The sequence below is a fragment of the Ruegeria sp. BG11 genome, from assembly GCF_056538565.1.
Map to the genome: position 1 here is coordinate 1 of NZ_JBQFTH010000013.1, position 54191 is coordinate 54191.

Here is a 54191-nt window from a genome sequence, read left to right on the forward strand (position 1 = left end):
CTGCGGTCAGCGTCGTCTTACCATGGTCAACGTGCCCAATCGTGCCGATGTTGACGTGCGGTTTTGTACGCTCAAACTTTTCCTTTGCCATTCCTCAGGCGCCCTTTTGCGATTTGGGGGACCCTTGGTCCCGTGGTTACATCTGCGCGCGCGAGATATTTGGTTCAAAGGGGAAAATCAAGCACATCCTGAGGGAAATGCGCCGATCACGCCGGATTTTGCGTGAGCTCGCTCGTTTTCAGCGGCTGGATCAGGTCCGGACGCCGATCAAACCAACCATTGTCCTTGTGTTCTTCGGCCAGCCACTCTTCGACTCGGTCGGCAACTTTCAGGGCAAGGCCGCTCATCTGCTCTTCTTTTGTGCGGGTATTGCCCGATCCTGTCAGAGCGCTCTCTCCGGTCGTGTCTTCCAGAACTTGGAATTGCTTACCCTTGGCGAGGAATTCTTTCTTCTTCACATCGTAGACATTGACCAGAACAATCGCCGTGCTTTTGGGATTGTAGATGACGGGAATGCCCGGAGGCGCCAGCATATAGCCTTCGAGACTGATACCGATGTCATATTCCTGTGCGCCTTCATAACGGCCGAGACGGATATCAACCGCGTTCTGAATGGCGTTTTCCCATTCTTTTGGAGTCGCATCGCGCGAGACCGGTCCTTGGCGGGCTTTCTCAGCGAAAGCGTAGTTTACGCGCAGCTTGAACTCCCCCAACGACTCGGGTTCTTCATACACTTGCGTCTGCGTGCAGGCGCCCATGAGGGCCAGTCCAGTAATCAGGGTCAAAATGCGCAGCATGATCTCGTCTCGATAGGCCTGTTTTTCTTTGATCTAGCGCACCGATACGGCATGTGCCAAGCCGTATCGGCGGATTTCGCCCGAAACCCTCGACAGATCACGAGAATTTATAGTCACGCGGGAAACCATAAGGGGGTTTTTTCCCGACGCTGGCGCGTTTGGCCAGCCATTGGGACATATCCGCCTCGTGTCGGGTTTTGTCGCCGCCCATGGACCACTTGAGCCCTTCTTCCCAGTTAAAGGTGGTGATGTCGGACAGGCCGCCATCCAGCTCCAACGTGCCCTGCCGGCCGCGCGCCATATTGTATTTCTGCAAACGCACGCCTTTGCCTCGGGTCATCTCGGGCAGCTCTTCGGTCGGGAAAACCAGGAACTTGCCATTCTGCGAGACTACTGCGACGTGATCGCCTGCGACGGGTTTACAGATCATCGCCGTCTCGTCGCCCTTGACGTTGAGTACCTGTTTCCCGTTGCGGGTCTGCGCCAGCACGTCATCCTCGGGCACCATGAAACCGTTGCCAGCGTCCGAGGCCACCAGCAGCTTGCGCCCCGGTTTGTGGATCAGGATGTCGATGATCTGCGCCTCGTTCGGAAGATCGACCATCAGGCGGAGCGGCTCACCCATGCCCCGCCCGCCGGGCAGGTTGGCGGCACTGACGGTGTAGAAGCGTCCGTTCGAGGCAAAGACCAGCAACCGATCCGTGGTTTCGGCATGGAAGATGAAGCGCGGGCCGTCGCCATCCTTGAACTTCAGTTCGCGCTTGAGGTCGATATGACCGGTCATGGCGCGGATCCAGCCCATCTGGGAACAGACCACCGTGATCGGTTCGCGGTCGATCATCGCTTCAAGCGGCACTTCTTCGACCTGCCCCGCTTCGGCGAACCGCGTCCGGCGCGCGCCGCCTTCGTAGTCTTTGCCGAAGGTCTTCTTGGTCTCTTTGAGTTGTTCAGCGATCTTAGCCCATTGCAGGGCGGGATCGGCCAGCAGGTCTTCGAGGTTGGCGCGTTCCAGCATCAGCTCGTCGCGCTCTCGGACCAGTTCCATCTCTTCGAGACGACGCAGGCTGCGTAGGCGCATATTGAGGATGGCGTCAACCTGAACTTCGGAAAGCTCGCCCTCGCCCGGTTTGGGCGAGATGTAATCGGACTCATCTGTAGCACGAACGTGGTCGATGCCCCAATCCTCGCGCATCAGCGCTGCTTTGGGGTCGTCGTCGTAGCGAATGATGTCGATCACACGGTCGAGATTGAGGAAGGCGACGATAAAGCCCTCCAATACCTCCAGCCGATGGTCGATCTTCGCCATGCGGTGACGCGAGCGACGGATCAGGACCTCTTGCCGGTGATCGAGGAAGGCGCGCAGCACTTCTTTCATCGAGCAGACTTTAGGCGTCACACCGTCGATCAGCACGTTCATGTTCAGGCTGAACCGCACCTCAAGGTCCGAGTTGCGATAAAGCATGCCCATCAGCACCTCGGGATCCACGTTCTTGGAACGCGGCTCAAGGATCAGACGGATGTCATCGGCGGATTCGTCCCGTACATCGGCGAGGATCGGGATTTTCTTGGTCTGGATCAGTTCGGCGATTTTTTCGATCAGCTTGGACTTCTGAACCTGATAAGGAATCTCGGTAACGACGATCTGCCACTGGCCGCGACCCAGATCTTCGACTTCGAACTTACAGCGCAGCCGGAAGGACCCGCGCCCGGTGCGATAGGCCTGAGCGATATTCTCGGGCGGCTCGACGATCACGCCGCCGGTCGGGAAATCCGGGCCGGGCACGTAGTTTAGCAGAGTGTCGTCGCGCGCATCCGGCGTTTTGATCAGATGCAGACAAGCGTCGCAGAGTTCCGAGATATTATGCGGCGGGATATTCGTCGCCATGCCCACAGCAATACCGCTGGCACCATTCGCCAACAGGTTCGGAAACTGAGCGGGCAGTACGACCGGTTCAGTCAGCGTCCCATCATAATTGTCGCGGAAATCAACGGCGTCTTCGTTCAGACCTTCCAGCAGCGCCTCGGCCACGATGGTCATCCGCGCTTCGGTGTAACGCGAGGCCGCCGGGTTATCGCCGTCGATATTGCCGAAATTCCCCTGCCCGTCGACCAGCGGGTAGCGCACGTTGAAATCCTGCGCCAGACGCGCCATCGCGTCGTAGATCGCGGCGTCACCATGCGGGTGATAGTTACCCATCACATCGCCCGAGATCTTCGCGGACTTCCGGAAACCTCCGGTTGCACTGAGTCGCAGTTCCCTCATCGCATAGAGGATTCGCCTGTGAACCGGTTTCAAACCATCACGCGCATCTGGCAGTGCCCGGTGCATGATGGTGGACAGCGCATAGGTCAGATAGCGCTCACCAATTGCGCGGCGTAGCGGTTCGGCTACCTCGCCCCCATTGTCAGGGGCCTCCATGTTGGGGTCGTCGATCGTATCGTTCATATATGATGTGATACGACGCAAGCGCGGCTTGGTAAAGCAACCAAGACTTATTTTACTGGGGACAAGTCGCGCTTTTTGCAACAGGGGGAGGCAACCCACGGATTTCCCCCATTTTTCGACTCCCGCCTCGAAATATGCTATGCTCTCATGAATTAAACTGCTGCCAATTCTTGTATTTACGATTTCTTCGGGGGGAAGCGTCATGACGCGCCTGATACTTGTTACTTTCGCCGCCCTGGGATGGGCCTTCTACGTCATGAGCGGTGGCCCCGACTTTGAGCCGCGCGGCCTGCGCAGTGACAATCCGCAGCGCATGGCTGCCACGTTCGAACCTGCACCGAAGGCGACGCCTCTGGCAGCCGCTCCGGTTGCGGAATTGGTGACCCGCGCCGCAGTTCAACCCATCCCCGTTATTGAGTTTATTGCAGAACCCGAACCTGTTCTGGGCGAGGAAGAAACCAAGGCGCTTCTGTCTCAGGTTGCAGCCGGACTGCAGGCGAATCCGTCTCTGTTCGAAGATCAGGATGTCACGCTTACGCTGGCCTCACTGGAAGGCGGCGTGACGGCGATGCAGCAAGTCACAACCGACGCGGAACCCGCCGTGACCCCTGTCCCGGAACCCGAAAAGGACATCCGCGAAATCTCTGGCACCCGCGTGAACATGCGTGACGGTCCGGGCACGATCTATCCCATCATCGGCAAGGCCACGATCGGGCAACGGGTCGAGGTCCTGAGCGATTCCGGCACGGGTTGGTTGCGCACACGCGTGTTTCCCGGGCAACAGGTCGGATGGATTTCGGCATCACTGCTCCGCAAAACCACAAACTGACGTCCGGGCGTCATTGCCCTGTTTCCTCTCGCAGCCTAGGTGTTGGGGACGTTGAGGTTCGGGGCCATCATGCAGAAATCAATTCTTATTACCGGCTGCTCGTCCGGCATCGGCCTGGATGCAGCACACGGTATGCGTGCACGCGGTTGGCGCGTCTTTGCCTCGTGCCGCCAGCAGCGTGATTGCGACAGGCTACGCGCGCAGGGATTTGAAAGCCCGCGAATCGACTATCAGGACACGGACAGCATCACAGCCGGACTGGCCGAGGTTCTTGAGGCCACCGGAGGCACTTTGGACGCCCTGTTCAACAACGGGGCGCACGGACTGCCCGGCGCGGTCGAAGATGTGCCGACCGACGGTTTGCGGTTCATCTTCGAGTCGAATGTCTTCGGCTGGCACGAGCTGACGCGGCAGGTCATTCCCGTCATGCGCGAACAGGGTCATGGGCGCATTGTCCAGAACTCCTCAGTTCTGGGGCTGGTCGCATTCCCCTGGCGCGGCGCCTATGTCGCCACCAAATATGCGATCGAAGGTCTGACCGACACGATGCGCCTGGAACTGCGCGGCAGTGGCGTCAAGGTCATCCTGATTGAACCCGGTCCGATCACGTCGAAAATCCGCGAAAAGGCGATTCCGGTGTTCGAGCGCTTCGTGGATTGGGAGAACTCGGTCTTGCGTGACAGGTATGAGGCATCTTTGCTGAAACGGCTCTACGAAGGCTCGGGGCCTGACTCGTTCGAACTGCCCGCCTCGGCCGTGACCAGCAAGCTGGCCCATGCGGTCGAAGCGAAACGGCCCAAGGCGCGCTATTACGTGACGACTCCGACCTATATTGCGGGCTATTTGCGGCGAATTCTGCCAACAAAAGCCATCGACCGCATCCTGTCAGACATCTGAGGCAAAATTTCCCGTTCGCTTTTGGCCCAGTAGGAGCTAGATCAGGCGCACCCAAAGAAAAAGCGGACGGTGACTGACGATGGACCCTTTGATGGTCGTTTTGCTCTTGGCGATGGCGGCGGTTGTCGTCGTGCTGACCCTTGGAATCGCAAATTTCGGTAAAAGCGGCATGGATGCCGCCAAGAAAAGCAACAAGATGATGCGCCTGCGCATCCTCTTTCAATTCATTGCCGTATTGCTGATTGTGCTTTACGTCTTCCTGCGCGGACAAGGAGTTTGAAGATGGTCGTTCTGAACAAAATCTACACGCGTACAGGCGATGACGGAAAAACCGCTTTGGGCAATGGCGAACGGGTTGCGAAATACTCGGGCCGCGTGGCCGCATACGGCACGGTTGATGAGCTGAACGCCTTTGTCGGTGTTGCCCGGACCGAAGCCGAGGGCGAAACTGACGCCGCGCTGGCCCGCATTCAAAACGACCTGTTCGATCTGGGGGCTGATTTTTGCCGCCCCGACATGGAAAAAGACGCCGAGGCCGACTACCCGCCGTTGCGCATCGCGCCTGCCCAGATCGACCGGCTAGAGGCTGAAATCGACGCTATGAATGCTGATCTAGAACCGCTGCGCAGCTTCATCCTGCCCGGTGGCTCGGCTTTGGCGGCGCATCTGCATGTCTGCCGCACCGTCTCGCGCCGAGCCGAGCGTCTAGCGGTTGAGCTGACCAATATGGAGCCTGTAAACGAGGTTGCCGTGAAGTACCTGAACCGTCTGAGTGATTGGTTCTTCGTCGCCGCCCGCTGCGCCAACAACAGCGGCAAGGATGATGTCTTGTGGGTTCCGGGAGCGAACCGCTGAAAGCGGCGGGACGTCCAGTGGACGTCCCGGCGACCGGAAGGGCGGAGCCCCGGCCCAAAGAACGGGTGCTAAGTGTCATTTACTCGGTGTCCCGCTGACCAGAACAATCAACCTACTGGTTTCAGCTGGACAGGTTGGCCACCGGCAACCAAATCCCAGCATCGACAGCTAACCATCAAAAAAACTCTGCTCCCTATTCGTCAAAAAACACAAAACGCGACGTCTCAAGCCCATGACGTGACGATTTTGCTCTGTTGTCGATGAGATTGAGGCGCTATCTAGTCCCGCGAGAGCATTGGTGGAGTCGCGACGCGGCTTGCCGTTTTTGTAAGGAGCGAACGCAAAAATGAAGGTACTTGTGCCTGTCAAGCGCGTGATTGACTACAACGTTAAAGTCCGTGTTAAGGCGGATGGTAGCGGTGTTGATCTCGCCAATGTAAAAATGTCGATGAACCCGTTCGACGAGATTGCAGTTGAAGAGGCGATCCGCCTGAAAGAAGCGAGCAAGGCTGACGAAGTCGTTGCTGTTTCGATCGGTGTGAAGCAGGCGCAGGAAACACTGCGGACTGCTCTGGCCATGGGTGCCGACCGCGCGATCCTGGTTGTGGCAGCAGATGACGTCCACACGGATATCGAACCTCTGGCCGTTGCGAAAATCCTGGCCAAAGTGGTCGAGGAAGAGCAGCCGGGCATCGTTCTGGCGGGCAAGCAGGCGATCGACAACGACATGAACGCCACCGGCCAGATGCTGTCGGCCCTGCTGGGCTGGAGCCAAGGCACCTTCGCCTCTGAGCTGGACATCGAGGGCGACACCGCCAAGATCACCCGTGAGGTTGACGGCGGTCTGCAGACCATCAACGTCAAGATGCCGACCATCGTGACCGTTGACCTGCGCCTGAACGAGCCGCGTTATGCCTCGCTGCCGAACATCATGAAGGCGAAGAAAAAGCCGCTGGATGAGAAAACTGCCGCCGATTACGGCGTCGATGTCACTCCGCGTTTGGAAATCGTCAAAACCGATGAGCCGCCGGCACGTGCCGCTGGTATCGTCGTCGGCTCGGTTGATGAGCTGGTCTCGAAACTCAAAGAAGCGGGGGCTGTGTAATGGCTGTACTTCTGCTTGCCGAAGTCAACAATGGCGAACTGTCGCTGGACGCCACTGCCAAGGCCGTGTCCGCTGCGAAATCGCTGGGTGATGTGACCGTTCTGGCCGCGGGTGGTTCTGCCGCTGCTGCCGGTGAGGCTGCTGCCAAGATCGACGGCGTGTCCAAGGTGCTGGTTGCTGAAGACGAGTCGCTGGGCCACCGCCTTGCGGAATCGACCGCAGCACTGATCGTAGGTCTCGCCGATGGCTATGAGCACATCGTTGCCCCTGCCACCACCGACGCCAAGAACGTCATGCCGCGCGTTGCTGCGCTGCTGGACGTAATGGTGATCTCGGATGCGTCCGGCGTGGTTGACGGCTCGACCTTCGAGCGTCCGATCTATGCAGGCAACGCGATCCAGACCGTCAAATCGAACGACGCCAAGAAAGTCGTCACCTTCCGCACCGCGTCCTTTGATGCGGCAGGTGAAGGCGGTTCGGCTGCGGTTGAGACCATCTCGGTTGGCGAAAACCCCGGCCTGTCGTCCTGGGTTGAGGACAAGGTTGCCGAGAGCGACCGTCCCGAGTTGACCTCGGCTGGTGTTGTTGTTTCGGGCGGCCGTGGTGTCGGCTCGGAAGAAGACTTCAAATTGATCGAGACTCTGGCTGACAAGCTCGGCGCCGCTGTTGGCGCGTCGCGTGCCGCCGTGGACTCGGGCTATGCCCCGAACGATTGGCAGGTGGGTCAGACCGGTAAGGTTGTTGCACCGGACCTGTATGTCGCTGTCGGCATCTCGGGCGCGATCCAGCACTTGGCTGGCATGAAGGACTCGAAGGTCATCGTTGCGATCAACAAAGACGAAGAAGCGCCGATCTTCCAGGTTGCTGACTTCGGTCTGGTTGCTGACCTGTTCCAGGCCGTGCCCGAACTGACCGAGAAACTCGGCTGATCGAGCCAAGCGTTTTCTTGGAAAACTATTGTAAGGCCCGCCCTAAGGCGGGCCTTTTTCACTGTAAATCACGGATCGATCGAAAAAGAGTTTCTGCGATCCGACGATGGGTCGCCGGGCCGATCATATGTTCGGCCATAGGCTGCTGAAGGGTCCCGAACAGCATATCCTCCAACTCATCCGATTCGCCGGAGATTCGGACTGACATAGAGACGACATCTGCACTGTACGGCCGCAGTGCTTCAATCATCTGGGTATCAATAAAGACCGGCTCACAGCCCAGCCGCCCTGCAACCTCATGGGCGATTTCGCCATCGACCTGCAGGTTCAGCAAAACGACCGGAGGCCGGATCTCCTGTAGAAAAGCGCCAAGCGTCTCGACCCACTTTTTGCGCAACTCGTGGGCAACGATTTCGAACCGCGCATCCGAATAGGAATGCAACAGTCCCAGCAAGTGACGCACGAAATGGACGTCCGTAAAATCCACCTCTGGGTAAAGCATCAGCAAGTCCGGTGTCGGAGACAGAAACCGGTCATTGCGGCGCGGATGCACCCGGTAAAAGCGATTCGATTGCCCCAGCGCCCCCGGCAATTGCAGCACGCAAAGATCGGAATCATTCGCCAGCTCAACCAAGCTGGAATCGCCGCACAGCGCCTCAACCCCACAAAGAAGACTGCCAAAGTTGACGCATTTGCGGTCCAGCAAACCTTCGAGAATCGCGGCATAGGGGTGCTCAATGAACGTCCCAAAGGTCTCATCCCCTCCGATACATGCCAGATAGGAGCCGTCCAATGCGCGCGACGGCCCCCGGAACCGTAGTTTTGACTCCCCATACTGACGGATGCTGTCTTCGGGCACTGCTGCGCCCGTTTGATGATAGCTCATATCACTCACCCAATTTTTCACCCGGTTGCCATCTTGCCGTCGCAAATCTTGCGAAATTGCTAATGCGCGGATTTGAGGCAAATTTGACCGGTCTGCAGACCTCGGATGCCTCTTGCCGCCCGCCCCAAACTGCCGGTAATGTCGCGGCGAGCTGAGAGCAGAGGCACCAGAGCATGGAAATCAAATCGGTCGGAGTGATTGGCGCAGGCCAGATGGGCAACGGGATCGCGCATGTTCTGGCCTTGGCCGGCTATGACGTGTTGGTCAATGACGTCAACAAGGACGCGCTGGACAATGCCGTTAAGACGATCGAGGGCAATCTGGCGCGTCAGGCATCCCGCGGGAAGATCTCGGATGAGGCTGTGCAGGCCGCTTTGGGGCGGATCACAACGACACTGGAGCTGCCGCGTCTGGGCCAAACCGATCTAGTGATCGAGGCCGCGACCGAGCGTGAGACGATCAAACAGGCGATCTTTGAGGATCTGCAACCGCATTTGCTGCCGCATACAATCCTGACCTCGAATACATCCTCGATTTCGATCACGCGTCTGGCCAGCCGGACCGACCGGCCAGAGCGGTTCATGGGGTTCCACTTCATGAACCCGGTGCCTGTCATGCAGCTTGTCGAGTTGATCCGGGGAATTGCGACCGACGAAGAGACCTATAACGCCTGTAAGGCCGTGGTCGACAAACTGGGCAAAACCGCCGCCAGCGCCGAGGATTTCCCGGCTTTTATCGTGAACCGTATCCTGATGCCGATGATCAACGAGGCGGTCTATACGCTCTATGAAGGTGTGGGGAGTGTTCAATCCATCGACCAGTCGATGAAGCTGGGCGCCAATCATCCTATGGGGCCACTGGAACTGGCCGATTTCATCGGGCTCGACACCTGTCTGGCGATCATGAACGTGTTGCATGATGGGCTGGCGGATACCAAGTATCGCCCCTGCCCGCTGCTGACGAAATATGTCGAGGCCGGTTGGCTGGGGCGTAAGACCCAGCGTGGATTCTACGACTATCGCGGCGACGTGCCGGTTCCGACGCGCTAAAAGGGGGCCAGCCCCCTCGCCCGGATTTCATCCGGTCTCACCCCCGGGATATTTTAGACAGATAAAGGAGCGGATCAGCGCTTTGCTATGCCGCCCAAAGACATCGTGTGGTTTCGCAGCCACGCCATGAAACCGCGCGGGTCGCGTTCGAGCAGCTGCATGTCTTCGCCCGAGATCGGCTCTCCGATCACCGGGGATTGGGGCTTGTTGCAAGAGCGGACGATCTCATGCAGCAACAGGCCCTGCCGCAGGATCGGCGACAGTTTGTTGGCGATCTGATAGGCGCGCGAGTTGCGGCCGGGGAAGTAGATCGGCACCACGGTCGCGCCTGAACGGCGGATCATCTTGGCGGTGAAGACGTTCCATTCGCGTTCAATCGCCGGCCCGAACCAATCATCCGAGGACATAACCACACCCGATGGGAACAGGGCGACCACGCCACCCTCTTTCAGGTGGTCCATCGCCTTGGTCCGCATTTCCAGCATTTTCGTTTGCGCTTCAGGATCATGCGGGAAGGGAACGGGGATCATAAACGAGGTCGCGGCCTCATCCAGGCCAGTCAGAACCGAGCGGGTCAGGATACGGTAGTCGCTACGGACCCGTCCAATCAGCTCGGCGAAAATCATGCCGTCCACCATGCCATGAGGATGGTTGGCAACAACGACAACGGGGCCGGTTTTGGGAATACGCGCAATCTGTTCTTCGGGCGTGGTGAGGGTGATCCCCATCGTCTTGAGCGCCCCACCCCAGAACCGCTGGCCACGATACTGCTCGTTTTTCTTTTCGAATTTATTGACCATCCGAAGAATGGTCAGCTTGCCAGTACACCATTCGATGGCGCGGATTGCCGTCGCGGTCCAGGCATCGTCGAACGAATTGGCATAGGTCAGCGTTCTACGGTCGTAGACCTCGCCCTGATCTTCGGTCCCGTTGACAACGGGGCCTGTCTTGGTGTCGTGCGTTGTTTCCGCCAATTCTTGGTCTTCCCGTTCTTCCTGTCCCGGCGGGGTGGCTTTAGAACCCCTCGCCGAACTTGTCGTTCACAAGCGTTTCCAAGGCTTCTGCCAATGCCTCAGCATCCGGCCCGGAGGTCTCGACGTCAATAGTGGTTCCGCGCGAGGCTGCCAACATCAAAAGGCCCATGATACTGTCGCCTGATGCAGAAAGTCCGTCCTTGGAGACTTCGGCACTGGCATCGAAACCTTCTACCACCTCAACCAGCTTGGCCGAGGCGCGGGCGTGCAGGCCCTTTTCATTGATGATTTTCAAGCTTCGGTTGGTCATTTCAATACGTCCGGTCCTAGTCCAATGTCACATTTTGCGCATTGATGTACTTGCGTCCAGCCTCCATCGCGTGACGCACGGCGTCGGCCACGGGCAAGTGGCGACTTTTGGCCAGTTTGATCAGCATGGGAAGGTTCGCGCCATACAAAATGCGCCGATCCTGCGGCGCACAGGCCCGGAGGCTGAGGTTCGAAGGACTGCCGCCGAACAGGTCCGTGACGATCACCACACCGCCCCCCATATCAACGTCGTTTGCGGCGCGGCAGATTTCGGCCTGCTTTTCATCACGGTCATGATCGGCTTCGATCGCAATCGCGACGAGGCCGGGCTGAGGCCCGACAACATGCTGCATGGCGGCCAGATACTCTTTGGCCAACCCTCCATGCGCTACGATCACTATCCCGATCAATCCGGCCTCACATTCAATGCGCGTCGCTCCATCTCGCGGTGCCTAATTGCCACCTGCTGCCCCCTGTCTGCAAGGGCTTTCGCAATCGCCTCGGCCAAAGCGACAGATCTGTGCTGGCCACCGGTACACCCGAAAGCAACCGACAGGTGCGCTTTGCCCTCGGCGCGAAAGGCAGGCAGCAAAAGGTCCAGCATTCCGACCACCTGGTCAAAGAACGGAGCGTAGTTCTTATCGGACTGGACATAGCGCGCCACGTCAGCGTTTCGACCGTCGGCGGCACGCAATTCGGGCCGCCAGTAAGGATTGGCCAGAAAACGGCAATCAAACACCATATCGAGGCCGCGCGGCAGGCCGCGTTTGTAGGAAAAAGACTCGATCGAGACCGCAAGATGGCGGCCACCTTGTGGGGCGAACCAATGTTCGACCTCTTCACGCAGTTGGTGAACATTCAGGGCGCTGGTGTCGATCAGGGTATCGGCGATTTCGCGGATCGGGGCCAGCAGTTCTTTTTCCTGGCGCACCCCGGCTTCAGGGCCCGCATCCTTCGCGACAGGGTGACGCCTGCGGGTTTCCGAGAAGCGGCGCAGAAGAACCTCATCACTGCAATCCAGATAGAGAACGGTCAGGTCAACCTGTTCCATACGGCCCAGCTTGGCGGCCAGTTCGATGAACCCGATGGTCGAGAAATCCCGGTTGCGCGCATCAATCCCCAAAGCCATGGGCCGATCATCCCCAGCCCCTTCCAGCAGGCGCGTCAGCAGGCCCATGGGCAGATTGTCTATTGCCTCAAACCCCAGATCCTCAAGCACGTGAATGGCTGTCGAACGCCCTGCCCCGGACGGCCCGGTCACCAGGACGATCCGCCGTTGCGCTGTCATGTGCTGGTCCATTCCAGGTCTACACGCCCCATTTTAAGCAGTTGCATCAGTGCTTCGGCCAAATTGGGCACGCCGGCGCCAAACAACAAGGGTACATAGTGCCCCAGCAACTGCAAAGTAACGGGCTCCGGCAGGCGGGCGGGCTGCGTCTGGTCCATATCGAGCACATAATCCAAAGCCACCGGGCCGCAAGGGGCGGCGCGCAACAGTCCGATGCCACGCGCCTCGATCAAGCCCGCAATCCGCTGTGGTGCGTCGGCAATCACCGCACCCTCATCCCGGCGCAGCTCGACCCGGTCGTCGGCAACCAGATCAGCCCCAAGGGCCATCATGCGAAGGGCGATTGAGGATTTACCCGACCCCGAGGCTCCAATGATCAGCAGCCCCCGCCCCTGAACGGCGACACAGGTCGCGTGAATACAGGCCCTGTCTTTATCCGCGATGTCTGAAAGCGTATGACTGCTCATACCCTAGACAGGAAGCCCCACGACGAAACGCGCGCCCAGCGGTTCCGAGGTGACATCGGCTTCGGTCGGTCGGATATTCTCGGCCCAGATCACGCCGCCATGCGCCTCGACAATCTGTTTCGAGATCGCCAACCCGAGGCCCGAGTTATTGCCAAAATGCTCCTCGGGGCGCTCAGAGTAGAAGCGTTTGAAGACCTTGGTCAGGGCCTGTTCCGGTATGCCGGGGCCTGTGTCCTCGACGACGACCAGCACACGCTGGTCGCGTTGACGTACCCAGACGCGGATCGCATCGCCCTCCTCGCAGAAGGAGATCGCATTGGTGATCAGGTTGACGAAAACCTGTGCCAAGCGCGCCTCAAGCCCATTGATCACGATCGGGTCGGCGGGCAGATCGGTGGCGTATTCAATGCCCTTGGACTTGGCATCTTCGCCCAAAAACTGGCCCAGATTGTCCAGCAGTTTCAGCAGGTCAAAGGGCTGCTCAGCCTCTTTCACAAGCTCCGCATCCAGCCGCGAGGCGTTGGAGATATCGCTGACAAGGCGGTCCAGACGCCGCACGTCATGTTCGATGACGCCCATAAGCTTTTCGCGCTGATCGTCGCGCTTGACCATCCGTAGCGTTCCCACGGCGGATTGAAGACTGGCCAGCGGGTTCTTGATCTCATGTGCCACGTCGGCCGCGAATTGTTCATTTGCGTCAATCCGGTTGTAGAGCGCCGTGACCATGCCCCGCAGCGCCAAGCTGAGGCGACCAATCTCATCAGGACGGGCGCTCAGATCCGGGATACGAATGCGGCCCGGATTAACGCCTGTGCCACGGTCTTTGCCCATCTCGGCCGCGGCGGCCAGATCGGCCAACGGATTGGCAATGGTCGACGCCAGAACAAGGCTAAGACCGACCGAAACCAGCAGAGCGACAACAAACATTTGCAGAATCCGCTCCTGCTCGCGTCGGGCCAGCGCGTCGATTTCACCTGCCGGGCCGGTTATGGCGACGGCTCCGACCGTCGCGTCGTTGAACACAATGGGAGAGGCGGCAACGATCACCGTCTCGTCCATCTCGTCCTGAACGGCCTGCACCTGCGTTCTGCCGCCAAGCGTATCGGGGATGATGGCTTGCACTCGTTGGGCCAGCGTAGGGGCCTCGTCAGTCGTTGACCAGTTGAACACCCGGGACACCCCGGTCCAGACCGCATTCAAAGCGTCACTGATAACGGTGCTTCCGGTTTGGATGTCCGCCTCCGATTGCAGGATGGTCGACAGATCCACGGCAACTGAGGCACCACGCGTCCAGCCGATCAACGTGCCGCTTGCATCGTAGACGAAAACTTCGCCACCTTCTGGTAGGCTTAACCCTGCCAGAGTGTCACCCACATCCAGCACCCGCGGATTCTGAGCGCCCGCGGCTGCGTTCTGACGAATCTGAGCTTCGAACACGTTGCTAACCAGCTGCGCATCGCCCATGAGATTGCGCGCGGTTTGCTGCACCTGTTCCTTACGGGAATCGTCCAGATACAAAAGCCCGGTCACCAGAATGACCAAGGCGATTAGGTTGAAGGTGACGATCTTGCGTGCCAAAGGCGAGCCGCGCAGAGAAAACAGGTTCCTCCGCGACCGCTTTTCTCGCAGCTCGGCAGACTCGGGGTCTTGCGGGATAACCCAGTCATCCCCGATGACGACATCACCGTCGTGCAGCTCGTCAGATTGGTCAGTGTCACGCACGGGACCACAATACCTTCAAACGGGGCGCGTGCCTATTCTTCGTTGTAGCGGTAGCCGATACCATAGAGCGTCTCGATGGCCGAGAACTCAGGATCAGCGGCGCGCATCTTCTTGCGAAGACGTTTGATGTGGCTGTCGATGGTGCGGTCGTCGACATAGACCTGATCGTCATAGGCCACATCCATCAGCTGGTCGCGGCTTTTGACGAAGCCCGGGCGTTGTGCCAGGGCCTGCAGAAGCAGAAACTCGGTCACGGTCAATGAAACATCATTGCCCTTCCAGGTCACCGCGTGACGCAGCGGGTCCATCCGCAGCTCACCACGTTCCATGACTTTCGCATCACCCGTACTAACCGCAGCGCTATCGCCCTCGGTGGCTTCCTGACGACGCAGCAAGGCGCGAATACGTTCGACCAGAAGGCGCTGCGAAAACGGCTTCTTCACATAGTCGTCCGCGCCCATGCGCAGACCCAGAACTTCGTCGATCTCGTCATCCTTGGATGTTAGAAAGATAACCGGCATCTGGGTTTTCTGGCGCAGCCGCTGCAACAGATCCATCCCGTCCATCCGCGGCATCTTGATATCCAAAACAGCCATATCAGGCAGCTTTTTATTGAAAGCATCCAGCGCAGCCTGACCGTCATTATACGTTTCAACCTCGAAACCCTCGGCTTCGAGCGTCATGGATACCGACGTCAAGATGTTTCTATCGTCATCCACAAGTGCAATCTTTGACATTGGGGTCACCCCTATTCCTGCTCATATACGCAATAATACGTTTTTTTGTAGGATATTGTTGGCGGTTTTAAGGCGCCGAATCAATCCGTAACCACGAATCAAGCCATTCTTGCGGCAGTTCTGCGGCAAAAATGCCTTGCTGACCGCAAAATGCTGCCCGGTTTTCCGACAGGAAATTTGTGATGGCGCTAAACCTAGACTTGGTTGCGCTAACTGCGTCAAAGCCTCCTGTTCATGCCCCAAACGACCATGATAAGAGGACGCCTGTCCGCCGGAGTCGTCCGGCATGATTGCCCCAAGAGCGCACCCGGCAGAACTGCCTCTGCGCCGCCACAGGAGAAGACACACATGACATCTGGACGGGTTAACCCGCAATTCCGCCTCGAAGATCAGGGCATCGAGGGTCTGGGCAATGTCTATTACAACTTCATTGAACCAGCGCTGATCGAAGAAGCGCTGAAGCGCGGCGAAGGCACTCTTGGCAATGGCGGGGCCTTTCTGGTCACCACCGGCAAGTTCACTGGCCGTTCGCCAAAAGACAAGCATGTTGTCAAAACCGACAGCGTCGCCGACAGCATCTGGTGGGAAAACAACGCCGCCATGAGCCCCGAAGGCTTTGACGCACTGTACGAAGACATGCTGGCCCATATGAAAGGCCGCGACTATTTCGTGCAGGACCTCGTTGGCGGGGCCGATCCGACTTATTCGATCAATGTGCGTATGGTCACCGAGCTGGCGTGGCACAACCTGTTCATCCGCCATCTGCTGCGCCGCCCGGATCGCGAAGATCTGGATGATTTCACGGCTGACTTCACCATCATCAACTGCCCCAGCTTCAAGGCGGATCCCGCGAAGCACAATTGCCGTAGCGAGACTGTGATTGCACTGAACTTCGACCGCAAGCTGATCCTGATCGGCGGCACCGAATACGCGGGTGAGAACAAGAAATCCGTCTTCACCCTTCTGAACTACATGCTGCCGGAAAAAGGCGTGATGCCAATGCACTGCTCGGCCAACCACGCCGTTGGCAACCCGGTCGACACTGCCGTCTTCTTCGGCCTGTCCGGCACCGGCAAGACCACCTTGTCCGCCGATCCAGCACGCATTCTGATTGGTGACGACGAACATGGCTGGTCGGATCGTGGCACCTTCAACTTTGAAGGCGGCTGCTATGCCAAGACCATCAACCTGAACGCCGAGGCTGAGCCCGAGATCTACGCGACGACGTCGAAATTCGGAACCGTGATCGAGAACATGGTCTTCGATCCCGAAACCAAGGAACTTGATTTCGACGATGACTCGCTGACAGCGAACATGCGCTGTGCCTACCCGCTGGAGTATATCTCGAACGCATCCAGCAGCGCTCTGGGTGGTCACCCGAAGAACATCATCATGCTGACCTGTGACGCATTTGGCGTTCTGCCTCCGATCGCACGGCTGACACCGGCGCAGGCGATGTATCACTTCCTGTCGGGCTTCACCTCTAAGGTGGCAGGTACCGAACGTGGCGTGACCGAGCCGCAACCGACCTTCTCGACCTGCTTTGGCGCGCCGTTCATGCCGCGCCGCCCTGAGGCCTATGGCAACTTGCTGCGTGACAAGATTGCCCAGCATGGCGCGACCTGCTGGCTGGTCAACACAGGCTGGACCGGTGGCGCCTACGGGATCGGCAGCAGGATGCCGATCAAGGCAACCCGTGCCCTGCTTACCGCTGCGCTGGACGGTTCGCTGGCCGATGCCGAGTACCGCAAGGACGCCAACTTTGGTTTTGACGTGCCTGTCTCGGTCCCCGGAGTGCCGGAGGTTCTGCTGGATCCGCGCCGCACTTGGGATGATCAGGTTGCGTTCGACAAGCAGGCGGAGAAGCTGGTGCAGATGTTTGCGGAAAACTTTGAACAGTACATTCCGTTCATCGACGAAGACATCAAGGCTGTTGCCATCGGCTGACCTGAATCAAGGGCGCTTCGGCGCCCTTTTCTTTGCCTGTACGTTCACCTTCCGGTTACCGCGCGGAAACAGCATATACAAATGCGTTGTTCCGAAGTTTCCGATACGCTACAGTCGCTACATTAAATTGGCCCGGAGCTTTTGCACCGGGCCGAATCTTAAAATAACCTTTGGGCAGCTCATGCGCGGACACTCACACCAGCGAATTGGGCAACCTAATCACAACGCTAGTCTAAGTAGATGGGGTAAAGTGTCAATATGAAACCAGCCAGACACCACGGTGTTTGGACATATTTCCAGGTTTCGGCTTTGGCCGCGTTGGCACGAAAAAGACAGGTAAGATATGACCGAAATCTCGAAACTCACCGAACTTCGCAAGCTCATGCAAAGCATGGAGCGCACACTGGGCCTTGAACAGCTTTCTCCGGTCGAGCGCGACATTTATTACGCAGCCGAAGAGCTATCGAAAGCCGACCAAGAAGTCCGGACATTCGGCTTGATCGAACACACTCTGGTCCAGAGCGTTTCGCGGCCCACCTTTTTCCGCGCGCTGAAGTCGCTGGTCGAAAAGGGTTATCTGTCGCAAAGCGGCACAGCCAATCGCGGACGGTATATCGTACATGCACCACGGTGACGCCGCGCCCCGGCAGAGCAACGGCTGATCGACGTGCGCAAGTGGGCCTCGGAAACATTTTTTGCCTCTTTGGCCTATGTAATCGCATCCTTCCTCACTTTTGAGGTCCTGATGCCTTTGCAGAACTTGTTCTTTCCCGAATATCCAAGCCGGGCAAGTTTGCTGTTTCTGCCACATGGCGTGCGCGTTTTATCCGCGTGGCTCTTGGGCTGGAGGGCGATCTTTGCCCTTCTTCCCGGTGTTTTCATCGTTTTCGCAGCTCTCGGCGGCAGCGATGTTTTCTTACCCAGTCGTCTTATGGCGATGGCAATCGCCGTAACGACGGTTCCCGCGGTCTTCTATCTCTGCAAGTGGCTCGGATGGGATTTGTTCCCGCGCGCTGACCGCAAACCCTGCTGGATTTGCATCATGGGCGTCGGCGTCGTGACCTCGTTCCTGGTCTCAGGTCTGACGAATTTGGCCTTCGGCAGTGCGACCGCTGAGTACATAGCCTTTCTGATCGGAGACGTCTCGGGCCTCTTCTTCCTGATGCTCGGCCTCTATTTCGCGTTTCGCTTTGCGGACAAGCGGGCTTGATCCGCTAACCGAAGAGACCACGGCGGACAAGGTTCAGCCCGGCAATCAGCAGCACCAACAGGGTGATTTTCCGAAACCGGGCCTGATCAATTCGGTCCTGCAACCGCATCCCCAGCCACAAACCCGCAAGGGCTGGCACGACCAAAACGGCTGAGAACGGCGCTGTCTCTCGGTTCAGTATCCCTGATCCGATATGTGCCACTGTCAACGCAATAGCACCCAAACCATAGATCACGCCCTGCACTCTCAACTGCTCTTGCTTTGGGGTGTTCAGGGCCGTCAGATACGCCACGGTCGGAGGCCCCCATACGCCCGAAATCCCACCGACAAAACCCGCAATTACGCCGAAGATCGCTTCGATACGCGCTGATGCTTCCTTGAGGGAAAAGGTGACCCCGAGGATCTGCAGCAATGCAAAGGCTGTCACCGGAATGCCGATCAACATCAGGAAGGTCGAGGCCGGAACCAGCGTCACCAACTGCGCTCCGATCAGCAGAAAGATCAAACCAACGCTCAGAAAGACCCGGAACCGCCGGATCGAGGCAATAGCCGCCCGCTCCCCTTCCTGCAGCGCCTGAACGCCGTTGGTCACAACGGTCGAGAAGATCAGACCGGCAACAGCAAGCTCGGGCGGCAGAAACATACTCAACCCCGAAACCAGAACCATCGGCATCGCGAAACCGACCATGCCTTTGACCCATCCGGCAAGACAGGCAATCGCGGCGGCAAGGGCAAGATCCGTCGGAGAGAGTGTGGAAAACAATGTCATGCCGTCTAGATATCACCCTGTGCGCTCTCTGCACTGCAAAAATACCAAGGTAATATTTGAACTTTTTTGCAGCGTAATAAGTATTTTTGTTGCGCTGCACGTGCAGCATGATATGACCAGACGATGCAAAAGAGGACGTGATTCATGGCCCACGACGGACAGGATATGACCCAGATGACGACAGCTGCGATTTTGCCGGACCTTCTGGCCCTGACAAAGGCCGCCGTACCAGCGGTCGAAGCTGTATTTGAGCGCGCGCGCGATTCGGTGCGGTCTATGGTCGAGGCGGACGGTCGCATCTCGGGCGCGTTGATCGAGGCGAACCAGACAGCCGCTCACGGGCTGGCATGGCTGGCGACCTATCATCAGTCCCTCGCGCAGATGCAACGCTGGGCCGAAGCGCTTGAGGCGGACGGCAAGTTTGGCGAGATTGAGCAACTGCTGCACCAGATCGCCTTTGGCGAGTATCTGCATCAGGTCACCGGTGGTATCCCCATGAACCAGGGCGAGGTTGTCCGCCTGCAGGATCTGGGGCTGGGCTGGGATGCTCTGTCCGGGTTCCAGACTTCTGAGATCCAGACGCTGATGGCACAGGCCAATACGCAAGCCGCGCGGTCGCGCCTTGTCGCTCTCATGGAAGATCAGGCCGGAGCCACCATGTTCGGCGCGTCGGGTCTGGACGAAGAACTTGAGATGATCCGCGACCAGTTCCGCCGTTATGCCGTCGAAAAGGTCGAACCGCACGCCCATGATTGGCACCTGAAGGACGAGTTGATCCCGATCGAGGTCATCGAAGAGCTGGCCGAGATGGGCGTTTTCGGCCTGACCATCCCCGAAGAGTTCGGCGGGTTCGGCCTGTCCAAAGCATCCATGTGCGTGGTGTCCGAGGAACTTTCGCGGGGCTATATCGGCGTCGGCTCACTAGGTACGCGCTCCGAGATTGCGGCAGAGTTGATCATCGCAGGCGGCACGGATGAGCAAAAAGCGAACTGGCTGCCGAAACTGGCCAGCGCCGAGATCCTGCCGACGGCCGTGTTCACCGAACCCAACACCGGCTCGGATCTGGGCAGCCTGCGCACCCGCGCGGTCAAGACCGCCGATGGCGACTATGAGATCACCGGCAACAAAACGTGGATCACCCACGCGGCCCGGACCCATGTGATGACCCTGCTGGCCCGCACCAACCCCGACACCACCGACCACCGGGGCCTGTCGATGTTCCTGGCCGAGAAAACCCCCGGCACGGACGAAGCCCCCTTCCCCACCCCCGGCATGACCGGCGGTGAGATCGAGGTGCTGGGCTATCGCGGCATGAAGGAATACGAGCTGGGCTTTGACGGCTTCCACGTGAAGGGTGAAAACCTTCTGGGCGGCGAAGAAGGCAAAGGCTTCAAGCAGTTGATGGAGACCTTCGAGTCCGCCCGCATCCAGACCGCCGCCCGCGCCATCGGCGTGGCGCAAAGCGCGCTGGATATCGCGATGCAATATGCGCAGGACCGCAAGCAGTTCGGCAAATCGCTGATCAACTTCCCGCGCGTGTCCGGCAAGCTGGCGATGATGGCGGTTGAGATCATGATCGCGCGGCAGCTGACCTATTTCTCGGCCTGGGAAAAAGACCACGGCCAACGCTGCGATCTAGAGGCCGGTATGGCCAAGCTGCTGGGCGCGCGTGTGGCCTGGGCCGCGGCCGATAACGGGCTGCAGATTCACGGCGGCAACGGCTTCGCGCTGGAATACAAAATCAGCCGCGTCCTGTGCGACGCGCGTATCCTGAACATTTTCGAAGGGGCTGCCGAAATTCAGGCACAGGTCATCGCACGGCGTCTGCTGGGCTGACCGAAATTCGGCAACTTCATTTCCCCAACTGAACCCGGCGCCCGCGCCGGGTTTTTTTCTTGAACTGCACATTTTGTCCGTGGCGCTAACCACGCGTACATAACCAATTCTGAACACTCCTCACTGCAACTTCCCCCTTCCCGATTCTGCGCAGATCACTTACACGACCTTTCGAAACCCGGACGGAGAGACAAACGTGATACGCCTGACCGCGCTGCTGGCTGCCTTGGTGATGCTGACCCTTGGGGCCTGCGCTCCGTCTTCGACCGTTACACGGGCGGATGTCGATGGGCTGGCGCTTGAGATCCGCAGCCTTGGCCCCGATGTCGATCCGGCCGAGGCCCGCCGCGCCGCGGAAATCTCGTACAGCTATTCGCAGCAGTTGAAGCGGGACTGGAACGTGACGGATTCGCCGATCGTTCACAACGCCAAGGTCATCAACGGCTTTCGCGACTACGGCCTATGCAATGACTGGGCGCAGGCCATGACCCGGCGCTTGCAGCAAGAGAACTTTCAAACGCTGGATGTACATTGGGCCACCTCTCCTCCGACCACGTTCCGCATCATCCACCATTCGGCAGCGATCAGCGCGCGGGGAGACAGCCTGAAGGACGGCGTGATCCTTGATCCCTGGCGGCAGAGCGGCGACCTGTTCTGGGGCGAGATCTCGGAAGACGACCGTTACAACTGGCGGCCCCGGCTGGAGGTGCGGGAAGAGCTGATCTCTGGTAGCGCGGGCAGCTGAGATTCTGGTTCAGCACAAACCGAAGTCGCGCTAGATTGTGCCCATGCTACGCCTGACCCTCGTTCTGCCCTTGATGGCGCTGTTTCAATGCGACCGCGACGAAACCGTGGCGGCCTATGGCGCGTCTGACCGGTCCTGGGTGCTGCAAGAGATTGACGGGCAGCCATTTGAGGCCAGCGCCCTGCTGCAATTCCCCAAAGAGGGCAAGATCGCGGGCAGTGCCCCTTGCAATAGCTACAATGGTACGCTGAACGCGCCCTATCCATGGTTCGAGATCAAGGACCTTGCCGCCACCCGCGCCGCCTGTGCCGCGCTTGAGGCCGAGGGCATGTATTTCGCCGCCCTGTTGGCGATGACCCAATCCGAGGTTTCGGGCGATGTTCTTATTCTGCGCAATGAGGACGGGCACGAGATGGTGTTCAAAGCCGCCGAGTAAGCCTCTCGACGAACCGCGCCCGCGCCTCGGGCAGTGGATGATGGCCCAGCGCGGGCGCAACGCGGTGTTCCATGAAATACCCCGTCGTGTTCAGCCCCTGCACGATCTCGGCATCCGGGGCCGTCCCTTCGCCCCGCAGACAGGGTGGCAGGGGCAACAGGCGGTCGGCCCACTCCCCTGCGCCTTCAACGCTGACGGCCCGACCCGTTTTGGGCGAGACATAGACCAACCCCTCGGTCGCGCCTGTCACAGCGCAGGAGGACAGGTCGAGGCCAAAGCCCAGCTCCTCAAGCAGCGCAAGTTCCCACCGCAGATAGGCCAGCGACCATATCTCATCCTGCCCGAGCAGATCCATCAACTGTTCGGTCTGGCTGTAGATTGCGGGATGCGGCTCACGTTCGGGCAGGCAAAAGGACAACAGCGACACCACGGCGTTCAGCCCTGCCAACGCCAGCCGACCAGAAAATGCCGCTGCTGCACGCGAGCGCAGGGGTTCGACCTGGAAGGTGCCAATATGTTCCTCAAGTCGCGCCCGCCACAGCACGTCCAGCTGCGCGCCGGGCTGCAAGATCGGCGCAATCTTTCGGCTGGTTCCGCCGCGCACCACGCCCGCGTGACGGCCATGTGCCTCGGTGAAGACCTCGATGATCGCAGCCGTTTCACCGTGGCGGCGCGTGGTCAGTAAGATGCCGTGATCGCGCCAGTCCAAGGCAAGCTCCGGTCGGGGTTGGAAATCGGTCGCCTCACAAGAGCGCAACTGCGCGGCGGGCGCAAGCGGGATGGGGACTCGACAAACCGGGCGCTTGGTCCAAGATTATCATTGGGCGCGCGTTGGGCGGGAGGACAAAGATGCCAGGTAGAGTTTGGGTTTCGCTATTTGCAAGCTTTATCGGCTTTAGCCCTCTTTCCGCATTCGCCCAGGCAGACTGGTCGCAGGTCAAGCCGGTTCTCGACAAGCGATGCGTGGTTTGCCACGGCTGCTACGACGCGCCCTGTCAGGTCAAGCTGACCTCGCCCGAGGGGCTGCTGCGCGGCGGCAGTAAGCTGGCGGTTTACCATTCGCAGCGTCTGGAAGATGCCCAACCCACCCGTTTGGGGCAGGATGCTACAACGGTCGAGGGGTGGCGGGATTTGGGGTTCCATCCGGTTCTTCCACAGGCACAAGGCGAGACCAGCCTGCTGGAGCGCTATCTGGCTTTGGGGGCCGAGAACCCTCTGCCTCCCAACGCGCCCCTGCCGGACTCGTTGGAGCTAGCGCTTGACCGCCCCTTGGTCTGTCCAACCGATCAGGAGTTCGACGCCTTCCGCGAAAGCCATCCAATGGCCGGAATGCCCTATGGGACCGCGCCACTATCAGCCTCAGAGCATGCGCTGTTGATGGACTGGGTGCAGAACGGATCGGCCTTGCCTGACGCGGCTACGCCATTGCCGGACGATATCCAAGAGCAGGTTACTGCTTGGGAAGCGTTTTTGAACGCCCCCGACCCGCGCGCGCAATTGATGAGCCGGTATCTGTTCGAACATCTGTTTCTGGCTCGCCTGCATTTCGAAGGCGATGACCCACGGCGGTTCTTTCAAATCGTCCGGTCCAGAACGCCCAATGGAGAAGAGATCGACATCATCGCCACCCGCCGCCCGTTTGATGATCCCGGCGCTGACCCTTTCTTCTACCGTTTGCAACAGATCGATGAGACCATCGTCCACAAGGAACATCTGGTCTACACGCTAAGCCCTGATCGCATGGCGCGGTTTCAGGCGCTTTTCCTACAGCCCAACTGGTCGCTGACCGACCTGCCCTCCTATGGCGATGCCGAAGGCGGAGACCCGTTCTCGACCTTCGCGGCGATCCCCGCGCGCAGCCGCTATCAATTCCTGTTGGACGACGCGCTGTTCTTCGTACGCAGTTTCATCCGCGGCCCCGTCTGTCACGGAGAGACTGCCGTTGACGTCATCGAGGACCGGTTCTGGGTCAGTTTCCTTGACCCCGACGCCGACCTCTCGATCACCGACCCAAGTTTTCTGGCCGAGGGCGCTGCGCTTCTTGAACTGCCCGTCGCGCAGGTGGATCAAAGCCTTGGTGACTTGCACATCTTCTCGCATCAGAACCAGGCCCAGTACCTTGAGTTCCGCGATACCCGCTATGGCAACAGCCCCGCGCATCAGACCGGTTGGGGCTATGACGCGATCTGGGATGGCGAGGGCACCAACCCGAACGCCTTGATCACCGTGTTTCGGCACTTCGACAACGCCTCGGCCCTGACCGGGTTTCATGGTGATATTCCAGAAACTGCCTGGGTCATCGACTATCCGGTGTTTGAACGGATCTACTATAATCTGGTCGCTGGATATGACGTGTTTGGACGTGTCGAGCATCAACTGGCGACCCGCATTTACATGGACGAATTGCGCATGGAGAGTGAGGATAACTTCCTGACCTTCATGCCGCGCAATCTGCGGCCGGGGATGCACGAAAACTGGTACCGAGGCGTTCTGGCCAGATTGCACACTTTTTGGCACACCCGTCGCATCGACGACACGATGCCCACCAGGATCACGTTTGAAACGGACGCCCCCAAGCAGGAGTTTTTTCTGCAGCTTTTGGCCCGCGGCAACGGGCTATGGTCGCGCTCAGACCCGATCAACCGGTGCGATGGCGCGCATTGCGCGCAGAATGCCCTGACTTCCCTCACTAGCCAGACCGGGCCTTGGGTCAAGTTCCTGCCCGACCTTTCCTTGCTGGTGGTCGAGACAAGCGACGAGAAAGCCGAGGTTTTCACCCTGATCCACGACAAGGCCCATACCAACATAGCCTTCCTGTTTGACGAATCCGCCCGGCGAGAGCCCGAAAAAGACGTTCTGACCATTCTGCCTGAGATGATCGGAAGCTACCCAAACTTCTTCTTCAAACTGCCTGAAGCGCAATTGCCCGACTTTGTTCAGGCTGTGAAAGCGGTCGCCACGCAAGAAGACTGGATGCAGCTGGTTGCCGATTTCGGCGTGCGTCGGACCAGCGAAGATTTCTGGGCCATCAGCGATCAGATCCACACCCGTTTTTTGAAGGATAACCCAATCCAGTCGGGCATTCTGGACCTCAACCGGTACAAAGACCCAAAGCCCGGCGAAGATCCGACCTGAGCATTGCGGTTTGATGAAGAGGGGATGAAAAACACCCGCCAGCGCCGCCAGCTGTGACACCCACACGATAAGTTCAGCCCGGCAGACTTGCCCAAAGGCGACAGCGGCCCTACCCTTTTACCATGCCATCTTTTGCACATATCCGGCCAGCCTACAGCCGGGCCGAGCGCATCAGTGACGGAGTTGTACATGTTCTGGGCCTGTTTCTAGCCCTCATCGCGGTTCCCATTCTGATTGTCATGACCATGCACTATCGCGCCGACCCGGACGCGGTCATGGGCGCGTCGATCTACGGAATGACGCTGATCCTGATGCTCAGCTTTTCTGCGCTCTACAATATGGTCGTCAGCGACCGATGGTCAGAAGTTCTGCGCAGGCTGGATCACTCGGGCATCTATGTGAAGATCGCAGGAACCTACACGCCTTTCCTGCTGCTGTCCGGAGCGCAAGCCCCGGGGCTGATGATCGGCCTTTGGTCCTCGGCGACGCTGGGGTCGGTGCTGAAAATGGTGGACCCGCACCGCTTTCGCTGGATCGGGCTGGTCTTGTATCTGGGCATGGGCTGGGCCGCCGTGTGGAGCGGGCATGCCTTGCTGGACGAGCTGCCGCCCTCGGTATTCGCCCTGATGATTGCCGGAGGGGTAGTCTACACCGCAGGCGTCATCTTCTACCTGTCCGACTGGATGCCCTATCACAATACGATTTGGCATGTTTTCGTTCTAGCAGGCAGTGTTCTGTTCTTCGCCGCCGTATCGCTGCGAGTGTCGCTGGAGCCGCTGGTGCTAGGCTAGAGCCCGCTCAGAACGTCAGGCCCGCGTGCATCAGGATACCAACCACCATCAACAGGTTGAGGATCATCGAAATCCCATTGCCCACGTAAATCGGCAGCTTCCCGACCACCAACCCATAAGCAAACCACAGGAAAGATAGCGCAGCGTAGAGGGACCAGGACAAAAGCGACTGGCCGGTGGCGTGTTGTGAATGGGTGAAAAACAGCTTGATCAGCTGCGGCAGCGTGGCAAAGGGGCCGACGACACCAATGAAGACCATGAAGCCTTCGAATCGCTGCATCCAATGACCCAGGTTCGATTTTTCAAGTTTCTCAGCGAGTGTTTCAGCCACGCCAACACCTGACCTTTTTGCGGTTTTCTCAACGATCAGCCTTTGCCGACCTGCCCTTAAAACTAGACGGTTTGGGCCGCCTGTCCAAGTCCCTGTGAGTGGAGCTATTCCAGCCCCTCTTCATCTAGTAAATGCCGCCCCTGCCGGTCTTCGACCTCAATCACCCAGAGATCAGGGTCAAAGCTGCGCTGGCGCTGGATGGCCTCGTCCACATCGCGTTCGGCGCCGCTGGAGAGTTCTACCCATTTGCGCGCGCCACTGATCAGGTCAAAGCTGCGTTGGAAGGCCACCGCGTGCCCATCAAGCGTGTTGAGCTTGACCAGAACCGCACCCGCCGTGTCATCGCCATGCGCCACCACGAAGGCCGGGATCTCCTGAAACCGCAGCCGCGCCAGATAGGCATGAACCCAGAAGTCTGCGGTCAGACGGGTCATGCGTTGCCGTCTTTGAAATCCAGACCCATTTCCGAGTAACGCTCGGATTCCTCCAACCAGTTGGGCCGGACTTTGACCTGCAGGAACAGGTGAATCTTGCGGTCGAGGAACTCTTCCAATTCCGCCCGCGCGGCCTGGCTGACCGCCTTGATCGTCTCGCCCTTTTTGCCCAGCACGATGCCTTTGTGGCCGTCGCGCATGACATAGATGATCTGATCAATCCGGGCCGAGCCGTCTTTGCGCTCTTCCCAGCTCTCGGTTTCGACGGTCAGCTGATAGGGCAGTTCCTGATGCAGGCGCAGGGTCAGCTTTTCGCGCGTCATCTCGGCGGCGATCATGCGAAGGGGCAGATCGGCGATCTGGTCTTCGGGATAAAGCCAAGGACCTTCAGGCAGCTCACCCGCCAGCCATTTACGCAGGTCGTCGACGCCGTGGCCTTTCTCGGCCGAGATCATGAAGGTCTCAGCAAAAGGGTAGCGAGCGTTCAAGTCGCTGGTCAGCGCCAACAGCTTCTCGGAGGGCACCTTGTCGATCTTGTTGATGGCCAGCGCGATGGTGCGGCCCTGTCCGATCTCTTCGAGACCTTCGAGGATCCGCTCGACCCCTTCGGTGATGCCGCGATGGGCCTCGATCATCAGGACAACCACATCCGCATCAGCCGCCCCACCCCACGCAGCGGCAACCATCGCACGGTCCAGACGGCGGCGGGGCTTAAAGAGGCCAGGCGTGTCCACAAAGACCAGCTGCGCGTCGCCCTCCATCGCCACGCCACGGATGCGGGCGCGGGTGGTCTGCACCTTATGCGTCACGATCGAGACCTTGGCCCCGACCATGCGGTTCAAAAGGGTGGATTTGCCTGCGTTTGGCTCTCCGATCAGGGCGATAAATCCGGCGCGTGTGGTCATGTGGTTGCGATCCTGTTTGCAAGTGCGCACCCCTATAGCAGAATGCCCGCGCAGGCCAGAGGGATTTGTCGCATTGCGGTCCGCGGAACGCAGTGAAACTGTAGCCAAACGCCACGCCGATGACAGCCAGGCGAGGATTTCATCAAAGAGGCAAATCATGAAACGTCGCGAGTTCCTTTTGGGCAGCAGCGCCGCCGCAGGAGCAATCGGGTTGGGAGGGTTCGGCCTGGCCTCGGCCGCGCCTGAATTGATCATCCAATCGGCCAGTTTTGCACTGCGCGATCAGGTGACGACCGGGATGGTCAGCCTGTCCTCTGATGCGCCGCCGCCGGTGCTGAAGGGTCGTCAGGGCGAGGCGATGCGCCTGCCGGTGCGCAACTCGACACTGGACTACACCGCGATGCATTGGCACGGGCTGCGTATTCCCAATGCGATGGACGGCGTGCCCTATCTGACCCAGATGCCAATGGGGCCGAATGAACTGTTCGACTATGAGTTCACGCCCCCCGATGCCGGAACCTATTGGTACCACCCCCATTGCATGACGATGGAGCAGATGGCCCATGGCCTGACCGGCATGATGGTTATTGCCGAGGCCGAAGATCCCGGATTTGACAGCGAACAGGTCGTCAATCTGCGTGATTTCCGGCTGGATGACGAGGACCAGTTCTTGCCCTCGTACACCCAGCGCGGCGCTGCGCGAGCCGGGACATTCGGCAATTTACAAACCGCAAACTGGCTGGATGCGCCTGTCTATGACCACGTCTCGGGCGGGTTGGTACGACTGCGGGTGGTGAACACGGATACGACCCGGATCTATCGGCTGCATCTTGAGGGCGCCGGGGCTCGGATCATCGCATGGGACGGGCATCCGGTTGATGTCGAGGTTCCCCTGCCTAGCGCCGAGGACCCTCTGCTGGTCGGACCGGGCCAACGGGTGGATTTCGCGGTGGCGATGCCCTCAGGCGAGGGACAGATGGTGGATCTGGTCGCAAAACTGCCGGGTCAGCCGCATCGCCTGATGGCGCGTCTTCGGGCCGTAGGCGCGGATGTTGCGCGGGACTTGCGGGAGTTGAAACCACTGCCCCCAAACCCGGTAGTACGGCCTGATTTGGCCAAGGCTGAGCTACATGAGTTCGTCTTTGGCTGGACGCCCGAGGGGGGAGAGCCGAATAACGGGTTCTGTGGCTCTCTGGGATATAATTTCTGGTCAATCAACCGGACCCCTTGGGAAGGCGATGCCGCCAAGGGCATTGGCCCTCTGGCCGTTTTGGAGATGGGCAAAAGCTATGTTCTGCGGCTGCGAAACGAATCGCCGAACCTGCACCCGATCCATTTGCATGGGCTTGTGTTCACACCGTTGAAGTCGAACCTACGCAAGCTGCCGCCCTTGCTGACCGATACAATGCTACTGCTGAAGGATGAGGTGGTCGAGATCGCTCTGGTCGCGGACAATCCCGGCGACTGGGCCTTTCATTGCCATGTGATTGAGCATCAGAAAACCGGTCTGACCGGGTATATCCGCGTGGTCTAGGGATTGGATTGGCTGCGCCAATCCAACTGGGAGGGGGCCAGCCCCCTCGTCCGGATTTCATCCGGCCTCACCCCCGGGATATTTTTAGCCAGATGAAGAGCGGATCGGGTTTTGGAAGATGAACGGGGCTATTTTGGCAGCGCGTCCAGAAGGGCCTTTGCCGCCGCCTGTTCGGCCTGACGTTTTGATCCGGCGGTAGCCTGTGCCTCGGCCCCGTCCTGCAGGCGGGCGGCGATGGTGAAAACCGGGGCGTGGTCGGGGCCGCTGCGTTTGACCTCGATATAACTAGGCGGTTTCTGGCCGCGGGCCTGTGCCCATTCCTGGAGCGCGGTTTTGGCGTCGCGGGCGTCGGATTCGACTGTATGGATGCGATCGCCCCAGAGGGCGAGGATGACATCGCGAGCGGCTTCGAACCCGGCGTCGCGGTAGACGGCGGCAATCACTGCCTCCATGGCGTCGCCCAGAAGCGCCTGTTTGCGGCGCCCCCCGGACAGCATCTCGGACCGGCCGAGTTTGAGCACGGCGCCCAGATCAATCTGGCGGGCGACGTCGGCGCAGGCTTCTTTACGCACTAGCGCGTTAAAACGAGGGGCCAGTTGGCCTTCGGAGGCTTTCTTGTCCGCCTCCAGCAAGGCGGTCGCCATAACGAGACCCAGAACGCGGTCACCCAGGAACTCGAGCCGTTGGTTATCGGGCCGGGTAGCGGACGAAACTGAACCGTGGGTCAGTGCCCGCACCAACAACTCGGGGTTCGAGAATTCGTACCCCAAGCGGTGTTGAAATGCCTTTATATCGGCCGATACCTTCAATTGACCGCCTTGAAGAAGCGGTCGCTGCGCCATGTCCAGAAGAACAGCATAGACCGGCCAGCCGACGAGAACATGATCCGGTCTGCGCGACCGATCAGGTTTTCGTAAGGAACATAGCCTACCCCACCAGCAGATTGCGGCAGACGGCTGTCGGCAGAGTTATCGCGGTTGTCGCCCATGAAGAAATAGTGGCCTTCGGGCACCGTGTAGATGCCGGTATTGTCGGACCCTTGATTGCCGATACTTAGCACGTCATAGGACACACCATTTGGCAGGGTTTCGACAAAGCGCTCTTTCTCACAGACGCCACCGATACCGACCGGACCGTTGGAGCAGCGCGGACGCAGGCGTTGCGGGCCTTGAGGAGCAGCCACTTCGGTGAACACGCCATCTGCTTGTTGCGGGACGGGCGTGCCGTTCAGAATGATCTGCCCCTGACGGACCTGAACGCGGTCGCCCGGCAGACCGATGAGGCGCTTGATGTAGTCACGCCCCGTCACAGGATGGCGGAAGACGATCACATCGCCGCGTTCGGGCTCTCCGCCCCAGATGCGGGTATTGTCGTCACCCGTAAGCCAGCCGCAGATATCCTCGGCGTCAATATTCAGACCGACGCTGGGGATGATCAGGCTGGGGCAGGAGGCGTAGGAGTAGCCGTAGGCCATCTTGTTGACGAACAGGAAATCGCCGATCAGCAGGGTCTGCTTCATCGAGCCGGAGGGAATCCAGAAGGGCTGGAAGAACAGGGTGCGGAAAACGCCTGCGATCAACAGGGCGTAGACGATGGTTTTGATCGTCTCCCAGATGGGATTTCCGGTTTTGACGTCCTCGGCCATACTGCTCTTTCGCTCCTTGGTGTGTTGGGTGCTACATGCGGGCCATGCGGGGGCAAGTCAAGGCTGCGTACCGGGTTCTTGCAGCGGGCGCGCCTCGATCACCACAAAGGCCTGCGCCCAGGGGTGGTCATCGGTCAGGGTGACGTGGATGATCGCCTCATGACCATCCGGAGTCATCTGGCGCAGCCGGTCGGCGGCCCAGCCGGTTACATGCATCACGGGCTGGCCCGTGTGCAGGTTGCTGACCGCCATGTCCTTCCAGGCGATGCCCATGCGCAGACCGGTGCCGAGCGCCTTGGAACAGGCCTCTTTCGCGGCCCAGCGTTTGGCATAGGTGCCTGCGGTATCGTGGCGACGTTCGGCCTTCCGCTGCTCGGTCTCGCTGAAAACGCGATTGCGGAAGCGGTCGCCGAAACGGTCGAGCGTGCGCTGGATACGCTCAATATTCGCGAGGTCTGTGCCAACGCCGAGGATCACGACAACCGCACCGTCAAAATCTTATAGCTGGCGACGCCGAAGAACCCCGCAAAGGCAAAATCGAACCAGCGGCGAGCGCGCCGGTAGGCGCTAACCATACGCACCGAGGAAAACAGGAAGGCGTAACCGATGAAGATCAGCAACGATCCTGCATAGAGTAGGCAGAAATACCCCAACAAGATCAATAGGCTGGCGTCATTTGGGGCCACGATCGCATAGATTGATCCCCAACTAAGGATGGCTTTGGGGTTCGTCAGGTGAATGGCTGCACCTTTCGCAAAGATCGTACGTAGCGACCCGGTGACTGGCTTGCCCAACGGCACCTCACCGGCGGTCATAGCGCGGCGTAGGGCCTTGAGGGCCAGCCAGCCCAGATAGGCGACACCAAAGTAACGGATCACCTCGAAGACCCAGACATTGGCCAGCATGATCGCCGACAAGCCCAGCGCGGCGGCGATCCCCCAAGCCGCAGAGCCTGCGCATATGCCAAGTGCAAAGACCAGCCCTGCGCGGCGACCCTCAGTCATGGCGGTACCGGCAATGCCCATGGTGGCCGGACCGGGTGAGCCACCGGCCATCAGCCAGGCAAACCAGATCGCTACGAAAGCAGGCGTGATCACGCCCGCGCCTCATCCATCAGGCGGCGCATTTCCTGAATGGCGGGGGTGAGGCCTAGAAAGATCGACTCGCCGATCAGGAAGTGGCCGATGTTCAACTCACGCACCTCGGGGAAGGCCGCTACAGGTTTCACCGTCTCATAGGTCAACCCATGGCCCGCATGGACTTCGAGGCCCAGCGAATGAGCAAACGTCGACATTCGGCGCAGGCTTTCCAGCTCACGCTCGGCGTCTTCCATGCGGCCTTCGGCGAAGGCGTCGCAATAGGCGCCTGTGTGTAGCTCGATCACCTCGGCGCCGATGCGGTGGGCAGCCTCGATCTGGCGTTGGTCAGCGGCGATGAAGATCGACACACGACAGCCGACATCGCGCAAGGGGGCGATGAAATGGGCCAGTTTGTTTTCCTCGCGCGCGACTTCCAGCCCGCCTTCGGTGGTGCGTTCTTCGCGCTTCTCCGGCACGATACAGACCGCGTGAGGTTTGTGCCGCAAGGCGATCTTCTGCATCTCTTCGGTGGCCGCCATCTCAAAGTTCAGCGGGACCGAGAGGACGTCCATCAGCCCATCGATATCCGCGTCCGAGATATGGCGACGGTCTTCGCGCAGATGCGCCGTGATGCCATCGGCCCCGGCCTCTTCGGCCAGCTTGGCGGCGCGCAGCGGGTCGGGGTAAGCCCCACCGCGTGCGTTACGCACAGTGGCGACGTGGTCGATATTCACACCAAGACGCAGATAAGTGTCAGACATCGCGCGATTCCTTTTTCACGGTTTGAGCTGAAGCTAGTGCCTTTTCCACCGAAGTGTCAGCCTCGGTTTCGGCCAGACGTTTGATTTCTTCGAATTTGGCTTTGATCCGCGCGCGGCGGCGCTGTTGATAGGTGCGGATCAGCGGCAGGCTGAGATAAAAGCAGACTACCCCCGCCAGTAAACCGGGAAGAATGCCGCCGATCATATAGGGGTAGAACACTTCGCGGTAGAATAAGCCCAAACCGTGCCAATCCGCCACGCGGTCGGTAAACATGGCGAGGAAGTTGTTCTTCAGATCGCCCATCGCATCCGCGAATTTCCCCATCAGGCCGCGGGTTTCGCTTTTTTCGAATTCGGTTCCCAGAAGGAAATGCCCTGTCTGCAAGCAGATGACGCCAATCGGAACATAGGTCAGCGGATTGCCGAAGAACGTGCCGCTGAGGGCGGCCACGATATTGCCGTTGAGCAGGCGCGCGCCGATGGCAGCGACCAGAAAATGCAGGCCATAGAAGGGTGTAAACGCTGCAAACACCCCTGCCCCGATACCGCGTGCGATCCGCTCGGGCGAGTCCGGCAAGCGGCGAACGCGATGTTTGACATAGTGAAAGGCGCGGGTCCATCCGCCACGTGGATAGACAAACTCAGATGCGGCCTGAATGGGAGAGCGTCGATCTCGGCGCTTGAAAACCACTCCTGATCACCTCATCTCAACCAGCCGGCAGGGCGGCATTTTCACGCTCTCGGTACCGTTCGACAGCGGCCACATCACTTTCTGCCTCGAGCATCAGCATCAGCGAATGCAATTGTTCAAGGTCTCTCAGTTCGACATTGATCAGCAGTCGGTAAAAATCCGGTTTGCGGTCGACGAACTCAAGGTTTGAGATATTGGCCTTTTTCTCGCCGATCAATGTGCAAATACGTCCCAGTACGCCCGCATCGTTGCCGATGGTGAGGTCAAGTGTCGCGCCATAGACCGCCGGGTGGGTGCCGGAATGCCAGTGAAGATCGACCCAACGCTCGGGTTCATTCTCGTATGCGCCCAGGCGGTTGCAGTCGATGGCGTGAACCTCGACGCCCTTGCCCCGATGCGTGATGCCGACAATCCGCTCGCCCGGCAGGGGCTGACAGCAGGGGGCGCGGTCGAATTTCTGACCTGGCTCAAGACCGATCACGGCGCGCCGCAGCGGGATCGCATCGCCGTCATCCTGTGTCAGTTCCGGATAAACGGCGCTGACCACGTCATGGGCTGTCAGTTCGGCACTGCCCAAACGCGCGAGCAACTCATGCCGGTCTTTCAGACGCAGGTGTTTGGCGGCTGTATCCAGCGCTTTATCTGTGGATTTGCGGCCGACATGTTCGAACCCGGAACGCGCAAGCTCTTTGCCAAGCTTGATGAACCGTTCGCGGTCAACCTCGCGCAGGGCGCGGCGGATCGCGGTGCGGGCCTTACCGGTGACAGCGATCTCAAGCCAAGTGACCTGAGGGGTCTGGCCATCAGCGGTGATGATGTCGACCGACTGCCCGTTCTTCAGCCGGGTCCAGAGCGGCACGCGGATCGCATCGACTTTTGCTCCGACACAGGCGTGGCCGATACGGGTGTGGATGGCGTAGGCAAAATCAATCGGCGTCGCCCCGCGCGGTAGTTTCACGACATCGCCTTTCGGCGTGAAGCAGAACACCTGGTCCGAGTACATCTCAAGCTTGACGGCTTCGAGGAAGTCTTCGTGATCTTCCTCATTGTCGAATTGCTCGGTCAGGTTCGAGATCCACTTGGCCGGGTCGACCGCAAACGGGTTCTCGGTCCGGACACCGTCGCGATATGACCAATGCGCGGCCACACCGGTTTCTGCCACATCATGCATCTGACGAGTACGGATCTGAACTTCGACCCGTTTGCCGTCACGACCCGAAACAGTGGTGTGGATCGAGCGGTAGCCGTTCGATTTCGGCTGAGAAATATAGTCCTTAAACCTGCCGGGCACCGCGCGCCAGCGCTGGTGAATCGCACCGAGGGTGCGGTAGCAGTCTTCCTCGGTTTCGGTGATGATCCGGAACCCGTAGATATCGGACAGGCGCGAGAAGCCCTGATCCTTTTCCTGCATCTTGCGCCAGATCGAATAGGGTTTCTTGGCACGACCAAAAACTTCGGCCTCTATGCCCGCTTTTTCCAGCTCATGGCGCATATCGCCGGTGATCCGGTGAATCACGTCTCCGGTTTCGCGCTGCAGGGTGATGAAGCGGCGGATGATCGACTGACGTCCCTCGGGGTTCAGCACACGGAAGGCGAGGTCTTCGAGTTCCTCGCGCATCCACTGCATCCCCATCCGACCCGCAAGCGGCGCGTAGATATCCATCGTCTCGCGTGCTTTGACGATCTGCTTTTCGGGGCGCATCGCCTTGATGGTGCGCATGTTGTGCAGCCGGTCGGCCAGCTTGACCAAGATCACCCGCAGGTCCTTGGACATGGCCATGAACAGCTTGCGGAAATTCTCAGCCTGTTTGGTTTCGCGGCTTGAGAGTTGCAGGTTGGTCAGTTTGGTGACGCCGTCGACCAGTTTGGCGACTTCATCCCCGAACAACTCTGCTACTTTGCCATAGCTGGCTTTGGTGTCTTCGATCGTGTCGTGCAAAAGCGCCGTGATAATGGTCGCATCATCCAAACGCTGTTCGGTCAGGATGGCGGCAACGGCAACGGGATGGGTAAAATAGGGCTCGCCGGAATGACGGAACTGCCCTTCATGCATCTGATGGCCGAATTCATAGGCCTTGGCGATGCGTTCAGCGTTTGTCTTTGGGTTATAATTGCGGACCAGCGCAATCAGGTCGTCAGCAGAAATCATCCGGTCCGCACCTTCGTTTTGAGGGCTTACCCCTGCCCTTGAGCCTCCATCAGAGCGCGCAGGAGTTTTTCTTCCGACATGTCATCTTCGGCAGGCTTGTCCGATTCGGCACCCATCAGCAGAGCCATCTGATCTTCTTCCGGCTCATCAACCTCGATCTGGGTCTGGTTGGCCTCGATCAGACGCTCGCGCAGCTCGTCTGCGCTCTGGGTTTCGTCCGCGATTTCACGCAGCGAGACAACAGGGTTTTTGTCGTTGTCACGGTCCACAGTGATCGGTCCACCGGCGGAAATCTCACGCGCACGATGGGCGGCAAGCATCACCAGTTCAAACCGGTTGGGAACCTTGTCTACGCAGTCTTCAACCGTCACGCGGGCCATGGAACGCTACTCCGTTGCTGAGTCCATATCAGGAAGCGTTGTATCTAAGACCGATTGAACGCCTTGACAAGCAGGAAATAGCGCAAATCCACCAATCTACAAAGGTGTGACCGCGGCGATGTCTTCCGCTGGCAGCGCCTCGAGCATCTGCTGGACGGTCTGACCCAGAACCGGATGGTTCCAGTCCGGGGCCACGTCGGCCATGGGCACAAGCACAAACGCCCGGTCCTGCAGGCGGGGATGCGGCAAAATCAGCTGCTCTGGCGCCTTTTGACGCTGCGCATCCGCTGGCAGGGTCAGCCAGCGATCGAAGGTGGCAGGATCGGGCAGTAACTGATCCTCGTAGGTCACTAGATCCAGGTCCAACGTCCGCATTCCCCAGCGCTGAACCCGTTCACGACCGAACTCATGTTCAACATCGTGCAGGACCTCCAACAGCTGCGTCGGTGGAAGGTCAGTCTCGATCAAAAGGGCTGCATTGACGTAGTCGGGGCCCGCACCCGGAGGGAAACAGGGGGTTGCAAAAAACCGGCTTTCGGCGCGAATCACCGCACCACGGTCCGCAAGCGCTATTATTGCGTTGCGAAGTGTCACCTTGGGCCCTAGTCCGCTCAGATTGAGATTTGCGCCCATCGCAACAACTGCATTTGACGTGGTTTTGCCCATTAATACCCCCATATTCGGCCAAATGCATACTTGCGATGCGCATTAAAAGCCCTAATTATAGGCCCATCAGCACGCTTAATTTTACACCACTCACTCTTAAACGCGCAGCGGGCTGGATTATACCGGAAGGACCTATTTATGTTTTATAAAGACGAACGGCTAGCGCTGTTCATCGACGGCTCGAATCTTTATGCCGCCGCAAAAGCACTTGGCTTCGACATCGACTACAAGCTTCTGCGGCAGGAATTCATGCGCCGCGGTAAGCTTCTGCGTGCTTTCTACTACACAGCGCTGCTGGAGAATGACGAGTACTCTCCGATCCGACCACTGGTTGACTGGCTGCACTACAATGGCTTCACCATGGTGACCAAACCGGCCAAGGAATACACCGACAGCATGGGGCGTCGGAAGGTCAAGGGTAACATGGATATCGAACTCACCGTCGATGCTATGGAACTGGCGCCACGCGTTGATCACATTGTGCTGTTCTCGGGCGATGGGGATTTCCGCCCGCTAATTGCCAGCCTGCAACGTCAGGGCGTACGTGTTTCGGTCGTGTCGACGATCCGCAGCCAGCCGCCGATGATCTCGGACGAGCTGCGCCGCCAGGCCGACAACTTCATCGAACTGGAAGACCTGCGCGACGTGATCGGCCGCCCGCCTAGGGAAATGCCGACCGAACCACGTAGTGTTGCTGCCGCCGGCGGGCACTAGCCCACGGCGTCACAATTGGGGATGAGATTAGCGCGGTCAGGGTATGAAACCCTGGCCGCGCTTCTTTAACTAAGGTTTGGTACTGAAACACCCAACGGCTATCAGTGATTCATGTCAGATCAATGACGCCGCCCTGTCTGGACCAAGGCCGTGAAAAGACCTACCTGTGGCGCAAGGAGACAGCGACATGACCAAGCCGCCATTGACTTTGTACCTGGCCGCACCGCGCGGGTTCTGCGCGGGCGTAGACCGTGCCATCAAGATCGTCGAGATGGCGCTGCAGAAATGGGGCGCGCCGGTCTATGTCCGGCACGAGATCGTCCACAACAAATTCGTGGTCGACGGGCTGCGCGCCAAAGGGGCCGTGTTTGTCGAGGAACTTGATGAATGCCCTGATGATCGCCCGGTGATCTTCTCAGCTCATGGGGTCCCCAAATCCGTACCTGCCACCGCTGCCCGGCGTGATATGATCTATGTCGATGCCACCTGCCCTTTGGTCTCGAAAGTCCATGTCGAGGCGCAGCGCCATTCGGACAATGGCCTGCAGATGATCATGATCGGCCACAAAGGCCACCCCGAGACCATCGGTACCATGGGACAGCTGCCCGAAGGCGAGGTGTTACTGGTCGAAACCGTCGAAGATGTCGCCACGGTTCGGGTTCGCGACCCGGATCAGCTGGCCTTTGTCACCCAGACCACCCTGTCGGTCGATGACACCAAAGATATCATCGCGGCGCTTGAAGAGCGGTTCCCCAAGATCGTCGGCCCGCATAAGGAAGACATCTGCTACGCCACAACCAACCGGCAAGAGGCCGTGAAAGCCGTAGCGCCGAAAGCGGATGCGCTGCTGGTGGTGGGCGCTCCGAACTCGTCCAACTCACGGCGATTGGTCGAGGTCGCCTCGCGCGCTGGATGCAACTATGCGCAATTGGTGCAACGTGCCTCCGATATTGACTGGCGCGCGCTTGAGGGAATTTCGAGCATTGCCATCACCGCTGGGGCCTCAGCCCCTGAGGTACTGGTAAATGAGGTCATCGACGCGTTCAGCGATCACTACGACGTAACCGTCGACCTCGTGGAAATCGCCGTCGAAAACGTAGAATTCAAAGTCCCCCGCGTGTTGAGGCAACCGGCATGAACGGCGTCCCCAAATCCGCGCTCTATCTGGGGTTGGCGGGGCTGATCCCGTTCATTTGGGGGGCGCTGACTTATCTGAACTCGGATCTGCACGATCTGGGCATGCGCGAGCTGGGCTCTCGTTTCGTAGGGCCTTACATCCAGCTGTTCTATGGCTCGGTTATCCTGAGTTTCATGTCCGGTGTCTTGTGGGGCTTTGCCACCAAGACCTCGGGCACCAAGGCGACTGTGGGCTATACTCTATCGGTCCTTCCCGCCCTTTGGGCCTTCTTCATGACAGGCGGCGGGCCAATCAGCGCCGGCACCAATCTGATGATCGGCTTTGCCGGGCTTTTGGTTCTAGACGCCCTGTTTTGGTATTGGGGCCTCGCGCCGCGCTGGTGGATGCGATTGCGTATCCTGCTGACAGCCATCGTCCTGCTGTGCCTTGCAGTCGGAGTGTATCTATGAGCGATCGTGAGACGATCTCAGTCTATGACGAACAGGCCGCGCGCTATGCCGATCTGACTGATGAAGCGAACACCGAGGACCCACAACTGACCCGTTTCATTCAGGCGGTACCAACGGGCGGAAAGGTGTTGGATCTGGGCTGCGGTCCCGGTGCCTCATCAGTGATCATGGCGAAGTCGGGGCTACAGGTTGAGGCCATGGATGCCTCGGCCGAGATGGTCCGGCTGGCCTCGGCCCACCCTGGCGTTTCCGCCCGCCAGGCGGCGTTCTCCGACTTAAACGACGAGGATGTCTATGACGGAATCTGGGCCAATTTCAGCCTTCTGCACGCCAAGCGCGCGGATTTCCCAAACCATTTGGCCGCCATTCACCGGGCGTTGAAACCCAAGGGCGTCTTCTATATCGCCATGAAGCTGGGACAGGGTGAAGGGCCGGATCGTTTGGGGCGCTTCTACAGCTATTATTCCGAGGAAGACTTGAAAACCTATCTTCAAAAGGCGGGCTTTACCGTCACCGCACGACGACTTGGCAGCGGAACCGGGCTGGATGGCTCGGTCTCGGACTGGATCGGGCTTGCCGCCCATGCCTGAGCTTTTTGCCTATACCGATGGGGCCTGTTCCGGCAATCCCGGTCCCGGTGGCTGGGGCGTGTTGCTGCGCGCGATGCAGGGGGACTCGGTCCTGAAAGAACGGGAACTCAAGGGCGGTGAGGCCGAGACCACCAACAATCGCATGGAGCTGCTGGCCGCCATCAGCGCACTAGAGGCGCTGGAGCGCGCGTCCAAAATCACCGTTGTGACCGACAGCGCCTATGTGAAAAACGGCGTAACGGGATGGATTTTCGGGTGGAAGCGGAACGGTTGGAAAACCTCTAATAAGAAACCCGTTAAGAATGTCGACCTGTGGCAGCGGTTGGACGAGGCGCAGGGTCGTCATGACGTGACATGGGAATGGGTCAAGGGCCATGCGGGCCATCCCGAAAACGAAAAAGCGGATGAACTGGCCCGTGCGGGCATGGCCCCCTTCAAACCCGCAAAGGCGCAGGAGTGAGCGCGCTTGCCCTGCTGGACTATGCCTCGGTTCTGGTCTTCGCGCTGACTGGGGCACTGGTGGCCAGCCGGGCGCAGCTTGATCTGGTGGGCTTTGCGTTCATCGCCTGCCTGACTGCGGTCGGAGGCGGCACCGTGCGCGACCTGCTGCTGGATCGCCATCCCGTCTTCTGGGTCGGCCAGCCGGACTACATCCTGATCGCTGTCGGGGCCGCTGTTCTGGTGTTCTTCACCGCGCATCTGGTCGAAAGCCGCTATAGCTGGCTGATCTGGCTGGACAGTTTCGCTTTATCCATTGCCGTTGCTGCGGGAACCGGAGCAGCACTTTCGCTAGATCAATCCGGCACCATCGTGGTGCTGATGGGCGTCACCACCGGATGTCTGGGCGGGTTGATGCGCGATGTGGTCTGCAATGAGGTCCCCCTGGTGCTGAAACAGGGTGAGCTTTACGTCTCTTGCGCGTTTGCCGGTGCCTTGACGGCAGTGGTCGCAACACGCCTTGGGCTCGAGGGCCTGCCTGCGCTGGCGCTATGTGCCGCGATCTGCTGGGCCTTGCGCGCCGGATCGCTTATCTTCGGTTGGAGGCTTCCTGTCTACAAAGCCCGACCGCCACGCCAGTAGGGCGTGTACCGCCTAAACAAACCGAAGGCCCGCTTGTGAAACCTGCCCTGTCTTTACTCGCCGCCAGTGCGATTTGCCTTGCCGCTTGCGCGGAACCCTACAGTCCAACGCAATTCGTGGCCCAGGGCGATCAGATCGTTGTCACCGGAGCCATCGATCACACCACCCTTGGTGCCTTTCGAGTGGTGGCCGCCGACAACCCGCAGATCAAAACGCTTGTCCTGCAAAACATCGAAGGATCGGTGGATGACGATGCCAACGTGATCTTCTCGCGCGAGGTACGCAACCGTGGCTTTGACACTGTCGTGCCGTCCGACGGCATGGTCGCCTCGGGTGGGACAGACCTTTTTTTGGCGGGCAACAGGCGCACCTTGCAGCCGGGCGCCTGCGTCGGCATTCATAGCTGGGGCGGAGGGGGCATCATTGCCACCGAACTGCCCGAGGACGACCCCGAACACGACCGGTATCTGGACTATTATGACGATATCGGCGTGTCCGAGGATTTCTATTGGTACACACTAGAAGTCGCCTCGGAGGACGAAATGCACTGGATGACAGCCGCCGAGGCCAACAGCTACGACATGGCCACCACGCGCGTGGCGCGGCTGGGGTCAACTGCGACCTGCGACACGCGCTGAACTCAGCGCGACAGCAGCCGCGCGCCGATCTCTTTGACGAATTTCGCAGCCACCATCGCGGTCATACCGTAAGGGTCGCGATGCGGGTTCAGCTCGACAATATCCGCGCCGATCAGCTGCCCTTCGAAGCGATGGATCAGGTCGATCACCTCGCGCGTGCTGAGCCCGCCGGGTTCGTGATGTGACACACCCGGCGCAAAGGCCGGGTCCAGCGCGTCGAGGTCCAGAGACAGGTAGACCGGTCCGTCAAAGCTGATCTCCAGATCGGGACGCCAATTGCGCATGTCGATCACTTCGACCCCGAATTTGTCCGCCTGCTCCTGTTGGTGCTTGTTCATGGTGCGGATGCCGACCTGCACCAGACGTTTGACCTTGCCGGTCTCCATCACCCGCGCGAAAGGGCAGCCATGACCCAGAGGCCCGATATCCTGTGTGTCATACAGGTCGGGATGCGAGTCGATATGCAGGATGTTCAGCCCCTCATACCGCTCGGCATGGGCCTTGATCAGCGGGAACGCGACCGAGTGATCACCGCCCAGAGACAACAGCCGCGCACCGGTTTCGATCCGTGCGGCAGCACCGGCCTCGATCCGGTCGATCGGCTCTTGCCCGCGCATTTCGAACACATCCAAATCACCGGTATCCTTGAACCGATCCGTGGCCCCCAAATCGGTGCCATCCTCGGCCGTCAAGTTGGCCGCACCGGAATGCAACGCCTCGCGAATGCGACCGGGCGCGAAGGCCGGACCCTGCAGAAATGAGGAATGCAAGTCCAGTGGAACGCCCATCAGGGCAACATCACCAGCGTTCAGATCATAAGACATGGGTCACCTGCTTTAAAACTCGGCTTGATCTGGCGGCGACCCAAGGGAAAGGTCAAGCCTTAACGGCGCTTTAAGCTCTGCCAGATCCAGATCACCAGCAACGCGCCCAGCACGGCCCCTACAAAACCGGACAACCAGCCGGAAACGGTGATCAGCAGACGCAACATGAACCCACCGACCAGAGCGCCAACGATACCGATCAGCATGGTGGTGGGGATGTCAGCCTCGATCCGCATCAGTCGGGTGGCGAGGAACCCTGCGGCGGCTCCGATCACGATCAGGGCGACGACAGGCATGTCATCGCCTCCAATGGGTCGGCACGATGATCAGCGCACCGATTGAGGATAGAACCGCGTCCAACCCAGGCGGGCCAAAGCTGATGCCAAACATGATGCGGACGAAGTAGAACAGGAACGCTCCGCCGACGCAGATGATGATGGATTGAAGATAACCGTTATGAGTGAATTCCGTCTTCTCAGACAGATAGCCGACAATCCCGGCAATCACGACGGTGCCCATCAGGACCATGAACATCTGTCTCTACTCCGAAGTCAGGCGGGTGCCGACCGGTATGGGCCAACCCCGCAGAAAACTTTCCCTATCCTGCGCGCCTTTGCCTGCCCGTTGCAAGCGCAACAGTTCAACCGCGCCCTGCCCGCAGGCGACATGCAATTCGGGTGTCAGGACCTTTCCCGGAGCGCCCTGCCCCTCGGCCACGCGCGAGGCAAGCAGCTTGAGGCGCGCGCCCTCCATCTCGGTCCACGCGCCGGGAAAGGGCGACAGGCCCCGGATCTGGCGGTCGACCTCAACTGCGGGACGGGTCCAGTCGATCCGCGCCTCGGATTTGTCGATCTTTGAGGCGTAGGTAACGCCCTCTTCGGGTTGAGGCTGGGGGGTGAGATCAGGCAGCTGAGTCAGCGCGTCAGTGATCAACGCAGCCCCGATAGTTGAGAGCCGGTCGTGTAGCTGCGCGGTGGTCTCCTCGGCCTCGATCGGCGTGGCTTCACGCATCAGAACGGGGCCGGTGTCCAAACCCGCCTCCATCTGCATGATGCAGATGCCGGTTTCCGCGTCGCCAGACATGATCGCCCGATGGATCGGCGCGGCCCCGCGCCAGCGCGGCAAAAGGCTCGCATGGATGTTCAGACAACCCTGTGCGGGCGCATCCAGAATGGCTTGCGGCAGAAGCAGGCCATAGGCCACAACCACCGCCACATCCGCGTTTAATGCAGCGAACGCGTCCTGTTCCTCAGGCGATTTCAACGAGACCGGGTGGCGGACCTCTAGCCCCAACGCCTCGGCCCGCGCATGGACAGGCGTCGGGCGGTCTTTCTTGCCCCGGCCAGCGGGGCGCGGTGGCTGGCAATAGACGGCGGCGATCTCATGCCCCACATCGACCAGAGCGTCCAATACCGGGACCGAAAAATCGGGCGTGCCCATGAAAATTAGTCGCATCTTCCGCTCCGGTACGGTTTCCGGGTGCCGGTCTGAAGCCCGACCTACCCCTGTTTCTTGGCTTTGCGCAGCAGCATGTCGCGTTTGACCTTGCTGAGGCGGTCGAAATACATCCGGCCGTTCAGATGGTCGATCTGGTGCTGCACGCTGGTGGCCTCGATCCCCACGAAATCGCGGCGGTCAATGATGCCCTGTTCGTTCAGGAATTTGACCGTCACGGCCCGAGGGCGCTTTACCTTGGCCGATACGCCGGGCAGGTTCGGGCTGGCCTCATCATGTTCGCGCAACTCGATCGAGCTATGCAGGATTTCCGGGTTCGCCAGCCGTACCACCCGGCCCCGCTCGGCCGAGCCATCAACGACCGCCAAACGCAGCATCACCCCGATCTGAGGCGCGGCCAAGCCTACACCAGGCATCGCCTCCATCGTGTCGATCATATCGTCCCAGATGGCGCGGATCTCATCGGTGATCTCAGGCACATCCTCGGCCTTAGTCCGCAAGCGTTTGTCCGGCCATGGCAGGCAGGCTCGGACGGTCATGTGCGGGCCTTCTCGCGCTTGAGCTTTTGCATCTTGCGCGTGATCATCTGCCGTTTCAGAGGCTTGAGGTAGTCGATGAAAAGCTTGCCATCCAAGTGGTCGATCTCATGCTGCACGCAGGTGGCCCAGAGCCCATCAAAACTTTCCTGCTGCGCGTTGCCGTTCTGGTCCATCCAGGTCACGTCGACGGTTTTAGGCCGCGTGACCTCGGCATATTGATCCGGGATCGACAGGCAGCCTTCCTCGTAGACATTGGTCTCATCCGACGAGGCGATGATCTCGGGGTTGAACATGACCAGCGGACGGGGGGCCTCGCCTTCTTCCTTGATGCAATCGAGAACGATCAGGCGATCCAGCACTCCGATCTGCGGCGCGGCCAGACCAATGCCGGGCGCATCATACATGGTCTCAAGCATGTCATCGGCCAGCTTGCGCAGATCATCTGTCAGATCGGCAACCGGGGCGCAGACCTTTTTCAGGCGAGGATCGGGATGGATCAGAATAGTGCGTTTCATGAGGCTGATTTAGGGCATCCCGCCCGTCGCCGCAACGCCCCCCTTGCACCCGCCCGATTTGTAGTTAGCTTTCGCCTCGACAGATGGAGCAGACATGACTTTCAATACCCCAACCGACCGCCGCGGCACCCACAGTTCAAAATGGGACAAGATGGAGCAACTCTACGGCGTATCCCCCGATGATGGGCTGGCGATGTGGACGGCCGATTCCGACTATCAAACCGCGCCTTGCGTGATTGATGCGGTGCGCCGTTCAGCTGAACATGGGGTCTTTGGCTATTCGTGGAAACATCCTGAATATCTGGCTTCGGTTCAGTGGTGGATGCAAACCCGCCATGACTGGCAAATCGACACCGATTGGGTGCTGACCTCGCAGGGTTTGGGCAATGCAATCGCCCTCTGTCTGGATGTCTGGAGCGAACCGGGCGATGGCGCTGTGATCTTCACGCCCGTTTACCATGAGTTTGCCCATAAAGTGAACAAATCCGGACGCCGCGTGGTCGAATGCCCGCTGGTGCGCGAGGGCGACAGCTACGCGATTGATCTGGACGACGCGCAATCGCGCTTGGACGGGTCGGAAAAGCTGCTGCTGTGGTGTTCGCCGCAAAACCCGTCGGGCCGGGTATGGACGACTGAGGAGCTGCGCTCGGTGGCTGAATTCGCCGGGCGCAACGGGCTGATTCTGGTCTCGGATGAGATCCATCATGATCTGGTTTACCCCGGGGCGAAGTTCGTCCCGATGGATGTCGCAGCACCTGAGGCACGGCCTTGGACCGTGACACTTACGGCAGCGTCGAAGACCTTCAATATTGCGGGACAGCGCACCGGCAACATGATTATCCCCGACCCTAAGCTGCGTGCAGCGATGCGCTACCGGCTGGATACGCTGGACTATGAACCAAGCGCCCTGGGCGTGGCCATGATCACCGCCGCCTACACGCCCGAAGGGGCGGAATGGGTGGATGCTCAGGTCGCGCATCTGGATGGAAACCGCCAGTTGTTTGACGCCACGATCGCCGAGATTCCGGGCCTTTGGTCGATGCCCCTACAGGCAACCTATCTGGCCTGGGTCGATTTCTCAGGCACTGGGATGAGCCATGATGAGTTTGTTCGACGTCTGCGTCAGGACGCGCGGATCGCGACCTCATCAGGCCCCGGATTTGGCGCGGGCGGCGAGACTTTCGAACGCTTCAACCTTGCCACCCAACACGCCCGCGTCGAAGAGGCCTGCGCGCGGCTGAAACAGGCGTTCGGGGATCTGCAGTAGCGGATGCGCCTGCTGGCCCGGATCACGCTGGTCTTTCTGATCGCGGCCCTTGGCTGGATCGGTTGGCAGAGATACGGGCCGCGCCCTCCCGCGCCTGCCATGGCGCCTGACGCTGCGCAGATCGACCACATTCTGATCGAAAAATCTGCCCGTCGCCTGACCGCAACGTTGGACGGCGCCATCGTACTGCAGAGCGAGATCGCACTGGGCTTCGCGCCGGAAGGAGATAAGGAGCAGGAAGGCGACGGTAAGACGCCTGTTGGAGTTTTCACCATCGACCGCCGCAATCCGAACAGTGCGTTCCACCTTTCACTTGGGATCGACTACCCTCAACCCGATGACATCGCCCGCGCCCAGCAACAGGGCATAGACCCCGGCGGAGATATCTTCATTCACGGGCAACCAAATGGCGTTGTCGGCCTCACCCTGCCCGGAGACTGGACGCTGGGCTGCATCGCTTTGTCCAATGACGAGATGGCCCAGCTTTGGAGCCTGACTCCGACCGGAACGACCGTTGAAATTCGACCCTAGGTCGCTTTGCGTTTGGTTTGAATCGAAACACGCGGACATTCCCGACGGTCGCACACGCATTTCGATGGTCTAGCCTCAGGCAAAATGCAAAACGCTTTAGTCCTCGTACCCCAGCAGGGCAATGGGAGCATCCGGTGCGCGGTAGAAATCCAGCGGCGCCTTGTCGGAAGCCGCCGTGTTGCGCTTGAACTCATAACGCATTTCGCCTGCCTCTTCCTCATCCGCGACGATCAGGCATTGATACAAATGGTTCGCACCGTCATGGATATCGACCAGCCCACGCAGACGCGGCGTGGTTTCGGCCTCGACTGTAAAGCCATTCCTCCACAATCTAAGAATTTTGAAGTAATTGTCGCCCATTTCCACCCGCAAACGGCTGGTCTTTTTCAAACTGGCGATTCGCGCGGCCTCCAACTCAGCGCTCATTTCCTTGGAAACATAGGTACTCATCAAATTTCCCCCTTCGATATCTCTTATTGTGAGGGCAAAACTGTAAAAATCCAGTGAAGCAGACCACATAACATCACGGCGCACGCAAATGTTGCGCTCACATCTCAGGCTGGTGATGTGCGCAGGTGCAGGCTGCATGCGCGCCGGCTGTCGTAGGAAGGCCGGGTTCTGCGCCCTATCTTTGCCGAAACGCAGATACGGAGGACGCGATATGGGCCTGTTGGTCGACGGAACCTGGCATGACACCTGGTATGACACCAAATCCACCGGCGGCGCGTTCAAGCGCAGCGCCGCTCAGTTTCGCAATTGGCTGACGGCTGATGGCAGCGCTGGCGCGTCCGGCAAAGGTGGCTTCAAGGCCGAACCGGGGCGCTATCACCTCTATGTCAGTCACGCCTGTCCTTGGGCCCATCGGACACTGATCTTTCGGGAACTCAAGGGGCTGACCGATCTGATCTCAGTCTCGGTGCTGCATCCAGACATGTTGGACAAGGGCTGGAGTTTTGAAGCCGATGATCACGGCGCGACCGGAGATGAGCTTTACGGCCTGGACTATGCCCATCAGATCTACACCAAGGCCGACCCCACCTATTCCGGCCGGGTTACGGTACCGATCCTGTGGGACAAACAGCAGGAGACGATTGTCTCGAACGAAAGCTCTGAAATCATCCGCATGTTCAACTCGGCCTTCAACGAGATCACGGGCAACCGCGATGACTACTGGCCCGAGGCAATGCGGGATGAGATCGAAGAGGTCAACGCGCGGATCTACTCAGACGTCAATAATGGTGTCTACAAATCCGGTTTTGCCACCTCACAGCAGGCCTATGACGCGGCCATCCATCCCCTGTTCGACACGTTGGACTGGCTCGAGGACCGCCTGGCCCGGAACCGCTACCTGATGGGCGACCGCGTGACCGAGGCCGATTGGCGGCTGTTCACCACTCTGATCCGGTTCGATCCGGTCTATCACCTGCACTTCAAGTGCAACAAACACCGGCTGATCGACTACCCCAACCTCTGGGCCTATACACGTGAGCTATATCAATGGCCGGGCGTCGCGCAGACCGTGAACATGAACCATATCGTGCGGCACTATCACTACAGTCACGACAGCATCAATCCGCACCGGATCATTCCGGTGAACCCGACGCTTGACTATCTTGAACCGCATGGACGGGATCAGCGCCCCGCTGCGTAGTGCTCAACCATCGCCGCCAGATCCTCGGGCGGAGTGCCGCTTTGCACATAGGCGCAGGCATTGGGACTGTGGGCAAAGATCGACCCGTCCGAGAAGAAGGTGGTGTTGGTGACAAAAATCACCCGCGCCTCGGGGCGACGGTAGCTGGCGAAATCGGCCACGGCCAGCGCGCTGCCGGTTTCCAGGACCAGATCCAGCACGATAATCTCGAACTCCGAGCCATAGAGCGCCAGTATCGCGGCCTCTTGCCCGGCCACAAGCGTCACCTCGGCACCTTGTCGTTCAAGATGCCTCTTCCAGACCCGACCCAGATCGGGGTTACTCTCAACAATCAAAACTTTCATACTACAACCTCGGCACTTGGTGTGGTGAGTGGTGCCGACCCCCAAGTCCCGTGATCACGTCATTTCCTTAACAAAGTGTTAACTCTGCCTGCTAGCGGGTCTGATCACGCGGATTTGCTTGTCAAAACGGCGAAAATCCGCTTGAAGCGGAGCGAATACGTCATTTGGGACATGCGGTGGGATGAACGATAGCGAATTGAATCCTCGTGCGAAACGCGACCATGGTGGCGGTCTGGATGGGGCCATCGCGCAATATGGCGGCGCGCGCAGCGATTGGATCGACCTGTCCACCGGCATCAACCCGCATCCCTACCCGATCGCAGGGCTGCACCCCTCGGATTGGACCGAACTGCCCGATCATGGGGCGTTCGAGCGGCTCAGAATAGCCGCCCGCCAATTCTGGAATGTCCCGGCGCAGGCGGCAATCCTGCCCGCGCCCGGAGCTTCGGCTCTAATCGCGCGCATTCCCGCACTGGCGGCGCAAGGCCGGGTGCTGATCACGATGCCCACCTATAACGAACACGCCGCCGCCTTTCGGGCTCAAGGCTGGTCGGTGCAGGAAACCGGCCCTGCTGATGCGCGCGTAATCGTACACCCGAACAACCCGGATGGCCGGGTGTGGCGAGCCAACGACGCCACCGCGCCTTTGACCATCATTGACGAAAGCTTTTGCGACGTGATGCCCGGTGCCTCGTTGATCCATCTGGCCGGACAGCCCGGCGTGATCGTTCTGAAAAGCTTTGGTAAGTTCTGGGGGTTGGCCGGGATGCGGCTGGGCTTTGCCATCGGTGCATCGGACCTGATTGCCAGACTGAACGACCTGACCGGCCCTTGGGCTGTCTCGGGTCCTGCTTTGCGGGTCGGAACACAAGCTCTGCAGGACACGGATTGGGCCAACGAGACCCGCATGCGTCTGAAAGCCGAGACCACCCGGCTGGACGCCATGGTTATTGATAAACGCGCGCGGCTGGTCGGAGGCACAAGCCTGTTCCGCCTCTACGAAGTCGAGGATGCGGCCCTCTGGCAAGACCGTTTGGCGCAGGCACATATCTGGAGCCGCATCTTCCCCTATTCGCAAAGCTATCTGCGCCTTGGCCTCCCTCCTGCACACGGGTGGGATCGGCTGGAGGCCGCGCTGTGAGCATACCCTTTCTGTTGGTCTGCGCGATGTGTCTGGACGCGGCGTTGGGCGAGCCGGACTGGCTCTGGTCCCGCATCCGGCACCCTGCGGTGGTGATCGGCAATGCCATTGGATGGCTGGACAAGCGGCTGAACCACGGCACAGCGCGGCGTGCCAAGGGCGTTTGCACACTGCTCCTACTGGTCATTGCGGCCTATGGTGTCGGCTGGGTGCTGGCGCAGCTTGGCGGAGTTGTTGAGATTCTGGTCTGTGCGATCCTGTTGGCGCAGAAGTCGCTTGTGACCCATGTCCGCGCCGTCGGCGAAGGGCTACACGCCTCGCTTGCTGACGGGCGGGCGCAGGTGGCCATGATCGTCTCACGCGACACAAGCGACATGACCGAGGAACAGGTCGCCCGGTCCGCGATCGAAAGCGCGGCAGAGAACCTCAGCGACGGCGCTATCGCGCCCGCTTTCTGGTTTCTGGTGGCGGGCCTGCCAGGGTTGCTGGTCTACAAGGCCGTGAATACCGCTGACAGCATGATCGGCTACCGCACCGAGAAACACCGCGACTTTGGATGGGCCTCGGCCCGGTTCGACGACCTGCTGAACCTGATCCCTGCGCGCCTGACCTGCTTGATGATCGTGGCGCTGTCAGGTCAATGGGCGCGTTGGAGGGATATCCTGCAGGATGCCCGTCGCCATATCTCGCCCAATGCAGGCTGGCCTGAGGCCGCCATGGCCCGCGCGCTGGACGTCGCACTGGCCGGGCCGCGCAGCTATGACGGACAGTTGCGCGACCTGGCCTGGGTCAATGGCGATGCGCGCCGTCAGATCGGCGCGGAAGAGGTTTTCCGCGCATGCGACATGCTCTGGCGTGTCTGGGGGCTTGCGCTTGGCCTCGTCTCAGTGTGGGTTGGGATCAACGTGATCTTCTAAAGGACGCCCCATGCGCTTTCTGTCCGGCCTTTTCGCCGCCGCCCTAATGACCTCACCTGCTTTCGCGCAATGTGGCGGAGGGTTCAATTCGTTCGTCAAAGGGCTGAAGGCCGAGGCCGTTCAGCAAGGGTTCGACAAGCCGACTGTCGACGCCTTCTTCAAGGGCGTCCAGCAGGACAACGCCGTTCTGAGAGCTGACCGTGCGCAGGGCGTGTTCCAGAAACCCTTCATCGACTTTTCGCGCCGTCTGATCTCGCAGAACCGGATCGACCGGGGCAAGGCCATGTCGCAGAAATACGACGCGGTCTTCGACCGGATCGAGCGCGAATATGGTATCTCACGCGGGGTCCTGCTGGCCTTCTGGGCGTTCGAAACCGACTACGGCGCGTTTCAGGGCGATTTCAACACCCGCAATGCTCTGGTCACGCTGGCCCACGACTGCCGCCGCCCCGAGCTGTTCCGCCCCCAGATCTTCGCTGCCATTGAGCTGTACAGTCAGGGAAATTTCGACCCCGCCCGCACTACTGGCGCCTGGGCCGGAGAAATCGGCATGGTTCAGATGCTGCCCCACGACATACTGGAAAACGGCGTGGATGGGGATGGGGACGGCAAGGTCTCGCTGAAAACCTCGGCCCCGGATGCGCTGATGTCGGGGGGTAAGATGCTATCCCATCTGGGTTGGCAACCGGGCCAACCCTGGCTGCAAGAGGTCACGGTGCCCGCGCAAATGGATTGGTCTCTGTCTGGGCCGGGCAAACCGCGTTCCGTCTCTGACTGGCAAGCGATGGGTGTTCAGGCCCGCAGCGGCTCGTTGGCCAACCTGCCTGCCTCGCTGATCCTGCCGCAGGGGCACAAAGGGCCGGCTTTTCTGGCCTATCCGAATTTCGACGTCTATTTCGAATGGAACCAAAGCTTTACCTACGTCCTCACAGCCGCCTATTTCGGAACAAGGCTAGAGGGCGCACAGATCTACGACGCGGGCAATCCCGCAGCAGGCCTGAACGGCGCACAAATGAAGCAATTACAGAGCAAACTGCAAGCACGTGGCTATGACGTAGGCAAGATTGACGGCATTCTGGGGGCGGGCACTCGGGCCGCAGTACAGGCAGAGCAGGCGCGTTTGGGCCTGCCTGCGGACGCCTGGCCTACGGCTGACCTACTGAACAGACTTTAGCACGATCGCACCCTGTCGGCTGACCAGAACGTCAGCCGGGGCGCGTGATGGGCCGTTTTCCACCGGTCCGATTTTGTCCCAAAGCCTGTTCGGGGTATGATTTCCTTATCCATTGCGAAGGAGTTCATTGATGAATATTGAGATACTTCAGCCCCAACCCTTCGACATCGTCGGCCAGACAATCATGATCGCCGGCAACGCCGTTGGCTTTGAAGGACACCTCTCCATCTCGGTCACCGAAGGTCATGTGGAATTCAATGGAGCCGCGACGGCTGGGGCTATTGCGCTTCGCCAGTTCCAAGCCACGCTGGATGTCCCTGACAATCCGAATTTCCAACTCGACCGTCTGATCCTGACGGTCAAGGATGACAGCGCCGGTGGTGAGGGCGGGATTCCAACCGTCCACGTCCCGGTCTTTTACGGCCCCCGCATTCTGCCGGGATATGTCGGGTATCGGAATTATACCGTCGCGCCCGGAGATAGTCTGACCGCGATCTCTGTATCGCAATACGGCAATGCCGGGCAGGTGTCGGTGATCCAAAGGGCGAACGCGCATTTTATCAGCGACCCGAATGTGATTTTCCCCGGTCAGGAGTTGAGGATTCCGATTGTCTGATCGCGCGTGAGTAGCGCAGACAGCTATTGCGCTTCGGATCTAACTGGATACCGATCGCCCTTTTGATCGATCAGAATCAACCGATCGCCACTGCGCACATAGAGATCGCACCGGCTGAACCCGTTGCGATAGGCGATACAAACGCTGCCATCCTCGGCAATGGAATAGGTGCCAAAGGCGGATTCTCCGCTGGCGTAGGTGTAGGAATAGGCCCCTCCGGCCGAGTATTTGGACTGACCGTCGTCAAAAAAGGTCAAAGTCCGGCCAGCCAAGCCGTTCAGCTCTTCAAAGGTCAAAGGCACGTCTCCGGGCTTTAAGGCCCATTCGGCGGCAGAAAGCGGGCTGGCGGATAGCAGGGCGAGCAATAGAAAACGTATCATGCGGCCACCCTAGCCCGAAGCGGCGTGAAACAGGTATAACGTTGCAGTGAGGGGGTCAGGCGACCATCTGCTCGGCTTTTTTCAAATCGACCGAGACCAGTTGGCTGACGCCCTGTTCCTGCATCGTGACGCCGAACAGCCGATCCATCCGAGCCATGGTCACCGCGTGGTGGGTGATAATCAGGAACCGTGTGTCGGTCTGGCGGCACATCTCGTCCAGCAGGTCGCAGAACCGGGTGACGTTGGCGTCGTCCAGCGGCGCATCGACCTCATCCAGCACGCAGATGGGGGCCGGATTTGCGAGGAAGACGCCAAAGATCAGCGCGGTCGCGGTCAGAGTCTGCTCACCGCCCGACAATAGGCTGAGGGTCGAGAGCTTCTTGCCCGGCGGCTGGCACATGATCTCAAGCCCGGCATCCAGCGGGTCATCGCTTTCCACCATGACCAGATTGGCCTCGCCGCCGCCAAACAGGTGCTTGAACAGCATGGCGAAGTTCGAATTCACCTGTTCAAACGCGGTCAGCAGTCGCTCACGCCCTTCACGGTTGAGACTGGCGATGCCGCTGCGCAGAGCTTTGATGGCCTCTTCCAGATCGGCCTTTTCACCGTTCAGAGTATCGAACTCTTCCTGTACTTCCTTGCTGTCTTCTTCTGCCCGCAGGTTGACCGCGCCCATCGCGTCACGTTGACGTTTGTGGCGGTTGACCTCTGCCTCAAGCGCGTCGGCGGCGGGCATCTGATCCGGGTTCACGTCCAACTGGTTCAGTAGCTGGTTCGGGGTCAGCTGCTGATCCTCGGCAATCCGTTCCGCCGCCGCGGTTACGCTTTCCTTAGCCGCATCACAGCGCGCCTCGGCCGCCGCACGGGTTTCGCGCGCCTCCGAGGCCAGACGTTCGGCTTCGCGCTCGGCCAGAACCACTTCTCGCTGCTGGGTTTCCGCCTGAGCCAGCTTGTCGGCGGCCTCGGCCCGGCGGGCTTCGGCGGCTTCGATCAACTCGTTCAGCTCTTCCCGCGCTTCGGCGATTTCTGCGGGGGCGGCCATGGCCTCGGAGAGTTCCTCCTCGGACCCCTCCTTGCGGTCGGCCAGTTCGGAAACCCGCTTTTCGGCGGTCTCCAACCGGTGCTTCCACCCGCTGAGGTCTTTCGTCACCTCCTGGCTGCGACGTGTCCGAGCCTCACCCTCGCGGCGCAGTTCATCATGGGTCGAGCGGTGTGTCAGCATGGTGATCCGCGCGGCCTCGACCGTTTGCTTGATGTCTTCAACCTGCGCACGGGCACTGTCGAGGTCGCCCAGTTCGGCCAGCGCCGCTTCGGCTTCACGCAGTTGCGCGCGGGCAGACATGGCGTCGTCTTTGTGGCGATCCACAGACAGGGTCAGAGTTTCCAGCTTACCCTGCGCCAGATTGCGATCCGCTTCGGCGCGCGACAAGGCGCGGGCGGTTTCGGCCATGCGCTGATCGGCAGCGCGGCGTGCCTCACGCGCGCGACGGTCAG

At 59.6% G+C, this 54191-nt stretch carries 66 protein-coding genes (1 of these 66 running past the window's edge); 30 read left to right on the forward strand and 36 right to left on the reverse strand.

Translation table 11 applies throughout. From position 1 onward, the window contains the following. The 3 genes from ACR0JF_RS18995 to parC all read right to left on the reverse strand — a co-directional run. Positions 1-91, reverse strand: a 91-nt coding sequence (locus ACR0JF_RS18995; RefSeq protein WP_215675807.1) for a GTP-binding protein, incomplete at its 3' end; no start/stop codon positions are given. A gap of 115 nt (positions 92-206) precedes the next feature. Next, positions 207-797: a hypothetical protein gene (locus tag ACR0JF_RS19000; protein WP_170662577.1), complete on the reverse strand. Its 591-nt coding sequence runs from the start codon at positions 795-797 to the stop codon at positions 207-209. Positions 798-894: 97 nt separating this feature from the next. Continuing rightward, positions 895-3243, reverse strand: a complete 2349-nt coding sequence (parC, locus tag ACR0JF_RS19005; protein WP_170662575.1) for a DNA topoisomerase IV subunit A — start codon at positions 3241-3243, stop codon at positions 895-897. 202 nt (positions 3244-3445) lie between these two features. Here parC and ACR0JF_RS19010 point away from each other — a divergent pair, with 202 nt between their 5' ends. From ACR0JF_RS19010 to ACR0JF_RS19035, 6 genes are all read left to right on the forward strand, one after another. After that, a complete protein-coding gene (locus ACR0JF_RS19010) occupies positions 3446-4072 on the forward strand; it encodes an SH3 domain-containing protein (protein ID WP_480669666.1) in 627 nt (208 codons plus the stop codon). Between the two features lie 69 nt (positions 4073-4141). Continuing rightward, a complete protein-coding gene (locus ACR0JF_RS19015) occupies positions 4142-4969 on the forward strand; it encodes an SDR family NAD(P)-dependent oxidoreductase (RefSeq protein WP_170556410.1) in 828 nt (275 codons plus the stop codon). A 79-nt stretch (positions 4970-5048) separates the two neighbouring features. Further along, complete coding sequence (locus ACR0JF_RS19020) at positions 5049-5249, forward strand: twin transmembrane helix small protein (RefSeq protein ID WP_170380419.1); 201 nt, start codon at positions 5049-5051, stop codon at positions 5247-5249. Positions 5250-5251: 2 nt separating this feature from the next. Beyond that, on the forward strand, positions 5252-5824 hold the full coding sequence (locus ACR0JF_RS19025; protein ID WP_170380420.1) for a cob(I)yrinic acid a,c-diamide adenosyltransferase: 573 nt from the start codon (positions 5252-5254) through the stop codon (positions 5822-5824). Positions 5825-6170: 346 nt separating this feature from the next. Further along, a complete protein-coding gene (locus ACR0JF_RS19030; RefSeq protein WP_170662573.1) occupies positions 6171-6929 on the forward strand; it encodes an electron transfer flavoprotein subunit beta/FixA family protein in 759 nt (252 codons plus the stop codon). Further along, positions 6929-7858, forward strand: coding sequence for an electron transfer flavoprotein subunit alpha/FixB family protein (locus ACR0JF_RS19035; protein WP_170380422.1), 930 nt, complete (start codon positions 6929-6931; stop codon positions 7856-7858). Before ACR0JF_RS19030 ends, ACR0JF_RS19035 begins: the two co-directional genes overlap by 1 nt. Before the next feature lie 58 nt (positions 7859-7916). Here the strand turns inward: ACR0JF_RS19035 and ACR0JF_RS19040 are convergent, their stop codons facing one another. Beyond that, complete coding sequence (locus ACR0JF_RS19040; RefSeq protein WP_480669667.1) at positions 7917-8744, reverse strand: DUF6473 family protein; 828 nt, start codon at positions 8742-8744, stop codon at positions 7917-7919. Between the two features lie 173 nt (positions 8745-8917). Between ACR0JF_RS19040 and ACR0JF_RS19045 the strand changes: the two genes are divergently transcribed. Then, positions 8918-9793, forward strand: a complete 876-nt coding sequence (locus ACR0JF_RS19045; RefSeq protein ID WP_170474043.1) for a 3-hydroxybutyryl-CoA dehydrogenase — start codon at positions 8918-8920, stop codon at positions 9791-9793. A 74-nt stretch (positions 9794-9867) separates the two neighbouring features. Here ACR0JF_RS19045 and ACR0JF_RS19050 read toward each other — a convergent pair whose 3' ends face one another. The 8 genes from ACR0JF_RS19050 to ACR0JF_RS19085 are packed head-to-tail and all read right to left on the reverse strand — an operon-like array spanning position 9868 to position 15578. Next, positions 9868-10767 carry a lysophospholipid acyltransferase family protein gene (locus tag ACR0JF_RS19050; protein WP_170662571.1) on the reverse strand — a complete coding sequence of 300 codons (900 nt, stop codon included), beginning with the start codon at positions 10765-10767 and terminating at the stop codon, positions 9868-9870. Between the two features lie 40 nt (positions 10768-10807). Then, positions 10808-11077, reverse strand: a complete 270-nt coding sequence (locus tag ACR0JF_RS19055; RefSeq protein WP_170380425.1) for an HPr family phosphocarrier protein — start codon at positions 11075-11077, stop codon at positions 10808-10810. 16 nt (positions 11078-11093) lie between these two features. Next, on the reverse strand, positions 11094-11486 hold the full coding sequence (locus ACR0JF_RS19060; protein ID WP_170474049.1) for a PTS sugar transporter subunit IIA: 393 nt from the start codon (positions 11484-11486) through the stop codon (positions 11094-11096). Beyond that, positions 11483-12364 (reverse strand): RNase adapter RapZ, encoded by an 882-nt coding sequence (gene rapZ, locus ACR0JF_RS19065; protein WP_480669668.1) that lies wholly within the window; start codon positions 12362-12364, stop codon positions 11483-11485. The genes ACR0JF_RS19060 and rapZ overlap by 4 nt, the downstream gene beginning before the upstream one ends. Continuing rightward, positions 12361-12831, reverse strand: coding sequence for an HPr kinase/phosphatase C-terminal domain-containing protein (locus tag ACR0JF_RS19070; protein ID WP_170662567.1), 471 nt, complete (start codon positions 12829-12831; stop codon positions 12361-12363). The genes rapZ and ACR0JF_RS19070 overlap by 4 nt, the downstream gene beginning before the upstream one ends. 3 nt (positions 12832-12834) lie before the next feature. Further along, the gene (locus ACR0JF_RS19075) at positions 12835-14553 is read right to left on the reverse strand and encodes a sensor histidine kinase (protein WP_170662565.1); all 1719 of its coding nucleotides are present in this window, start codon (positions 14551-14553) and stop codon (positions 12835-12837) included. Positions 14554-14585: 32 nt separating this feature from the next. Further along, positions 14586-15290, reverse strand: a complete 705-nt coding sequence (locus tag ACR0JF_RS19080; protein ID WP_170380430.1) for a response regulator transcription factor — start codon at positions 15288-15290, stop codon at positions 14586-14588. Between the two features lie 21 nt (positions 15291-15311). Beyond that, the gene (locus tag ACR0JF_RS19085; protein ID WP_170662563.1) at positions 15312-15578 is read right to left on the reverse strand and encodes a hypothetical protein; all 267 of its coding nucleotides are present in this window, start codon (positions 15576-15578) and stop codon (positions 15312-15314) included. A 60-nt stretch (positions 15579-15638) separates the two neighbouring features. On the opposite strand from ACR0JF_RS19085, the gene ACR0JF_RS19090 reads away from it, so the two are divergent. From ACR0JF_RS19090 to ACR0JF_RS19100, 3 genes are all read left to right on the forward strand, one after another. Then, complete coding sequence (locus ACR0JF_RS19090) at positions 15639-17237, forward strand: phosphoenolpyruvate carboxykinase (RefSeq protein WP_170662561.1); 1599 nt, start codon at positions 15639-15641, stop codon at positions 17235-17237. A gap of 343 nt (positions 17238-17580) precedes the next feature. Next, positions 17581-17871 carry a hypothetical protein gene (locus tag ACR0JF_RS19095; protein ID WP_170380432.1) on the forward strand — a complete coding sequence of 97 codons (291 nt, stop codon included), beginning with the start codon at positions 17581-17583 and terminating at the stop codon, positions 17869-17871. Positions 17872-17982: 111 nt separating this feature from the next. Beyond that, complete coding sequence (locus ACR0JF_RS19100; protein WP_480565700.1) at positions 17983-18447, forward strand: hypothetical protein; 465 nt, start codon at positions 17983-17985, stop codon at positions 18445-18447. Between the two features lie 4 nt (positions 18448-18451). Here the strand turns inward: ACR0JF_RS19100 and ACR0JF_RS19105 are convergent, their stop codons facing one another. Further along, positions 18452-19216 (reverse strand): sulfite exporter TauE/SafE family protein, encoded by a 765-nt coding sequence (locus tag ACR0JF_RS19105; RefSeq protein WP_170662559.1) that lies wholly within the window; start codon positions 19214-19216, stop codon positions 18452-18454. A 144-nt stretch (positions 19217-19360) separates the two neighbouring features. Between ACR0JF_RS19105 and ACR0JF_RS19110 the strand changes: the two genes are divergently transcribed. The 3 genes from ACR0JF_RS19110 (at position 19361) to ACR0JF_RS19120 (ending at position 22233) form a co-directional block, all read left to right on the forward strand. Next, complete coding sequence (locus ACR0JF_RS19110) at positions 19361-21052, forward strand: acyl-CoA dehydrogenase family protein (RefSeq protein ID WP_170662557.1); 1692 nt, start codon at positions 19361-19363, stop codon at positions 21050-21052. Between the two features lie 196 nt (positions 21053-21248). After that, positions 21249-21797, forward strand: coding sequence for a hypothetical protein (locus ACR0JF_RS19115; RefSeq protein ID WP_480669669.1), 549 nt, complete (start codon positions 21249-21251; stop codon positions 21795-21797). A 43-nt stretch (positions 21798-21840) separates the two neighbouring features. Beyond that, positions 21841-22233 carry an META domain-containing protein gene (locus ACR0JF_RS19120; RefSeq protein ID WP_170662555.1) on the forward strand — a complete coding sequence of 131 codons (393 nt, stop codon included), beginning with the start codon at positions 21841-21843 and terminating at the stop codon, positions 22231-22233. Here ACR0JF_RS19120 and recO read toward each other — a convergent pair. Continuing rightward, positions 22217-22942 carry a DNA repair protein RecO gene (gene recO / locus ACR0JF_RS19125; RefSeq protein ID WP_170641386.1) on the reverse strand — a complete coding sequence of 242 codons (726 nt, stop codon included), beginning with the start codon at positions 22940-22942 and terminating at the stop codon, positions 22217-22219. The genes ACR0JF_RS19120 and recO overlap by 17 nt on opposite strands. A 140-nt stretch (positions 22943-23082) precedes the next feature. Between recO and ACR0JF_RS19130 the strand changes: the two genes are divergently transcribed. Next, positions 23083-25368, forward strand: coding sequence for a fatty acid cis/trans isomerase (locus tag ACR0JF_RS19130; protein WP_170662553.1), 2286 nt, complete (start codon positions 23083-23085; stop codon positions 25366-25368). A gap of 122 nt (positions 25369-25490) precedes the next feature. After that, positions 25491-26159 (forward strand): PAQR family membrane homeostasis protein TrhA, encoded by a 669-nt coding sequence (trhA, locus tag ACR0JF_RS19135; protein WP_170662551.1) that lies wholly within the window; start codon positions 25491-25493, stop codon positions 26157-26159. A 7-nt stretch (positions 26160-26166) separates the two neighbouring features. Here trhA and ACR0JF_RS19140 read toward each other — a convergent pair whose 3' ends face one another. The 3 genes from ACR0JF_RS19140 to era all read right to left on the reverse strand — a co-directional run bounded on the left by ACR0JF_RS19140 (position 26167) and on the right by era (position 27829). Then, positions 26167-26490 carry a SemiSWEET transporter gene (locus ACR0JF_RS19140; protein WP_170662549.1) on the reverse strand — a complete coding sequence of 108 codons (324 nt, stop codon included), beginning with the start codon at positions 26488-26490 and terminating at the stop codon, positions 26167-26169. A gap of 104 nt (positions 26491-26594) precedes the next feature. Then, positions 26595-26924 (reverse strand): DUF1491 family protein, encoded by a 330-nt coding sequence (locus ACR0JF_RS19145; RefSeq protein WP_170662547.1) that lies wholly within the window; start codon positions 26922-26924, stop codon positions 26595-26597. Then, positions 26921-27829, reverse strand: coding sequence for a GTPase Era (gene era / locus ACR0JF_RS19150; RefSeq protein ID WP_170380441.1), 909 nt, complete (start codon positions 27827-27829; stop codon positions 26921-26923). The genes ACR0JF_RS19145 and era overlap by 4 nt, the downstream gene beginning before the upstream one ends. Positions 27830-27986: 157 nt before the next feature. Between era and ACR0JF_RS19155 the strand changes: the two genes are divergently transcribed. Beyond that, complete coding sequence (locus tag ACR0JF_RS19155) at positions 27987-29363, forward strand: multicopper oxidase family protein (RefSeq protein WP_170662545.1); 1377 nt, start codon at positions 27987-27989, stop codon at positions 29361-29363. A gap of 128 nt (positions 29364-29491) precedes the next feature. On the opposite strand, the gene rnc is transcribed toward ACR0JF_RS19155, so the two are convergent. The 9 genes from rnc to folK all read right to left on the reverse strand — a co-directional run bounded on the left by rnc (position 29492) and on the right by folK (position 36734). Next, positions 29492-30172 (reverse strand): ribonuclease III, encoded by a 681-nt coding sequence (gene rnc / locus ACR0JF_RS19160; RefSeq protein WP_170662543.1) that lies wholly within the window; start codon positions 30170-30172, stop codon positions 29492-29494. Further along, positions 30169-31008: a signal peptidase I gene (gene lepB / locus ACR0JF_RS19165; protein WP_170662541.1), complete on the reverse strand. Its 840-nt coding sequence runs from the start codon at positions 31006-31008 to the stop codon at positions 30169-30171. The genes rnc and lepB overlap by 4 nt, the downstream gene beginning before the upstream one ends. A 57-nt stretch (positions 31009-31065) precedes the next feature. Further along, on the reverse strand, positions 31066-31485 hold the full coding sequence (gene acpS / locus ACR0JF_RS19170; protein ID WP_170662539.1) for a holo-ACP synthase: 420 nt from the start codon (positions 31483-31485) through the stop codon (positions 31066-31068). Beyond that, positions 31482-32105, reverse strand: a complete 624-nt coding sequence (locus ACR0JF_RS19175) for a LysE family translocator (RefSeq protein ID WP_170662536.1) — start codon at positions 32103-32105, stop codon at positions 31482-31484. Before ACR0JF_RS19175 ends, acpS begins: the two co-directional genes overlap by 4 nt. After that, positions 32102-32848 (reverse strand): pyridoxine 5'-phosphate synthase, encoded by a 747-nt coding sequence (locus ACR0JF_RS19180; protein WP_170662534.1) that lies wholly within the window; start codon positions 32846-32848, stop codon positions 32102-32104. The genes ACR0JF_RS19175 and ACR0JF_RS19180 overlap by 4 nt, the downstream gene beginning before the upstream one ends. After that, positions 32841-33539, reverse strand: a complete 699-nt coding sequence (locus ACR0JF_RS19185; RefSeq protein WP_170662532.1) for a DUF2062 domain-containing protein — start codon at positions 33537-33539, stop codon at positions 32841-32843. The genes ACR0JF_RS19180 and ACR0JF_RS19185 overlap by 8 nt, the downstream gene beginning before the upstream one ends. A gap of 16 nt (positions 33540-33555) precedes the next feature. Beyond that, positions 33556-35688, reverse strand: a complete 2133-nt coding sequence (locus tag ACR0JF_RS19190) for a RelA/SpoT family protein (RefSeq protein WP_170662530.1) — start codon at positions 35686-35688, stop codon at positions 33556-33558. Positions 35689-35714: 26 nt separating this feature from the next. Next, positions 35715-36068, reverse strand: coding sequence for a DNA-directed RNA polymerase subunit omega (gene rpoZ, locus ACR0JF_RS19195; RefSeq protein WP_170380450.1), 354 nt, complete (start codon positions 36066-36068; stop codon positions 35715-35717). Positions 36069-36164: 96 nt separating this feature from the next. Further along, positions 36165-36734, reverse strand: a complete 570-nt coding sequence (gene folK / locus ACR0JF_RS19200; protein WP_170662528.1) for a 2-amino-4-hydroxy-6-hydroxymethyldihydropteridine diphosphokinase — start codon at positions 36732-36734, stop codon at positions 36165-36167. Between the two features lie 138 nt (positions 36735-36872). Between folK and ACR0JF_RS19205 the strand changes: the two genes are divergently transcribed. The 7 genes from ACR0JF_RS19205 (at position 36873) to ACR0JF_RS19235 (ending at position 41343) form a co-directional block, all read left to right on the forward strand. Further along, positions 36873-37448, forward strand: a complete 576-nt coding sequence (locus ACR0JF_RS19205) for a LabA-like NYN domain-containing protein (RefSeq protein WP_039541714.1) — start codon at positions 36873-36875, stop codon at positions 37446-37448. A 187-nt stretch (positions 37449-37635) separates the two neighbouring features. Continuing rightward, a complete protein-coding gene (gene ispH / locus ACR0JF_RS19210; RefSeq protein ID WP_170662526.1) occupies positions 37636-38586 on the forward strand; it encodes a 4-hydroxy-3-methylbut-2-enyl diphosphate reductase in 951 nt (316 codons plus the stop codon). After that, complete coding sequence (locus tag ACR0JF_RS19215; RefSeq protein WP_170662524.1) at positions 38583-39035, forward strand: DUF3429 domain-containing protein; 453 nt, start codon at positions 38583-38585, stop codon at positions 39033-39035. Before ispH ends, ACR0JF_RS19215 begins: the two co-directional genes overlap by 4 nt. Further along, positions 39032-39625, forward strand: a complete 594-nt coding sequence (locus ACR0JF_RS19220) for a methyltransferase domain-containing protein (RefSeq protein WP_170662523.1) — start codon at positions 39032-39034, stop codon at positions 39623-39625. The genes ACR0JF_RS19215 and ACR0JF_RS19220 overlap by 4 nt, the downstream gene beginning before the upstream one ends. Continuing rightward, entirely contained in the window at positions 39618-40085 is a 468-nt protein-coding gene (gene rnhA / locus ACR0JF_RS19225) for a ribonuclease HI (RefSeq protein WP_170380455.1), read from the forward strand. The genes ACR0JF_RS19220 and rnhA overlap by 8 nt, the downstream gene beginning before the upstream one ends. Continuing rightward, positions 40082-40705, forward strand: a complete 624-nt coding sequence (locus ACR0JF_RS19230) for a trimeric intracellular cation channel family protein (RefSeq protein WP_170662521.1) — start codon at positions 40082-40084, stop codon at positions 40703-40705. The genes rnhA and ACR0JF_RS19230 overlap by 4 nt, the downstream gene beginning before the upstream one ends. A gap of 35 nt (positions 40706-40740) precedes the next feature. Beyond that, positions 40741-41343: an alpha/beta hydrolase gene (locus ACR0JF_RS19235; RefSeq protein WP_170662519.1), complete on the forward strand. Its 603-nt coding sequence runs from the start codon at positions 40741-40743 to the stop codon at positions 41341-41343. Positions 41344-41345: 2 nt separating this feature from the next. On the opposite strand, the gene speB is transcribed toward ACR0JF_RS19235, so the two are convergent. The 6 genes from speB to def (ACR0JF_RS19265) are packed head-to-tail and all read right to left on the reverse strand — an operon-like array spanning position 41346 to position 44676. Then, positions 41346-42167, reverse strand: a complete 822-nt coding sequence (gene speB / locus ACR0JF_RS19240; RefSeq protein ID WP_170662517.1) for an agmatinase — start codon at positions 42165-42167, stop codon at positions 41346-41348. A 59-nt stretch (positions 42168-42226) separates the two neighbouring features. Continuing rightward, positions 42227-42463, reverse strand: coding sequence for a GlsB/YeaQ/YmgE family stress response membrane protein (locus ACR0JF_RS19245; RefSeq protein WP_170662516.1), 237 nt, complete (start codon positions 42461-42463; stop codon positions 42227-42229). A gap of 1 nt (position 42464) precedes the next feature. After that, positions 42465-42701, reverse strand: coding sequence for a hypothetical protein (locus tag ACR0JF_RS19250; RefSeq protein WP_170380460.1), 237 nt, complete (start codon positions 42699-42701; stop codon positions 42465-42467). A 6-nt stretch (positions 42702-42707) separates the two neighbouring features. After that, on the reverse strand, positions 42708-43622 hold the full coding sequence (gene fmt, locus ACR0JF_RS19255) for a methionyl-tRNA formyltransferase (protein WP_170662514.1): 915 nt from the start codon (positions 43620-43622) through the stop codon (positions 42708-42710). A 44-nt stretch (positions 43623-43666) separates the two neighbouring features. Next, a complete protein-coding gene (gene def / locus ACR0JF_RS19260) occupies positions 43667-44161 on the reverse strand; it encodes a peptide deformylase (RefSeq protein WP_170662512.1) in 495 nt (164 codons plus the stop codon). Further along, positions 44158-44676, reverse strand: a complete 519-nt coding sequence (gene def / locus ACR0JF_RS19265; RefSeq protein ID WP_170662510.1) for a peptide deformylase — start codon at positions 44674-44676, stop codon at positions 44158-44160. Before def (ACR0JF_RS19265) ends, def (ACR0JF_RS19260) begins: the two co-directional genes overlap by 4 nt. A gap of 94 nt (positions 44677-44770) precedes the next feature. Here def (ACR0JF_RS19265) and ACR0JF_RS19270 point away from each other — a divergent pair, with 94 nt between their 5' ends. Together ACR0JF_RS19270 and ACR0JF_RS19275 are read left to right on the forward strand one after the other, a co-directional pair. Continuing rightward, complete coding sequence (locus ACR0JF_RS19270) at positions 44771-45943, forward strand: PatB family C-S lyase (protein WP_170662508.1); 1173 nt, start codon at positions 44771-44773, stop codon at positions 45941-45943. A 3-nt stretch (positions 45944-45946) separates the two neighbouring features. Then, positions 45947-46474: a L,D-transpeptidase family protein gene (locus ACR0JF_RS19275; protein ID WP_170380465.1), complete on the forward strand. Its 528-nt coding sequence runs from the start codon at positions 45947-45949 to the stop codon at positions 46472-46474. Positions 46475-46570: 96 nt separating this feature from the next. Here the strand turns inward: ACR0JF_RS19275 and ACR0JF_RS19280 are convergent, their stop codons facing one another. Then, complete coding sequence (locus ACR0JF_RS19280; RefSeq protein WP_170662506.1) at positions 46571-46924, reverse strand: hypothetical protein; 354 nt, start codon at positions 46922-46924, stop codon at positions 46571-46573. A gap of 211 nt (positions 46925-47135) precedes the next feature. On the opposite strand from ACR0JF_RS19280, the gene ACR0JF_RS19285 reads away from it, so the two are divergent. Next, positions 47136-48125: a glutathione S-transferase family protein gene (locus tag ACR0JF_RS19285; protein ID WP_170662504.1), complete on the forward strand. Its 990-nt coding sequence runs from the start codon at positions 47136-47138 to the stop codon at positions 48123-48125. On the opposite strand, the gene ACR0JF_RS19290 is transcribed toward ACR0JF_RS19285, so the two are convergent. Next, complete coding sequence (locus ACR0JF_RS19290; protein WP_170556374.1) at positions 48107-48469, reverse strand: response regulator transcription factor; 363 nt, start codon at positions 48467-48469, stop codon at positions 48107-48109. The two genes, ACR0JF_RS19285 and ACR0JF_RS19290, sit on opposite strands and share 19 nt — an antisense overlap. 181 nt (positions 48470-48650) lie before the next feature. Here ACR0JF_RS19290 and cobD point away from each other — a divergent pair, with 181 nt between their 5' ends. The 4 genes from cobD (at position 48651) to ACR0JF_RS19310 (ending at position 52317) form a co-directional block, all read left to right on the forward strand. Next, positions 48651-49610, forward strand: coding sequence for a threonine-phosphate decarboxylase CobD (cobD, locus tag ACR0JF_RS19295; RefSeq protein ID WP_170662502.1), 960 nt, complete (start codon positions 48651-48653; stop codon positions 49608-49610). Continuing rightward, on the forward strand, positions 49607-50527 hold the full coding sequence (gene cbiB / locus ACR0JF_RS19300) for an adenosylcobinamide-phosphate synthase CbiB (protein ID WP_170662500.1): 921 nt from the start codon (positions 49607-49609) through the stop codon (positions 50525-50527). The genes cobD and cbiB overlap by 4 nt, the downstream gene beginning before the upstream one ends. 10 nt (positions 50528-50537) lie before the next feature. Next, complete coding sequence (locus ACR0JF_RS19305; protein ID WP_170662498.1) at positions 50538-51701, forward strand: lytic murein transglycosylase; 1164 nt, start codon at positions 50538-50540, stop codon at positions 51699-51701. Positions 51702-51831: 130 nt separating this feature from the next. Next, on the forward strand, positions 51832-52317 hold the full coding sequence (locus ACR0JF_RS19310; RefSeq protein WP_170662496.1) for a LysM peptidoglycan-binding domain-containing protein: 486 nt from the start codon (positions 51832-51834) through the stop codon (positions 52315-52317). A 23-nt stretch (positions 52318-52340) separates the two neighbouring features. On the opposite strand, the gene ACR0JF_RS19315 is transcribed toward ACR0JF_RS19310, so the two are convergent. Then, complete coding sequence (locus ACR0JF_RS19315; protein WP_170662494.1) at positions 52341-52697, reverse strand: hypothetical protein; 357 nt, start codon at positions 52695-52697, stop codon at positions 52341-52343. 55 nt (positions 52698-52752) lie between these two features. Continuing rightward, positions 52753-54191, reverse strand: the 3' end of a protein-coding gene (locus tag ACR0JF_RS19320; protein WP_170662492.1) for an AAA family ATPase. It continues 2017 nt past the right edge of the window; the window shows 1439 of its 3456 coding nt (coding positions 2018-3456); its start codon lies beyond the right edge, outside the window; it ends in the stop codon at positions 52753-52755.

Excerpts from the sequence above, each read along its gene's own strand:
- ACR0JF_RS19205 (WP_039541714.1), top strand. The coding sequence starts at position 36,873 with ATGTTTTATAAAGACGAACGGCTAGCGCTGTTCATCGACGGCTCGAAT.
- parC (WP_170662575.1), bottom strand. The coding sequence starts at position 3,243 with ATGAACGATACGATCGACGACCCCAACATGGAGGCCCCTGACAATGGG.
- ACR0JF_RS19080 (WP_170380430.1), bottom strand. The coding sequence starts at position 15,290 with ATGTCAAAGATTGCACTTGTGGATGACGATAGAAACATCTTGACGTCG.
- ACR0JF_RS19035 (WP_170380422.1), top strand. The coding sequence starts at position 6,929 with ATGGCTGTACTTCTGCTTGCCGAAGTCAACAATGGCGAACTGTCGCTG.
- ACR0JF_RS19055 (WP_170380425.1), bottom strand. The coding sequence starts at position 11,077 with ATGACCAACCGAAGCTTGAAAATCATCAATGAAAAGGGCCTGCACGCC.
- ACR0JF_RS19315 (WP_170662494.1), bottom strand. The coding sequence starts at position 52,697 with ATGATACGTTTTCTATTGCTCGCCCTGCTATCCGCCAGCCCGCTTTCT.
- def (WP_170662512.1), bottom strand. The coding sequence starts at position 44,161 with ATGACCGTCCGAGCCTGCCTGCCATGGCCGGACAAACGCTTGCGGACT.
- ACR0JF_RS19095 (WP_170380432.1), top strand. The coding sequence starts at position 17,581 with ATGACCGAAATCTCGAAACTCACCGAACTTCGCAAGCTCATGCAAAGC.
- ACR0JF_RS19215 (WP_170662524.1), top strand. The coding sequence starts at position 38,583 with ATGAACGGCGTCCCCAAATCCGCGCTCTATCTGGGGTTGGCGGGGCTG.
- ACR0JF_RS19010 (WP_480669666.1), top strand. The coding sequence starts at position 3,446 with ATGACGCGCCTGATACTTGTTACTTTCGCCGCCCTGGGATGGGCCTTC.
- ACR0JF_RS19045 (WP_170474043.1), top strand. The coding sequence starts at position 8,918 with ATGGAAATCAAATCGGTCGGAGTGATTGGCGCAGGCCAGATGGGCAAC.
- ACR0JF_RS19110 (WP_170662557.1), top strand. The coding sequence starts at position 19,361 with ATGGCCCACGACGGACAGGATATGACCCAGATGACGACAGCTGCGATT.
- ACR0JF_RS19310 (WP_170662496.1), top strand. The coding sequence starts at position 51,832 with ATGAATATTGAGATACTTCAGCCCCAACCCTTCGACATCGTCGGCCAG.
- ACR0JF_RS19180 (WP_170662534.1), bottom strand. The coding sequence starts at position 32,848 with ATGTCTGACACTTATCTGCGTCTTGGTGTGAATATCGACCACGTCGCC.
- ACR0JF_RS19105 (WP_170662559.1), bottom strand. The coding sequence starts at position 19,216 with ATGACATTGTTTTCCACACTCTCTCCGACGGATCTTGCCCTTGCCGCC.
- ACR0JF_RS19305 (WP_170662498.1), top strand. The coding sequence starts at position 50,538 with ATGCGCTTTCTGTCCGGCCTTTTCGCCGCCGCCCTAATGACCTCACCT.
- ACR0JF_RS19120 (WP_170662555.1), top strand. The coding sequence starts at position 21,841 with ATGCTACGCCTGACCCTCGTTCTGCCCTTGATGGCGCTGTTTCAATGC.
- ACR0JF_RS19000 (WP_170662577.1), bottom strand. The coding sequence starts at position 797 with ATGCTGCGCATTTTGACCCTGATTACTGGACTGGCCCTCATGGGCGCC.
- folK (WP_170662528.1), bottom strand. The coding sequence starts at position 36,734 with ATGGGCAAAACCACGTCAAATGCAGTTGTTGCGATGGGCGCAAATCTC.
- cobD (WP_170662502.1), top strand. The coding sequence starts at position 48,651 with ATGAACGATAGCGAATTGAATCCTCGTGCGAAACGCGACCATGGTGGC.
- fmt (WP_170662514.1), bottom strand. The coding sequence starts at position 43,622 with ATGCGACTAATTTTCATGGGCACGCCCGATTTTTCGGTCCCGGTATTG.
- rnhA (WP_170380455.1), top strand. The coding sequence starts at position 39,618 with ATGCCTGAGCTTTTTGCCTATACCGATGGGGCCTGTTCCGGCAATCCC.
- ACR0JF_RS19285 (WP_170662504.1), top strand. The coding sequence starts at position 47,136 with ATGGGCCTGTTGGTCGACGGAACCTGGCATGACACCTGGTATGACACC.
- ACR0JF_RS19275 (WP_170380465.1), top strand. The coding sequence starts at position 45,947 with ATGCGCCTGCTGGCCCGGATCACGCTGGTCTTTCTGATCGCGGCCCTT.
- speB (WP_170662517.1), bottom strand. The coding sequence starts at position 42,167 with ATGTCTTATGATCTGAACGCTGGTGATGTTGCCCTGATGGGCGTTCCA.
- rapZ (WP_480669668.1), bottom strand. The coding sequence starts at position 12,364 with ATGACAGCGCAACGGCGGATCGTCCTGGTGACCGGGCCGTCCGGGGCA.
- era (WP_170380441.1), bottom strand. The coding sequence starts at position 27,829 with ATGACCACACGCGCCGGATTTATCGCCCTGATCGGAGAGCCAAACGCA.
- lepB (WP_170662541.1), bottom strand. The coding sequence starts at position 31,008 with ATGGCCGAGGACGTCAAAACCGGAAATCCCATCTGGGAGACGATCAAA.
- ACR0JF_RS19220 (WP_170662523.1), top strand. The coding sequence starts at position 39,032 with ATGAGCGATCGTGAGACGATCTCAGTCTATGACGAACAGGCCGCGCGC.
- rpoZ (WP_170380450.1), bottom strand. The coding sequence starts at position 36,068 with ATGGCCCGCGTGACGGTTGAAGACTGCGTAGACAAGGTTCCCAACCGG.
- ACR0JF_RS19090 (WP_170662561.1), top strand. The coding sequence starts at position 15,639 with ATGACATCTGGACGGGTTAACCCGCAATTCCGCCTCGAAGATCAGGGC.
- ACR0JF_RS19015 (WP_170556410.1), top strand. The coding sequence starts at position 4,142 with ATGCAGAAATCAATTCTTATTACCGGCTGCTCGTCCGGCATCGGCCTG.
- ACR0JF_RS19270 (WP_170662508.1), top strand. The coding sequence starts at position 44,771 with ATGACTTTCAATACCCCAACCGACCGCCGCGGCACCCACAGTTCAAAA.
- ACR0JF_RS19025 (WP_170380420.1), top strand. The coding sequence starts at position 5,252 with ATGGTCGTTCTGAACAAAATCTACACGCGTACAGGCGATGACGGAAAA.
- ACR0JF_RS19190 (WP_170662530.1), bottom strand. The coding sequence starts at position 35,688 with ATGATTTCTGCTGACGACCTGATTGCGCTGGTCCGCAATTATAACCCA.
- ACR0JF_RS19245 (WP_170662516.1), bottom strand. The coding sequence starts at position 42,463 with ATGCCTGTCGTCGCCCTGATCGTGATCGGAGCCGCCGCAGGGTTCCTC.
- ACR0JF_RS19280 (WP_170662506.1), bottom strand. The coding sequence starts at position 46,924 with ATGAGTACCTATGTTTCCAAGGAAATGAGCGCTGAGTTGGAGGCCGCG.
- ACR0JF_RS19030 (WP_170662573.1), top strand. The coding sequence starts at position 6,171 with ATGAAGGTACTTGTGCCTGTCAAGCGCGTGATTGACTACAACGTTAAA.
- def (WP_170662510.1), bottom strand. The coding sequence starts at position 44,676 with ATGAAACGCACTATTCTGATCCATCCCGATCCTCGCCTGAAAAAGGTC.
- ACR0JF_RS19070 (WP_170662567.1), bottom strand. The coding sequence starts at position 12,831 with ATGAGCAGTCATACGCTTTCAGACATCGCGGATAAAGACAGGGCCTGT.
- ACR0JF_RS19145 (WP_170662547.1), bottom strand. The coding sequence starts at position 26,924 with ATGACCCGTCTGACCGCAGACTTCTGGGTTCATGCCTATCTGGCGCGG.
- ACR0JF_RS19250 (WP_170380460.1), bottom strand. The coding sequence starts at position 42,701 with ATGTTCATGGTCCTGATGGGCACCGTCGTGATTGCCGGGATTGTCGGC.
- ACR0JF_RS19100 (WP_480565700.1), top strand. The coding sequence starts at position 17,983 with ATGCCTTTGCAGAACTTGTTCTTTCCCGAATATCCAAGCCGGGCAAGT.
- ACR0JF_RS19130 (WP_170662553.1), top strand. The coding sequence starts at position 23,083 with ATGCCAGGTAGAGTTTGGGTTTCGCTATTTGCAAGCTTTATCGGCTTT.
- ACR0JF_RS19155 (WP_170662545.1), top strand. The coding sequence starts at position 27,987 with ATGAAACGTCGCGAGTTCCTTTTGGGCAGCAGCGCCGCCGCAGGAGCA.
- ACR0JF_RS19020 (WP_170380419.1), top strand. The coding sequence starts at position 5,049 with ATGGACCCTTTGATGGTCGTTTTGCTCTTGGCGATGGCGGCGGTTGTC.
- ispH (WP_170662526.1), top strand. The coding sequence starts at position 37,636 with ATGACCAAGCCGCCATTGACTTTGTACCTGGCCGCACCGCGCGGGTTC.
- trhA (WP_170662551.1), top strand. The coding sequence starts at position 25,491 with ATGCCATCTTTTGCACATATCCGGCCAGCCTACAGCCGGGCCGAGCGC.
- ACR0JF_RS19085 (WP_170662563.1), bottom strand. The coding sequence starts at position 15,578 with ATGCCGGACGACTCCGGCGGACAGGCGTCCTCTTATCATGGTCGTTTG.
- ACR0JF_RS19290 (WP_170556374.1), bottom strand. The coding sequence starts at position 48,469 with ATGAAAGTTTTGATTGTTGAGAGTAACCCCGATCTGGGTCGGGTCTGG.
- ACR0JF_RS19040 (WP_480669667.1), bottom strand. The coding sequence starts at position 8,744 with ATGAGCTATCATCAAACGGGCGCAGCAGTGCCCGAAGACAGCATCCGT.